The following is a 57,671-nucleotide window of genomic DNA, read 5'->3' as shown; positions in this document are numbered from 1 at the left end:
GCGCAACTGCTACCTGTGTTTGCGGCTGATGTTTTAAATTTCATTTTCCGATAAATCCTTTGCCAAACTTGCCATTTTAAGTTTTCTGTATCTCATTACATAGTTTAAGTCCGATGTGTTATCTATCATTAGTTGTCTGTTGTAATAATTTATGTGCTCAAGAATACCAAAAACGTTTGCAATACCTGCCCAAAACATCAAATTCTCCGTTTTTAATGTCCAATTGGTAATGTAAAGTTGGATCATAAATATTAACGGTATTAAACCTATCATAAAAAGGTTGATTTTTTTTGATTTTCTAAAAAATATTAGATTCTTATTTAGGTCAAATGGCTTGCCAGTAAGTCTATTAAGTTTTAGCTTCCAATAATGTTGCCCTTGAAATAATATAAAAATGCAAAGAACCAAACCATATAGAAGAAATATTATATCTTGAAATGAATTAGTAAAAAGCAGATAGATTGCAATTAATGGAAAAGTCAAAAATGCATGCATCCTTTCCATTGGATAATACCGATTCAATCTTTTAATTAATTCTTTTTTACTCATTTTTAAGTTTTTTTATTCAGTGGGTTTTGGACTAAATTAAGCTCTATTTTTCAATTTGCCAAATATACCAAAAAAGTAAAACCATTTTTTATTAAGCCAATTGTCCAAATCTTGTCAAATACTTGTCAGCAGTTCGTTGTTTTCTGTCTAAATTTATTTTCCTGTCATTTTTTTAAATTTTTCAATGTCAAGAAATATTATTCCCCAATTATGTCCATCTGGATCTTCGATATTTCTAACTTGCATAAAGCCTTCATCGATAGGTTCTGTCGGTTCTGTTCCTCCTCCATTTAGACCTTTCTGCATAATTTCATTTACCTTGTCTAAGCTTTCTACAGGAAGTGTAAATGTTGCTATTCTATTGTTTTTAGAATCTACTATATTTTTCTTTTCTCCATTTTTAGACATTTCTATTGTTTGAAGCATTACATAAATTTGGTCACTCCAAACCATACACTTTTGGTCGTCAAAAGTAAATAATGGATTAACTGTAAAACCTAATGCTGTGTAGAAATTCATCGAATTTTCAACATTTTTCACAGGTAGATTGATAAATATTTGTTTCATTTTATATTACTTACTGTTTATTCTGTTGTTCATTTACTAGTACCTACAAAGTCTAGTACTTCATGGATTAAACTCACTTTTTGGATTTGCAACATCTAGAGCATTCTGGATCCAAATACAAAACCAGCTTTAAATTAAGCCAATTGCACAAGTTCGCTGTAGTAGATATTATCGGCTGTCGTTCTTAACGTTATACTATTTCAGCTTGTCCGATTTGTCTAGCTCCTTCGTTTATCCACCAAATTCGCCCTTTTTCTAAATACTTTTCAATTGGTTGATTAATTAGAAAGCGAACTACAACTTCACGTTCTTCTCCAGGTTCAATTGTCGGTTTGCCTTCAAAAATTATTTCGCCAATATAAGTTTGCATTAATTGTCCTTTACCGTTGTATTCAAAAACGTGATTTGGTCTGTAACCACTAATAAATCCAGTTTTTCGTCCTCCTTCTTCTGTCGATTTGAGTTTCAACTTTGCTTTGATGTTCAACATTTCTCCAAAGTTTTCATATTCTAAATCTCTTATGCTTGTTAAAGTATATTTGTCATAAGCCATTACATCAAAAACTTTAGATTGTCCCGTGTCAAGCCAACGTTTGTATATGATATTTCCATTCATATATAAATACAGTTCATTACCTTCTATTTTCTTTAGTATTGCCATTGTGCTTATAATTGCCACTAACGTCAGTTTGTCTCAAAACCTCCGCTTATTGTTATCCCAAAAGTAGGCAAAATTGCATCACGCGAGAAAGAAAAGGGCTATGTTTTAAAATGAGAGCACTATTATAACTCTTCCAGTAAACACTAGAAAAAGGAGTTCTGAAAATAAATTATTTGACTGAAATTATGAGTATTGGGAGATTATTCTAGTTCTTGCTTATTGAGTAAGTACAGATTGCAAAAGTGCCAATTTTTCTAAAAACTACCATCTATAACTTAAGAAACCTATTTTTAAGGACTACAACAAAAATAAACCTCGCTCAAATATCCTTAAACGAGGTTGTTTTTTATAGCTATTTTGAAAGTTTAGTTTTTATAGAGTTGTTATGTTCTAGGCAGTTATTTCAATATTCCTTAGCAACAGATGCCACCATATTTTTGTTGAATCCCATCGCTTGAATATGTCTTATTGCATTTTCATTCGCTAGAAAAGTCAATTTGGGAATATTTTTTAACGGACAAAAACATTCATACAAAATTGTCCCCATGCCAACAAAATTAGTCATATCAATAACTACTTCATTCGTGTGTATTACTTTATTAATTGTCGCTGTCAATGCTTCTTTTTCATGGATAGAGAGAGAGCCATAGATTCGTAACCTTAGAGGTTGCTCTTCAAAAATTTTAACTGGTAAATTATTTACAAAATACCCTTCAATATGCTCAATATAGTTAACAAAAGATTGGTCGAAAATATATTTCTGAACGGTTTCAAAAAAGTTATTTACTAACATCAATTCATTAGTTCCATATTCTGGACATATAAATTCGTGTTGTTTGGAAATTCCATTTTCAATAATTGTACATTTAAGCCTAACACCGTCAAGAATAATTCTGTTTTCTTGAATAGCCTCAAGGACTATTTTTTTAGTGAGACGTTCAATTTCATTAATAGTCTCCGTGTTGTCAACTTTGATTTCCCATCTTTTTTTGTCTGCTGAGTTTATCTGAAAAATCAAATTACAAAAGACTGATTGTCTGTCTAGTTGAAAGTAACATGAAGAATTAAAAGAAGGATGTATTTCTAATGTAATCGTGGTCATTTCGATGTCAAATTGTTTATAACGTCAGCCTGCGAAAAAACCTCCGCTTATTGTTATCCCAAAAGTAGGCAAAATTGCATCACGCGAGAAAGAAAAGGGCTATGTTTTAAAATGCGAGCACTATTATAACTCTTCCAGTAAACACTAGAAAAAGGAGTTTTGAAAGTAATTATTTGACTGAAATTATGAGTATTGGGAGATTATTCTAGTTCTTGCTTATTGAGTAAGTACAGATTGCAAAAGCGACTACTTCACTAAAAACTACCATCTATAACTTTGGAAACCTATTTTTTAAGGACTACAACCAAAAATAAACCTCGCTTAAATATTCTTAAACGATGTTGCTTTTTATGTTTATCTCCAAATTTTACTTTTTTAAGAGAATTGTGCGACAGCTACGTGTATTAGCCCTTCGGTTTTATCATCCTCTCAATATATATTTTTTTTCAGCTTCAAACTCCTCTTTTGTTAATGTTCCATCATCATGCAATTCCTTTAATTCTTTTAGCTTTTCGGAAACACTTTTTTTATTGTTGTTTACAATAATCGTTTCCTTCTTATCGTTAGAAACTGCCCAAATTATAGCTACAATCCAACCGATAGCAGTCCAACCTAAAAATAAATTTAAAAGAAATATTGAACCAAAATTTCTATGACTATAACCAATTATACTTGGTAAAAAATATAATACTAATATTAAAATAATTCCTATAAATTCCATAATTTATTTTTTGTTTAAAATTTTACTGATTTATTACTAATCTCCTTTTTTATATTCTTGAATATCTTGGGAAGAATCACTAAAAGTTGTAATTATTTTCAGCTTTTCGTTATTTTCTTCAAAACTTATTTTTTCATCATATTCTGAATTTCTCCATCTTCCGCCAATATTAGCCCAAAGGACTACATTACTATCAAATTTAACCTTATATTCAAACTTCTGCCTGTCAGATTTTCTAATATAAAAAACGAAATACAAATCTTTATTTTTAGTTGCTTTGACTATTTTTGTTGGTTGTCCCATTATAGAAGCTATTGTATATCTTGCAACATCTTCATAAGTGAAATTTTTTAAAAAGTTTTCTTCAACTTTAACAGTTTCCACTTCATTTTTTGCTTTTTGAATTTGTTCTTGTACAATTTCATTATTTTGTCCACCTTGTTTACAATTTGTAAACATAATTACAATTAAAAAAGTAATAATAAGTTTCATTTTCATTTGGTCTTAGTTGTTTTTTTACGTTCTGCCGTAAACTAACGGCTAATACTCTGGGTAATTAATGAGTTTTAAATTAAGCTTAATCTTCGAATTTGCCTCATCATTCAAATACAAAAACAACTTCCTACTAAGCCTATTGACTAAACTTTTGGAACCGTTCCTAATTTAAAATTATCATAATAATTTAAAGCTAGCAGTGCAGCTTTTACTTCTGAATTTTTAGCACTAACATCATTCGATATTAATTCGTTTGCTACTGTTGTTCCCATTTTTAAGAATTTAATTTTTGGAAAATTACAATTACTAAATTCTACATTATTACGGTTTTCCGTAAAACAGCTATTTTTTTTAAAATATAAAGATTTTCTAAAAATTCACATTTTGAAGTTTCGTTTAAAACTTATTTATTCAAAAACAAAATCACTAGCAACCACTTTTTTTGGGGTAAGTTATATTTAATATATACCAAACGATGTTTCTTAAATATATACAATTTTCACTACAACCCTTTTTATTTGTTTATGTTTTTGTTTTGGGATGATTTCAAAATCACGTAATTGAATTCGACAAACACACACCCCCAGCCCCTCTCCAGAGGGGAGCGGTCCCTGCAATCATTGGAATTTAGTACTTAAAAATTGGAATTTTCTAGTGCTAACGTTCCTAGCCCTGATGGGAACGGCATCCTGTGGCTCTGGGGTTCAGAGCCACAGATATAGTGGACAGCAGGATTAGCTCCTAAACATTAATCCAAATGCCATCGCAAGCCCACAAAAGCACGAATGCCTTGGTTGGGTCCGTAGGCATAGGTCGGGTCGAAGGTGAGTGCATAGGGATTGTCGGGAGTGGATTGTGCAACGCCGTTGCTATCGAAGGTGACTTGCTTGTCGAAAGGGTCATTGGCTCGTGCAATCAAAAAAGGATTACCGCGATTGGGTGTCCAATTCAGGAGGTTTTTGACGCCGCCAAACAACTCCAAGTTGTGGAATTTCTTGTACGTGATTTGAATGTTTTGAATGCTGTACGGCAAGGAATACTCGCGACGCGGATCGAGGGGCGACAACAAGGGCAAACGCATACTGCCAGTATAACTTCCGGTATAATCCAAACTCAGGAACCAATTGGGGATTTCGTAGCTCAAGGCCCAAGACAAACTGACTTTTTCGGTAAACAGAGGTACAAAACGACGGCCTTCTTGCTCGGTCAACGGATTGAAGTAACTACCGCCCAAAGTCCCTCTCACCCCAAACGGACTGACCCAATCTAAGGAAATACTACTGCCGAAAATTCTAGAAAAACCATCGAGATTGGCATAAATAATTTGGTTGGGATTCGTATCATAATCGGCAATGATGCGGTTTTTGAAATGGGTGTACCAAGTCGAAGCTTCGAGGGTGAGCACGCCCGCTGTATTGGTATCGAATTTTTTGAGGTAATTCAGGTTGGCGGTATACGAAGTTTCGGGGTCTAAATTGCCTTTGAGCACCACTTCCCGAGCTCCCGAAAGCGCTTGATGGTCTTCGGTAAACAAATTCACCACTCGGAATCCTGTTCCCAAATTGAGTCTCAAAATATCGGTGGCGGTGGGTTTCCATTTCAGGGCAAGACGAGGCGTGACGATCGAGCCGTGCGCTGGGTGGTAATCGTAACGCGCCCCAAGCAGCAAACCCGTTTGTTCCGAAAGTTTGATATCGTCTTGGAGAAATCCACTGTAAATAGCGGTTTGGGAGGAAGTGGCCGTAGCGGGCGTGTTGTCGTTATACCAAGTAAAGCGCGCCGCGGCACCGAACAAAAGCGAATGATTTTTGAGCTCTTTGTCCCAAAGGTATTGCCCAAACGCAATTTTTTGGTTCGCCAAAAAAACGGAAGTACCATACACCGAGTTTTGATCGTGGCCCACCATCGAAAATTGCAGGCTCATTTTTTCATCCAAAGGCAATTGGTACTTGCCTAAGATTTCGTAGCGAGAGGTGTAAATGCTTTCGCCATAGACTTGATCGCCGCCGCGAAAGCTGGAATTCCACTGCATTTCGCCACCCCAACGGTCTTCATACAAATAACGGGCGACTAGACTCATTTCCTTTTTGGAACGGCGTTCAAAATGCCAGCGGCTAAAAAAGGAAACTCTTTTCTGCAAAGCAATATCCGTAAAATTATCGCCGTTGTTATCGACTGGATGGTCATTGTAAAACGTACTGAGCCCAAAAAGGGCCTTAACATTTTTGCCAATGTTGGTGCGATAGCCCAAATCGAGGCTGTTTTCTAACCAAGAAGTGGTCATCAAGTCGGCGGTAAATTGTGGGGCGTTTTGTGGTTTTTTAGTAATGATATTGATGAGTCCACCTACCGCCTCGCTCCCATACAAACTCGAAGCAGCGCCTTTGATGATTTCGATTTTGTCGATCATCGCATTCAGAATTCCAGACAAACCATACACCGTTCCCAAAGCACTCACTATGGGCATGCCATCTATCGTGACCATCGTATAAGGGCCGTCCAACCCATTGATCCGAATATCACCCGTGTTACAAACATTGCAATTGTTCTGTGGACGCAAACCGTTGACGTTTTGCAAGCCTTCAAAAACAGAAGCGGTGGGATTTTGTTTCAAAAAAGTAGTCGAAATAATTTCTACTGGCACTAGATTTTCTAAGCGACGCACGGCTTTCATCGTACCCGAAACGACTACTTCGTCGAGCAGTTGTTCGTTCGTCACCACATTTATTTTTAGTAGCTGCTTAAAATCCGCACTGCTGATGGACTGCGTATGGGTTTTGATTCCGATAGCAGCAACGCGAAGCATGTACCGTTGTAGCGGCAATTGAGGAATTTCAAAAAAGCCCAAACTATCGGTTTGAGTTCCAAAAGCAGTGCCTACAATGTCTATCTGCGCTTGTGGTACGGGTTGATTTTCGGAGGTGACCTGTCCGCGCAGCGTGGCTTTTTCTTGTGCTAAAGCAAGAGATAACGAAAAGAAAAACAAACAGCTATATAATAATTTCATTAGAGTAAATAATATTTTAGACAAATCTAAAAAATAATTTTATATTAACTTAAAAAAAACGGCTCAATAAAATTGAGCCGCTTCTTACCCAAAAACTAACCAAATTCGGGATTTACAACAAAAAAAAAATTATGATTTTAATGATCTCCGCTATTCTCAAAGCCTACAATAGATAGACGATAAGGAGTATTAGAGACTTTTATTTTTTTAGTAGTTGCGCTATTTTTTGTACTAAAGATTTGCAATTCGCCTGAAGCAGGAGCTGTGATGTAAACGAATCGTTGTGTAAACTCCATTTGAGGTTTTTGAGTAGAAGCTTTGTCAGTAGCTGCAATTAGATTTCTCTCAGAAGTAGCAACAGCAAGAGTTGCAAGATCATAAGCAATGAAATTACCGGAGTGCAACAAGATGCCTAGCTTCTTAGTATCGTAACTCACTTTACATTGCATAATATCAGTACTTTCAAAAATAGGTTTTACCGTTTTATTCAAAACATTGATGAGATAAGCTCCTTTTGCAGCTGTGTAACCTACAAAATTTCCTTTGGTTGCAGTTTCTAAAATTGTACCAAACCATGCTGTTCCAAAACCATCAGGATGAGGAATAAGAAATTGTTGTCCTTTGTTATCTACTACAAGAATCCCACTTGCGGAACCAAAAACAGCATAGTCACCATCCGATGCATTACCATGAATTCCTTTGGTAGCAATACTTGAAGCAAAAAGTTCTTTTCCTGTTTTATCTATAACTTTAACACGTTCTGGCAACACTCCTGGGATAGAATTGTCTTTCTCGGTGATAGCGTAACTTCCATTAGAGAAAACGGCCATAGCCCCATGATGTGCTTTTAAGCCAGCATTAATAATTTTCATTTTGGCGCCGTTAGTATGAATTTCTGATTCACTTGCAACAGCTAGTGTACCATCACCATCATTGAAAGTCAAAATTTCGCCATAGTTACTTTTGAAATGAGTCGGTTTTGAAGCAACTCCCGTTAAGGCTCCAAACTTTGGAGTTCCTTTGATATCAACATGATCGCCATGAAACTCAAGACCAGTATCAAAGGTTTCTGTCAGATCATTTTCTCTGTGAATGATTCCCGCAAAACGACCCGACTCCGTGGTGTACAATGCCGATTTAGGAAATTTAGCTTCAAAAGAGGTAGTAGTATTCAAAAAAGGATTGACCAAAGTCAAAGCGGTGCTTGTTTCATCAGAAACTAGAATACGCAAATATTTATATTCTGTCAAATTTTCATCTACTGTTTCAGAACTATCATCATCTGAACAGGATTGAACAAAAAAGGACAAAGCGACAACAAATAAAAAGCGAAATACATTAATTTTCATTACAATTGATTATTTAAAATAGGTTAAGGTTGATTATTCGACGGTTATATTAAAATCGACTTGAGCGTCTGTGGCTCCTCCAGCATTGGTTATATCGCCAATGGCTACATTTGGAGCACTCTTATTGGGACCATGTTTCAGTGTAACCCGAAGTACACCAGTTGCTGCCCCTGTTGTTTTAAAAACAGATTGTAAGCCCAACGGCATTCCTTTGGTATCAAAATTTGATTGAGTAGTTGCATAAGTTAATGGATTCAAGTTCCCCGTAGTTTGGTAAAACATTTGGTGCTCAAGCGCCTCTTGTTCAATCTCTCGCGTGATGTCAATGGCAGGATTAACTAACTCATTTTTAAAGGTTATCACTCCATTATACGTTTTTGCTTTTTCAAAAGCGCTGCTCACGGTTATCACTGGTGCATTAGCCCCTTCTCCATCTAAATCTTTGAATTCTAAAACCACATTCTTCCCTCCTTTTTCAGGGGTAAAAACTAAGCGTACTGTTGTAATAAATTCAACTTCATTTACTGGTTCAATGGGATCGTCAGCATTACAAGCTCCCAAAAGAACAATACTTAAAAAAGCAAATGCTTGTCGCAAAAAGCGTTTTGTATTCTTATTCATTTAATTCAGATTTTCGTTAAAAACAGCTGTAGGCGAACTACTTGTCGTGGTTCTTGGAATTGGAAAAGGATCTTTGTTGGAGAAAAAACCATCTTGCAAATCCATAATTTCATCGGGAGTACACAGACAACTGTCTAATTCTTGACGAATTTCAACTTCATTCAGACCTATTCCTATAAAAACCAATTCATTCAGACGGTCTCCATAGGCTCGGGTCCATCGTTCTTCAATAACCTCTTGAAACTCGACAAAATTTGAAAACGTCATGCGCTCGCTCAAAGGCATACTCGCCCACCAAACACCGGCACCTTCGGCTTTCATAGAACCGCCTGCTTGACTCCAGTTGATGGCTTGTTCGGGTCTGGAAGCGATCCAAAACAAGCCTTTGCTACGAATGATTGTTTGCGGAAAATCTTGGGTGATGAAATTCCAAAAACGATACGGATGAAACGGTTTTTCGTTTCTAAAAACAAAAGAACTAATGCCATACTCTTCTGTCTCTGGCGTGTGAATACCTTCTAATTCTTGCATCCAACCCGCTGATGTTTCGGCTTCTTCAAAATTGAATAAACCGGTATTTATGATTTCGTTTGGGTTAACTTTTCCTAATTCTGAAAAAATAATTTTAGCAACGGGATTTAGTTTTTGAATGGAGGCTTTTAGAATTTCCAATTGCTTTTGGGTAACCAAATCGGTTTTGTTCAACACTATCACGTTAGCAAATTCTACCTGATCAACCAATAAATTTACAATGGTTCGATTGTCATTTTCGATATTGGTGGCTTTGATATCTTCTAAGGTTTGGGCAGAGCCAAAGTCTTTGAAAAAGTTAAACGCATCAACCACAGTTACCATCGTATCGATATAACTGAAACGAGATAAATCAATATTTTCATCTTCATTGACAAACGTAAAAGTCTGCGCCACCGGAATGGGTTCACTAATTCCTGTACTTTCGATTAACAAATAATCAAAACGATTTTCTTTGGCTAGTTTTTCTACTTCGAGCATCAAATCTTCCCGAAGGGTGCAACAAATACAGCCGTTGCTCATTTCAACGAGTTTTTCTTCTGTTCGAGAAAGCGTCATTTCGTCTTTGATTAAACGGGCATCTACATTGACCTCACTCATGTCATTGACAATTACTGCGACTTTTAGTCCGTCTTTGTTATGCAAAATATGGTTAAGCAAAGTGGTTTTTCCTGCTCCTAAAAAACCTGATAAAACGGTAACTGGTAATTTTTTCATTGTTTTTTTTGTCTTAAAAAGATTGCTTTTTTGTGTTTTTAAAGTTCATCCAACCTAGCATAATCAATATCAAATTGAAAATTAGTAGCGGAAAAATGGATTTCAAGAAATGGATTTTTGAAGTATCATTAAAAGTTTCTACTTTAAAATTCTCCCATTTTTCTTGATTTACAGGAGCGTTATCAAATATTTTTGGATAAAAATACAAACGCAATTTTTCATGAAATTTCTGGGTTTCTTTTAAGAATAAAAGCTGGTTTCCTAAATCAGATTTGGCAATTTCATTCAGTTGTATTTGGGTGTGCAAACTGGGTATAAATTGTGCTATAAATGCCCCAAGCTCATTTCTTTGTTGCAATTTGGTTTCTAATTTTTTTGACTCAATTGCCGATTCATCATCGCCCATTTGTTGCATCGCAAAATACCAAAGCCAGCTGAATTTAGTGTCAGGCAAAACATAACTTTTAAATTGTGGATAATGCTGGTAGAATTTTTCCATTGTAGCTTTTTTATCCATATCCCATTTTTCATGATAGGCATTTCGTTGTTTTAGCGCAAGCTCAAAAGCCTCTGGAACGGGATATTTATTTACAAGGTATGAATTGATTGTTGCTGGCAAAATGATAATCAAAAACAACCAAATGCTTAGTAAAATTACAGCGTTGAAATTGGAATTTTTTTGAAGTGAAACAATATAAAAAGAAACCACAAACCAAAAAAGTAAGTATAAAATACTCAAAAGGCAAAAGGTAAAAAAGGATGGATCTAATGGGATTTGTAAAAAAAGAACCGCAACAAAAAGTAAAATTATCAATAACAAAACAAAAGTTAAAATCCTGATATAAAATAATTTAAGAACATATACAAACGTATTGTTACTTTGGGTAGCTACGATTTTCCAAGTCCCCGATTCTTTCTCTTCTGAAACAACATTGTACGTAAAAGCAATAATCAAGAGCGGAAAAAGATAAATGAGAACAAAACTAAAATCGAGGTTCCCTAACAGTAAATTGTTTGGATTATTTAATTCCGAATCGTATTTCTGACCTTCTAAAGCGCGAATGTTTACACTTTGAATAGACGGATTCACATCGCGCTGCCCAATTGCTAAAGCGTTTAATGGAAGCGTTTGGTTTACCAATGAAAATTTGATGTAATAGAGCAGCAGCCCCATTTCGTCTTTATGAAAAGTTGCATTTCTGGCAATATGTTCTTTTTGATAGCTTGCTGCTTCTGCACTATTTTGTTTTTGTTTTTGTTGAAACTGGTGCCCAATCAAAAGACTTATAAAGCCGATAAGCAACAAAAAAAGCAATCCAATTTTTGTTCCTTTTGATCGTATGAAGTTTTTAAATAATAAGTCTAACATATTAAATGGCTTTTAGATTTTTTATGGCTATTTTAATAAAGAAAAAAAGCAAGCCCATCCAGAGAATAATGGAAATAATAGAAATGACTTCGCTTTTTAAAACATCCCAAATCCCTTTGGGTTCATAATGAAATTCCTGTATGTCTGCCCAATGACTTTTATCAATTGCATCTGGTTTGCTTTTATCATTACTGATGTGTTTAATCTGTAATCTATTCATTTTTTGTGCCATGGTGTAGCGATACGCTTCGGCTTGTTTTTGAAAATCGATATACGAATCATAATCGGTATTAGACAATCCCATCGATACATTTTTGATAGCGATATATGGATTTATAAATGAAACTATTTTTGAAAAACGGTTCTGTTTTTTATAAATCTCAAGCAAGCTATCAAGATGCTTGTTGTAAATATTTGAACTTATTTTTTCGCCTTCGGTCATAATAAAACCAGAATAATTGAAAGGCAATTTTTGAATAGAATCTACTTTGTATGCTCGGAGCAATGAATCTTTTATTGCTTTATAATGTACATCATTGGGGTTGTGGCTGTCTCCTTGTTTGAGAATGTCTTTTTCAATATCGCTGTTGAATTGTATTTTTGAAGGAGCTTCATAAACATAAGCACCAATGGCTTGGGTTGTTCTTGGCAGAATTATGGTAAAAACCAACCAGATTCCGATTAAGGAAACCAAGGCTTTTTTTGATGTTTTGCTTGAAGCAGAAATTAAAACAGCAATGGCACAAAAGAAAATCAAATAGATAAAATGGAAGCAAACAAACAATAGCATTTGGATTGTTTCATCTATTGAAAGGGTAAAATTTTGGAGTAAAAGCCAAATAAAAACCAAAACAAGTAGCGTTGGAACAAATAGCATCATCATAACAGAGGCTACACCTAGAATTTTACCCAGTAAAAGTTGTTTCCAGCTAATTCCTTGACTCAAAATCAATTTCAATGTTCCGTTTTCTCTTTCGTAAGCAACCGAATTAAAACCCAAAAAGAAAATAAGCAGCGGTAACAAAATTTGTAAAACCATTGCAACACTTATTTCTCCAAAACGAAGCATACTGTTAGAAAAACCTGCTTCCGAGAAATTAGCTGTATTTTGCTTATGAGCTTCCAGAAATAGAACATTTCCAAAATAGGATTCCATTCCAAATTCAAAAACACTTAACAAACTACTTTCACGAAAAGCAAAGTTTCCGTAATGTGCCATTCTATGTGGGTTTTTATCAGGGTTTTTCAACCAATCTTCTCTTGATTGGTGTTGGTATTTTGTACTACTTTCATTTTGATTGGTATAATTTTCCCAACCCGTAAAAGCCGCGTATAACAACAAAATACCCACAAAAAGAAAAATGAAATAAACAGCCTGATTTTTAAAAACAGTTTTTCTAAAATGTTGCGCTATTACATTTTCTACAAATAATGACATAATTGTATATTAAAATTTATAAGTCAAAGTAAGGGTTGCATTTCTAGGCGCACCAGGAAATAATCGCAAGTAATTTTGAGCTCCTAACCAATAGGTTTTGTTGAACAAATTTCCAGCATTGACAGCAACTTGCATGTTACTTTTACTGGGTTTGTAGTACAAAGCAGCATCAAAAATTGTAAAATCAGGAAGCATAAAATCTCTGGTAAACCAAGGGATTTTGTTGCTTTGGTATTGCATTCCAAATCCAACTCCCAAGTCTTTTAAAGCCGAATCTGAACTGAAATTATAACGAGTCCAAAGGTTGGCACTGTTTTTTGGCGTGTTTTGTTTTCTTTCACCAATTAAAGCGGCATTGGCATCATTAGTAATTATAGCATCAATATAACTATAAGACGCATTGATTTGCCAGTTTGGAGTGATGTAGCCCGCCAAATCACATTCAAAACCTCGACTGCGTTCAGAACCTCTTGTTACCAATAAATCGGGTTGTATTGGGTCATTAGCATTCATCAAAATATTACGCTGATTGATTTCGTAAACGGCGGCATTAAAACTCATTGTATTATTTAGAAAAGTAGTTTTTAAACCCACTTCTTTCAAGTTGCTTTCTAGTGGATCAAATTGGCTTCCTGCGGGTAACGAACCTGTTTGTGGCATCAATGTAACCGTATTCGATTGTGGCTGATACCCTTCGAGGTAAGTTGTATAAACATTTAAAGTCTTATTAATGGCGTAAGTAAGGCCTATTCTTGGCAATAAAGCGTCTTTTTTAACCGTCAATTCATTGTTAGATTCGTAATTGGTAATGTCTTCAAACCATTCCTTTCTCAATCCTACTAAAAGAGTAAATTTCTCCCACTGAATTTGATCCTGAATATACATTGCATTTGTAGAGGTTAAGGCTGCTGGTAACGCAGTTCTAACATTCAGTGTATAATCCTCTACATTTCGGATGGTATAGCTTGGATTGTTTAAGTTAAAATAATTCACATTTGGCTTTGGCATAACCACTCCATCCACAGTTATGGTTTGATAATTGGCTGCGTTTGCTACAGAAAAAGAGCTGGATACTGTGCCATCTTTTAATAAATACCCTCTAGCCGCATTTTGACCACCGCCTTTGGTTTTGTTCCAACTGCTCAAATCATATCCAGCAAGTAATTTATGGTTGAGTTTACCAGTTTTTACATCAAAATTGAAATAAGTATTCAGATTGTCCACATTCCAATACTGCTGGCGCTGTACAAATTGCATCATTGCCAAGCTAGTTACAGGCTTATTGTTCATATCTACCGCAAAGGCATTTGTAGTTCTATGTTCTTGAAGGTTTTCTGTCCAGGATTGTTTCATATACGAAGCATTAAAACCTATTTTTGAAGTAAATTTGTGTGCTAAACTGGTCATAAATACCATATCTTTTGACTTAAAAAAATCATTTGGCGCACCTAAATTTAGACTTATAGGACTGCTGTTTAAACTGGTAACACCAGCAACTGCTCCAAATATGGGTTGCCCACGGTCTAGGTTTCCTGTCATATTACTTAAAATCAATTCGGTATTGATGGCCGTTTTTTCGTTGGGTATGTAACTGAAAGAGGGCGAAAACAGAAATGATTTATTACCCACTAAATCCCGATACGATTTTGCTTCTTGATAAGCAGCATTTACTCTGTAAAGCAATGTTTTGGCTTCATTCAACGGCCCAGTAAAATCAAGTGCTCCTCGAAAAGTACTAAAACTACCGGCACTCAAACTCACCTCTTTTCTGTCAACAGCCAATGGTTTTTTGGTAACCAAATTGACACTTCCTCCAGGATCTACGGATGAAAAAGTAGCACTCGAAGGACCTTTAATTACCTCCACACGTTCTATATTATTGGTCAATGGCTGCAAAAAGTAGTATTGACGCGTTCGCATTCCGTTTATAATTTGTCCCTCTTCATTTTGACTGATTCCACGAATCGTGTATTGATTGTAGTAGCTCGCTGGAATCACACCACTTGCCATTTTTACGGCATCGGCTAAATAAAAGGCGCCTTTGTCGGCTATCAATTCTTTGGTTATAGTCGATATCGCTTGTGGAATGTCTTTGTTAAGTGACGCTGTTTTTGTGGCTGAAAAAGAATAATCACTGTTGTATTTTTTGGAGGCACGACCTATAATTTCAACCGTTTGTAATTCGTTTTGACCCCTTTTCATTTCGATAGAATCTTTAGCAATGCTATCAAGTGATTTTTTATTAATTATTTGAGATTGTGCAAACTGCGATCCGAAAAACAAAAGCAATAATAGTAGTAAATATTTCATTTTATATTGGTGTGATTTTTTTATTTTAAACGGTTTTTAAGTAAAGATTTTCTAATTCGTTGGCAGATATTTTTTGAGCTTCTATAATCATAACCAGATTTCCTTCTTTCATAATTCCGATATGTGTGGCAACTTCTCTAGCCCTAAAAATATCGTGAGTAGCCATTAAGATTGCTGTTCCGTCTGCCGAAAGTTCTTTCAGGATTTGAGAAAATTCATTGGAAGCCTTTGGGTCTAAACCACTTGTTGGTTCGTCTAAAAGTAATGCGGTTGCTTGTTTTGCAAGCGCAATGGCGATACCTACTTTTTGTCGCATCCCCTTTGAATATCCTGCCAAGTATTGATCGTGTGCAGAAAGTTGCAATCCTACCTTAGATAAAAAATAAGTCAATTCACTTTTAGAATAATTAAATCCTGCCAATGCTGAAAAGAATTTTAGATTTTCTAAAGCCGTAAGATTAGGATATAGCATTAGTGTTTCAGGAATGTAAGCGACCTCTTTTTTGGTTCTTTGAGGGTCTTTTGTTACCGAGATTCCATTGATTGTCAAATGACCTTCGGTAGGTTTTATAAATCCCAAAAACAAATTGATGGTTGTTGTTTTTCCGGCTCCATTTTGACCCAAAAGAGCAAAAATTTCTCCTTTTTTGATGTGGAGGTTCAAGGAATTTAAGGCAACTTGGTCACCATATTTTTTGGTTAAATTTTGTGCTTGTAACATATTTTAGGTATTAAAAGGATTGGGGCTTGGTCTTTTTGTTTTGGATAGCATTTTGAAATAAATGGTTCTGGAATCTATTTTGAAACTATCATAAAACACTCCATCTTTTACTTCAAGCTTTTGAATAATTGGGGTCAATTTCAAAAACCGAAGTAGCTTGTATTCTTCCTCAATTGTATAAACTTCAAAAGCTGTTTCGATAGAGCAACCATTGCCCGATTTCATTATTCTAACAATCTCTTTTGGAACATCTTGTTCTAAGGTTGCAAATAGTTTTAATGATAGTAATAGAATTAAAAGTGTTTTCATAGTATGTCTTTTAAAACTCAATTAGAAATTCCCTGCCTATTATTTCTTTTTCTCCATCTGTGACTAAAAATCTATATATCATTGACTTTTCTCAAAAGTTTTTTTGAAATCATTCAGATTACCGTTCAATAGTATCGCTAAAACGAGAGTGTTAATATCTTTAAGTTTTAAAATTTTCAACAAACGACTGTTATTGCAATATTGTTGCAAATATATACAAATATTAATCTAATGCAATATTGTTGCAGTATAATTTTGACCAAAAAAAATCCCTTTACCAAAAAATGGAAAAGGGAACTTAAATGTTAGTAAGATGAAATACTAAATCTCCTCGAAAACCGCCACCGTTAAACCAGATTCTTGATTATAATCAATCTCCAAAGCTCCAGCTTCGAAAGTAATACTGACATAATCGCCTGACATGGGCGCATCCTCTCGCTCTGGTTTTATAGATAGCAAAGGTGTTTTGATGTTTTCTATCCATAAAGGCGAGGCAGAAACATCAATTCGTTTTAAAGATAAGGTACCGTTAAATTGTTCTGCTAGTTGTTGTTGTTCTTTTTCAAAATCATAATCAGTCACGATAGAAAATCCGGTATCCTCCTCATTGATTTTAAAAAACAATTTTTGATGATTCTCAAAATGCAACTCAACGGTATCAATAAAAATAAATTGATTGTCGGGTTGTACCAAATTAACCCACAAATGATAAAAGACAGCCGTTACTGTTTTTTGTTTACTAGTTTCTTGAAGTAAAGAAAGTTCTTCTGGAGAAAAAAAATAGGTAGCACTCATAACAATAATAGCATTTTAAACAGCTTGAATAATCCATTGAAAGTGCAAAAGTAGGCTTTCAATTGCTTTAATTAACGCAAAAGTTATTTTTTTTGATGATATAAAAAATGCAAAACATGACCAACAATAATCCCAAGTCCTCCGATGGGAACCAAATAGGTTTCTTGATGCAAAGCAAAATCCAAAAGCATCCCATTAAATACCAAGAACAAAGAAAACAGTAGTGTCAATTTGATATAAAATGGCCCTGAACCTTTCAAAATAGAAAAGATCAAAACAGCGGCTATTCCAAAAAAGAAAACATCAATCCAAGGGTTGTGAGCAATTCCCATAGGCAATACCGAAAGCAATGGAAATACAATACAATGTACCAAACAGATACTAGCACTCGAAATTCCCAAAACGTCCTGAACAATCAAAGCTTGCTTCTTCATTTTTTTGTATTTTTGTGAAAGACAAAGATAGCCTCTTTTTTATTTATTGCAACATTGTTGCGTTATTTATTTTTTTTATGAAAACTACCCGTAACACAGCGGCCAAAACAGCCATTGCTTCCCTTTTATCCGAATCAAAAGTGGCGCTATCGCATGTTGAAATTCAACATCAGCTGAACGGTCTTTGCGATCGCGTCACTATTTATCGCGTTTTGGATCGATTAGTAAACGAAGACAGTATTCATAAAATCGCTACTCCTGAAGGTACCGTAAAATATGCTAGTTGCCATCATACCCATACTCACGACCACCATCCGCATCAGCACAACCACGTGCATTTTCATTGTGAAAAATGCCAATCGGTAAGCTGTTTGGATGCTGTAGTCCCTCAGTTTGAAATTCCTTCTTCCTATGTGGTGAAAGAAACTAATTTCACCGTAACTGGAATTTGTCCCAATTGCCAATAAACTTCTTAATTATTTAGACTAGTCTAAAAAAATATTTAAAGTAAACTTTTTTGTATATATTTGGGTTTTAAAACACTATACAATTGAGTCATTCCTTAGAAGAAGTCAACCAATCGGTGACTACACAAAATAAAAAATCAACGTTTAGAAAAATCCTTGCTTTTCTAGGCCCTGCCTATCTCGTAAGTGTAGGCTACATGGATCCGGGAAACTGGGCCACTGATATTGCGGGTGGAAGTCAATTTGGCTATTCACTATTGTGGGTATTGCTGATGAGTAATCTTATGGCATTGCTATTGCAAAGTTTGAGTGCTCGTTTAGGGATTGTCACCCAACGTGATTTGGCACAAGCCTCACGCGAAACCTATTCGCCTTTTGTGAATTACATTTTATATTTTTTGGCCGAAATTGCCATTGCTGCTTGTGATTTGGCCGAAGTACTCGGAATGGCGATTGGGATTAACTTACTGTTTGATATTCCGTTAATAGAAGGCGTTTTGATTACGGTTTTGGATACTTTTTTATTGCTTTTTTTAATCAATAAAGGCATTCGAAAAATGGAGGCTTTTATCATTGTTTTAGTCGCCATTATAGGATTTTCATTCGTCTTTGAAATGTTTTTTGCCCAACCTGAAATGGACAAAGTTGTTTTAGGATTGATTCCCTCCATTCCAAATGAAGCTGCACTTTATATTGCCATTGGAATAATTGGAGCCACGGTAATGCCCCACAATTTGTACTTGCATTCGTCTTTGGTGCAAACCCGAAAATTTGATCGCAGTCCGAAAGGCATCCGTCAAGCCCTAAAATACAATCTAATTGATTCGACGATTGCACTGAATTTGGCTTTTTTTGTGAATGCCGCTATTTTGATTTTGGCTGCAGCCACCTTCTACAAAAACGGACTATTTGAAGTAGCAGAAATTCAAGATGCCCATAAATTTTTAGCCCCAATTTTAGGCACGAAATGGGCTTCTATCCTATTTGCCGTGGCATTGATTGCTGCTGGACAAAGTTCAACAATTACGGGAACTTTAGCAGGCCAAATTGTAATGGAGGGCTATTTGAATTTACGCATTCAGCCTTGGGTACGACGCATTATTACCAGAATAATAGCCATAGTTCCAGCAGTAATTGTAATCTTGATTTATGGCGAAAGTGTCACGGGAAAACTACTTATTTTCAGTCAAGTGATTTTGAGTTTACAATTGGGATTTGCCATTATTCCATTGATACATTTTGTAAGCGATAAAAACAAAATGAATGGTTTCCATATCAATACCATAACAAAAATAGCCGCTTGGATGATTGCTTTGATTATTGTTTCGCTCAACGCTAAATTGGTTTTTGACGAAATTCAAGGTTGGTTAACGGAGTCTCAAAACCCAATGGTGTTGTGGGTAACAGTAGTTCCTCTTGCTATCGGTTTCTTAATTTTACTACTTTATATAGTTATAAAACCGTTCTTAGCTAAGACAAAATATACCATACAAAATCATTCACCACATAATATGGCCTTGCAATTCAATGCTACCGAGGCACATCTCCCTCAAAAAATTGCTATTGCAGTCGATTTTTCTTTTGCCGATGAAACTGCCATTAACTACGCCTTTAATATGGGTGGAAAAGAGGCTAAATATACGCTGATCCATGTGGTAGAAACTGTTGGCGCTATGATGTACGGCAAACAAACCGACGATCACGAAACTACAATCGACGAAAAATTATTACTAGAATACAAGGAAATGTTTCAAGAAAAAGGTTTCCATGTCAAAACCCTACTTGGTTTTGGGAAGCCCAACAAAGTACTTCCAAAATTGGTCAATAAAGGCAAATTCGATTTGCTCATTATGGGTACGCATGGCCATACTGGATTTAAAGATTTACTATTAGGAACCACAATCGATCATTTGCGCCACAAGATTTCCATTCCATTAGTATTGATTAATAATGCTAAAAAATAAAATAGCCTCATTCTGGCTTTAAAAGCTGAAAGAGGTTAAAAATTCCATTTCATATGATGACCCACTCCGAAGAAAATTACCTAAAAGCCATTTATCATTTGACGGTGCAGCTAGAGACTGAAGTGCCTACCAATGCCATTGCAGAAATGATGGAAACCAAAGCCTCTTCGGTAACCGATATGTTGAAGAAATTATCAGACAAAAGCCTGATTCATTACATCAAATACCAAGGAGTTTCCTTGACCGATAAAGGAAGGCACGCTGCCAAAATGATTGTTCGTAAACACCGTTTGTGGGAAGTATTTTTGGTTGAAAAATTGGCTTTTACTTGGGACGAAGTACACGACATCGCTGAGCAATTAGAACATATCAAATCCGAACAACTCATCAATAAACTCGATGATTTTTTGGGCAACCCCACCGAAGATCCTCACGGCGATCCCATTCCTGATGCACAAGGAAAAATCACTAAAACAGAAAAGCTACTGCTCTCAGAATTGGCCGAAAAGGATTCCGCTATTTGTGTGGGAGTAAAAGATTCCTCTGCTGATTTTTTACAATACTTGAACAAACAAAAGATTGCTCTAGGAGCGGTAATCAAAGTATTGGGGAGAGAAAATTTTGATGCCTCTTTACATTTAATCATCAACGATACGCCACTTACCGTATCGTCAAAAATTGCAGGAAACTTGTACGTGAAGCGGATTTAACTTAGCGTAAGTGAACTAGCTTCTTCCATATGATTATTAGTGATATACTGAACCAAATAACGATGGTCTCTTTGGTCAAAAAAGACATACCAAGATGTTTTGTTATTTAACGAAATTACAATAAAGTAGCTTCCAAATTGACTTAAAAATTTAGGCGTTTTGTAGTGTTGCCTTACATCAATATACTTTTCGATTTCATCTCGAAGCGCAATTACATATTTTTCTGCATTTTCTATATAACTGAAATACTTTTCAAAAAATAGAATAGTAATTAAATCAATCAAATAGTTTTCAAATGATGGAGTATAGACTATTCTTTTTTCCAAGGCAAGGTGCGTAAATGGGTGTGAACACGTTTGACCAATTCCTCTCCTGAAATACCCTCAGACCATTTTTTTTCAAAATTTTCTTCTTCGGATAAAGCTCCTACTTGCTCTAAAAAAAACTGCAAGGCTTCTCCGTGTTTTTGTAAATCTATCGTTACCGATTTTGCTTTACCCGAAACATCTCTTTTAAATTCAACACCTGAAATATTTTTCATTTGTAGATTGTTTTAACTGTGATAGATGACATCATTTAGAGAAACATTGATCAGAATATTACCTATAAGACTGTGCTTCAAATCATTTGAATACAACACCGAGAATTGTATTGAACAAATTACATACAAATATAGGGATTTAACCACACCCACAATTCCCGTCTCCACAGTTTTTTTTGGACTTCTTTTTCCAGAAAAACTTCCGAATGAGGAAAACAATGGCAATAGCCAATAAGGAAAAAGCGATGATTTCTTGTACCAACATAGTAGGTTCATTTTAAAGAATTAAACCCAGATTCCGCATTAGAAATCTGGGTTAAAGGTAGGCTTTATTTAAAATTTGGCACCAATACTGATGTAAAAAGTACGTCCGTCATTAGGCAATACTCCAGGTCCAGGATAACCTCCAGCACGACGTGTAGCATAACTAACATTCGTAAGGTTATTGACTCCCGACTTGATATTGTAATTCCCTAAAAAGTCATATTTCATAGAGAAATCATAGACACTAAATCCTGCTAATGCTCCCGTTACACCGTTTGCTGTTGGCGTTTCGGTGTTGTTGGCATCGGTATAAATCTTACTGGTTCTACGATTTTGAAACGTGGTAGAAATATTTTTGAAATCCCAGCTAATACCAAAATTGTGGATGTAGCGTGGCGCGTTTTCCACTTGTTTTCCAGCCAAATTGCTTTGCGTGATCTTAATATCTGGAATCGTTCCCGATACTTGAGTCAGTCTAAAATCAGAGTAAGTAGCATCTATAAAAGATAGCGTAGCAAAGAAATTAATATCTCCAATGGCTTCATTTACCTGAAACGCTTTGGTCACATTCACATTCACGAATCCTTCAAAACCTTTATGGATAGTCTCTCCTAAGTTGGTTCTAAACAAATAAGTGCTTTGCGTTGGGTCGTTATTGGTAAATTGACGAATACTTCCCACTCTGTTTTGATACAGTAAATAAAAATAAGAAACATCGAAATTTACAAATCCAAAAAGAGCACCACGATACCCTAAATCCAAATTGTAGCCACTTCCATCTTTCAAATTAGGATCAATCACATCGGTGGTTGCAGATGGCGTCAAATCCGAAAATAACACTGGGCGAAAGGCTTGCGAAAAATTACCGTAAAAATTGGTTCTTTCCCATTTGTATTCCACTCCTAAACCAAACAATGCCACATTTCGGGTAATGTCTTGTGGATTGGCCATCACATCATTACCATTATCAATATTAATTCTTCCTTCACTGGTAGAACGAATCGATTCAAAGCGTACACCAGGAGTCAGACTTAATCTTGGGGTAATTTTGAACTGATTTTCGGCAAAAGCCGCAAAATTATCAGTAGTAAAATCTAAATCGCGATTGTAACGACCTTCAATCGTCAAATCAAAATCGGAACCCGTTGTTCCTCTTCCTTGTTGCACACGGTTCATATTGGCTTGGTACAGACGAATACCAAAGGCTAATTTTTGTTCTTCTATTCCTAGTGTGTACTTAAAAATACTTCTGGTTTCTAAACCAATATTTTTATAAAAATCACGATCTACCTGACGATTGTCATAAGCATTCGTAGCGGGATTAATAGCATCTGCCACACTTGGAGCTGCCAAAAAACCTACCGAATTACGTTCGCCTATTAATCCAAAAAGTTTCGCATTAAAAGTCAAGCGATCACTGAATTGGGTATCCAAAATCAAAGCTCCAACATTCCAAGGCGTACCAAACCAGTTACGACTGCGAAGGGATTGCTGTGGATTGGCTTCAAATTGCGCATCTGTCAAACCTCCCGATTGTTGCATGTCATAATCCATATTGGTATATTCTGCCGAAAGTTTGGTTTTCTCGTTGAACTTGTACGCGAAATAGGCGTGGGTATTGCGCACCGAATAACGCCCATTTTCTCTCCAACCCTCCCCATTTCTGGAATGATTATATACGTAATAATCTATTTTTTTTGTGGTTCCACCAATGGCGTTATAGGAACTAAACAAGCCGTAACTCCCTACCGTGTTTTGCGTTTCGAAAGAGAAAGCCTTTTCGGTTTCGCTTTTTAATTCGTAGTTGAGCATTCCGCCAAACTGTGATCCAAATTGTAGTGAAGCGCCACCGCGAACCAACTGAATATTGGCTACTGCTTCCAATGGCGGATTGTAATAGGCTTCTGGATATCCAAATACATCCGATGAAATATCATAGCCATTCTGACGTGTATTCAACTCCCAACTTCTGTTTGGACTCAACCCTCGAACTCCCACATTGATTTGTATTCCAGACCCCTCATTTTCCCAAATCGAAACACCAGGTACTTTCGCAAAAATTTCTCTTGCGTTGTTAGTCACCACATTTCCATTGGTATTTAATAATGAAATCACTTCGTTTTTCTTTCCAGAAAACAAACTATGCCCTTGCACTTCTTTCAAGCGCTCTACAGGCTGTTTTTTATAATAAACGGTTACAGGATATAACTTTTTTACAGTATCATTTAGGGCAACATCATTAGCATCTTGTTGTCCGAAAGCCAAACTACTTGTCACTAGTACAAGCGCAGAAAAGAATAATTTCATTTTTATTTAGATTAATTCTACACTGCAAATGTAAGTTCGGATTCTTATTTAGACAAATTAAAAATTGTTTTTAACGTTTGTTTTAGCACCTAACTAAGTAATTGATACGCTACTAAAGCCACCGTATAAGCAAAAGCGCTCATAAAAAGAAGTTGTCCCAAAGGCCATCTCCAACTGTTGGTCTCTTTGCGAGTAACAGCGAGCGTGCTGACGCATTGCATAGCAAAAGCATAAAAAAGTAGTAAAGAAATCCCAGAGGCAAAATTGAAGACTTTTTCACCTGTTAAAGGATTGATTTCGGATTGCATTTTATTCTTGATGGTGTCTTCATTATCGGTGTCGCCAACGCTATAAATCGTAGCCAAGGTACCTACAAAAACTTCTCGGGCTGCAAATGAACTGATAATGGCAATTCCTATTTTCCAATCATAACCCAAAGGCGTCAAAACAGGTTCAATAGATTTGCCCATCAATCCGATATAAGAATTCTCCAATTTTTGCGAAGCGACTTCGTTCTCAAGCTCGGTTGCTGAAAGCGGTTTATCAGCGTGTTTGTTTACTACAATTTGCTCCGCATTACTAAAGTTTTCACCTGGACCATACGAAGCTAAAAACCATAAAATAATCGAAATTGCCAAAATGATTTTTCCAGCACCAAACACAAACGCTTTGGTCTTTTCGATCACGTTGATGCCTACGTTTTTAAACAAAGGCAATTTATAGTTAGGCATTTCTACAATGAAATAGGACTTCCCTTTGATTTTCAACATCTTATTCAAAACATAAGCTGAAAAAATTGCCATTCCAAATCCCAACAAGTACAACATCATTAGCGTCAGACCTTGTAGATTTAAGATTCCCAACACCCTTTGATCCGGAATCACCAACCCAATAATGATCGCGTAAACTGGCAAACGCGCAGAACAAGTGGTAAACGGAGTAACCAAAATGGTAATCAAGCGTTCTTTCCAATTTTCGATATTACGAGTCGCCATAATCGCCGGAATAGCACAAGCCGTACCAGAAACCAAAGGCACGACACTTTTACCCGACAACCCAAACTTACTCATAATTTTATCCATCAAAAACACCACACGACTCATATAGCCGCTTTCCTCGAGTATCGAAATGAACAAAAACAAAAAAGCAATCTGAGGAATAAAAATTAAGATACCGCCAATTCCTGGGATAATCCCCTGCGAAATCAAATTGGTCAACATACCTGCAGGCAAAACCTCAGCAGACCAAGCACTCAAACTAGCAAATGAGCTATCGATAAAGTCCATTGGGGCTTCGGACCACACAAAAATGGATTGAAAAATACCAAACAAAATACAAAAGAAAATCACATAGCCCCAGAATTTATGCGTCAACACACGATCCAATTGGGCTCTAAAATCTTTAGCAATAGATTGGTCGATGGTCAATCCCACTTTCAACACATCGTTGATGAATTGGTAGCGCTTAATGGTTTCTTTTTGCTGCAATCGTTTCAAATCCGAATGCGATTTGGTGAACGTACTCTGAATTTCTTTGCGCTCTAAATTCAAAAAGTTCACATCTTGGGTAATCACCAACCACAACTTATACAACAATTGATTCGGAAACGCTTTGCGAAGATTTTCAAAATATTCCGAATCAATAACAGAGGCATTCAAGCAAGGTTCATTAGAAATGGATTTATACGAAACAATTAAATTTTTCAATTCCTCAATTCCAAATCCTTTTCTAGAACTTACCAAAGCGACTTTGGTTTTCAGCTTTTCTTCTAAATAAGGAATATCCAAGCTAATGCCTTTGTATTCCATTCGATCCGCCATATTGATAACCAAAATCGTGGGAATTTCAAGGTCTTTGATTTGGGTAAAAAGCAGTAGATTTCGCTTTAAATTCTCCACATCTGTTACCACAATGGCTACATCGGGATATAATTTATCGTTTTTATTGAGTAATAATTCAATCACTACATTTTCATCAATCGAGCTGGCATTCAAACTATAGGTACCTGGTAAATCCAGAATATTGGCTTTGAAATTATAAGGCAACTTACAAAAACCTACCTTTTTTTCTACCGTAATTCCAGGATAATTCCCTACTTGCTGGTTCAAACCCGTTAGTTGATTAAAGACAGAGGTTTTCCCCACATTCGGGTTCCCTATCAAAGCGACATTGATGTTGTGATTGCTGGTCATTAGCTTTATTGGATTCGTTCCACTTCTATTTCCTGAGCCGTTGCTACTCGAATGGCTACGTGCGATCCGTTAATGTTTAGGTACAACGGATCTCCGAAGGGAGCGATTTGCAGCAACTCTACTTCATTACCCGGCAAACAGCCCATTTCGAGCAATTTTAATGGAATGGCATCAATATCAAAGTCTTTGATAATAGCTTTTTCTCCTTTTTTGAGTGAATGTATCGTTGTTGACAAACCTTATTTAGATTGAATTAAGATTGCAAAAATACATATTATAATAGAAATTCAAATGATAATTGTCACAATTATAAAAGAAGTAGCCACGAATTCACGAAGTGTATCAAAAAAACTATCAAAGTAGAAATCAAGTTTCACAAATAATACAACTCATAAGTATTTTTGACTTGAAAAGGCGGAGCTAATAAAAAACACATTGAAATTTGTGTATAATTAGTGCAATACGTGGCAAAACTTTTAAAAGCGAGTGAGTAAAAGAAGAACTAATTAGCGCACAAAAAATTAATATCTTCTATCAATCGCGTCATATCTTCTTTTTTGGTTCCATCATAAAAACCACGAACGCGTCTTTTTTGGTCCACCAACACAAAATTCTCGGTGTGTACCATATCGTACAATTCTTCGGGTTTTCCCAATTTAACGGCCAAATATGATTTTCGAGCCATCGTATAAATGGCCTTTTTATCGCCTGTAACCAAGTTCCATTTGCTGTCTATCACGCCGTGTTTTAGCGCATATTCTTTTAAAACTGGCACACTGTCGGTCTCTGGAAAAACGGTGTGCGACAACAGCATTACTTTGGGGTTATTTTTGATAGCCGCTTGCACTTCGGCCAAGTTCTTGGTCATTTTAGGGCAAATAGAACCACAGGTGGTAAAGAAAAAGTCGGCCACATACACTTTCCCTTCATAATCCTTTTGGGTAATGGTTTTCCCGTTTTGATTCACAAACGAAAAATCGGCAATCGTGTGTGCCTTACTCACATATTGCACCGTACTGTCCACCAATTCAGGATTCACGTCGGCAGGATTGTAAATAGGCAAACTCTTTTGAGGCTTCAACGCATTGTAAAACAAGCCAATAGTAATCGCCGAAAACACCAATAAAACACCAAAAAATATACGATACTTATAGAAGAAAGCTTTCATCTGTAGGTTTTTAAAATAAAATAGAAAGTCAACATTTGAATTTCGCGCAAAATTACAAAACAACGGTCTGCCTTACACTACTCTTTTTAAAATAATACCAAACAAAAACACATTTTACCCCAAATGAGTTAAGGTATAATGCCGATATAGTATGAAAATAGTTCAATTTTTATTGAACTATATTGACCCGAGCGTTAGCGAACAGGCGAAGCAATACATAATCGGTATAATTTGGGCGTGCCCCTTTGCCTCGTAGAAAAAACGAGGCAAAGGGTCGGGTCTCCGTTCCCGCTTTTTTAATTCCATTGCCTAGGGTTTAAACCCTAGGCAATGGAATTAAAAAAGAGCTCCACTCCACCCCTCACGCAAAAAAATTTCACAAGACGTTAAACTTTTAGTGAACTGAATTGTGTCTTTTAGTACATTAAGATGTATATGATTCTGCAAAATAGTATCGCAATTGCCATTTTTGATTTAAAACAAAAGCAGTTTTGTACTTGTTACAAAACTGCTTTTTCTATTACTCTCCCATTATATACGAACTCGATTTAGTTACTTCATAAATTGGAATTTCATCTTTTTTTACTTCAGAGTAATCAAGAATATAGATTACTTTACATTTTTCAAAAGCCTCATAGGTACTCCTATATATTCCATATTTTCTGAAAAAATCAATCCCGATAATTTTACTCTTGATTTTTCTTAGGTCTGATTTTTTTATTAATTGATAATCTGATTTCACACCCAACTCCCTTCTTTTATAATTCGGATATTCACTAACCCAAAATTGCAAGTATTCAATTTTGGATTTTTCCTTAAATTTTAGAATGTACCATCTTTTAAAACCTTTACTTCCTTCTGGAAGTATAGTTTTGGTTTGCCATTTATTTTCTTTAAATCTTACAAATATGGTATCAAGTGTTCTTATATTAGAAATATCTTGAGAATAGATAATTCCAGCTATAAACAGCATAAATAAATATAAATTTTTCATAATCTATCGGTCTAATTCAATTTTTCCAGCTGTTACGTATTGATTAAACAAAGAAAGTAGATTTGAATCTTTTAAAACATATTCTTTAAAACAACTCGCTTCATCCAATCCGCTATAACTTATAAACTTATAAAAATCAGCCCAATTAAAGGGTGCATTGGTTAGTGGATTTATAGTCGGATGCATAGTATATCCCTCTAATATAGTTCTCCTAGGTGTCTTTGTTACCAAATCCCTAATCTCACCTAGTACTTTTTGCATGGTAGGTATCATATTATTGTACATAAAATCATGTTGTGCCAAAGGAGTAGGATACATTTCGTTTAACGTAGATACAAAATCAACACCAACATTAGAATTCCCCGCTTTTACAAAAAGATAAGCATGAATGCATTCGTGAAATATCGTTTTGGCATTTTCAATTTTGGTTTGCCTCATTGTTCCATCAGGGCTCAAGATTTGCTTGCTAATTTTTATGACTATGTTTCTGCTTACAGGATCTTCGCTTGTGGTCGCGTGTACTTCATTTTTGGTGGGATCGTTTTTTTCATATACATGATCCATAATTTAAATTTAACATTAAAGCACAAATTTTTCTAGAAAATCAACCATCTCCGCGGCATATTGTTGACATTGAGACTTCATATAAAACAATTTTACCTTCTTTTTTTTCAGTGCAATCTATAATGTAAATTGTCCTATTATGATTTAAAATTTCAGCAACAACTTTACAAAGATCATTTCTTTTTAAAAATCGCCGTGTAATAATTTTTGAATCGTTTTTCTTTATAAAACTTTCATCCACTATTTTTACATCCGATACAATGTTGGCTATTTTTCGCTCATAACTTTGATATTTATAATGACTAAAAAAAAACTCTTTTTCAAAACCATAAAAATGATATGAGCGTTCAACATTATCAGGAGAAACTCCCTTTCTTTCAAACTTTTTACCTTTGAAAAGTACATAAATGGTATCAGCTTTCTTTAAAGCTTTATAGTCCTGACTATAAATAGAGGTATATGTAAATATCAGAATTAAAACAACTATTATCTTCATAAATGAATTATTTAAAATTAGTTCTTATTAAGATAGGCCTCACCTTGACCATTATAATTATTAAAAGTCCTTAAGATATCGGAATTGGCAGGAAAATCTTTAATAAATATTTTTGTCTCGCTTAATCCTGATAAACTTAGGTATTTAAAGTAATTTTCCCAATTCCATATCTCGAATGCTGATCTATCAACTTTGGTATAAATTTTTAGATCTACAAGAGCATTTCTTCTATCCTCAGTTGTTAGCTTATCCTTTAATTGACTGAGTATACCTTGCATTGTTTTTACCATGTTTTCATACATAAAGGTATGTTGGTCACTGTCCTTGCCGTAAATTGCATTTATAACTTTTTACAAATCCATTTCTTCAATACCTGGAATACTTGCCCCAGCATTAGGGTACATTCCTTTGATATGTAAATAAGCATGAATGCATTCGTGAATAATTGTTTTTGCATTAGCAATTTTTTAGGCACTATTCAATTGGATTAAGATTTACATTACTAATTTTTACCTCCCTTAATTTTATTGTAAACCAACCTATATCATTATAATCTATCAAATAAATCTTCTTTTTATTTAATAAAAGTTCTTTAGCATTTTGATAATTATACATATTAACTAAATAATTATAATTAACTAAAACATCTTTATGCTTTTTTAAAAATGATTTATTTAATTTTTTTTCTTCTGCAGCTTTTGGGTTATGATAAAAAATAATCTGTTTAAATTCATAAAACTTATCAAAGTTAAAATAATAATCCCCAAACCCTTTTTTTTGAGCCAAATATATTTGTTTGTAGGGTTCTTTTTTAAATATGATATAAATGGTATCTGCTTCTTTTATTTTATTAAAATCTTGTGAATAGGTTTTTATATAAAAAAGGAGTATAATTTTAAAAAAGAAAAATTTATTTAATGTAGCCATGTTTGACATCGAATTTTGTATTGATTATAATAATTCATTTTAATAATGCTTACTATCGTTTTTATTGTTCCATCTTGATTAAAAGTTCCAATTTCGCTTTTAAAAAAAGCACAATCTTGTGATTTCGACAAAGTCAAATTATGATAATAATGAACTTCAAATAAAAAGGAGTTTAGAAATACAAATAACTTTTTTGATTTTCAACATATTCCACTTTAAAAATTATAATCTTTCAACCAAATCCTATCTATCGAACACCATAAAACTCACTGAATTTAAGAGTAATTGAGTTCACTCTATACTTTGCTTCCAAGTACCTATTACTTTAACCTCAAGAAGTTTAATTGAAAACCAACTAATATCTTCTTTGTCAATCAAATACACCTTTTTCTTATGACCAATCAATTCCGTAGCTTCTCCCAAATTATATTTTGTCAAGAAATCATAGGTTATAATTATATCTTTGTTCTTTTTCAAAAAAGACTTTCTTTCTCTCCTTTCTTCTGGAGTTAAACGATAGTGATGTACAAAAGTCATAAAACTTTGAGAAGTTTCATTAATTCTAAAAATATAGTTATAATTTAAGTTGCCTAATTCGATTCTATTGTTTTTTTCAAAAAATTGATTTTTATCCCTTTTAAAAAATACATATATAGTATCAGCCTTCTTTATCTTTTCTGCATTTTGAGATAAAATAGTAATTGGAATAAATAAACAAATAAATAAGTAAATTTTCATCTTTTTCGTTTTAAGGGTGTAAATACAGTTTTCCAAAATTATTATATTGATTATAAGCATCCATTAATGCTTGATTAATAATAACTAGAGGTTGACCATTAATATCTAATGTACCTATTTCATTTTGAAAAAAAGAACATCCTTGTAAACCTGATAAAGCCAAATTGTGATAAAATTCAGACCAAATAAAGGGTGTTCCTACTGATCCTTTTGGAATATGCATTATTAGCCCTAACATTTCAGTATTATTTGCTGGTGTTACCAACTTATCTTTTACATCTGCAAGAATAGTTTTCAAGGTTGGTAACATAAAATTGTAAATAAAATTATGTTGGTCTTGACTACCATTAAAACCGTTGTATTTTTGGTTTACAACATTGTAATAATCTAAATTATTTAGTGTTGGAATGCTCATTCCTTTTCCTGCATCACAGAGTTTTACATTTAAATACGCATGAATGCATTCGTGAATAATTGTTTTAGCAATTTCCATTTTGTTTGAATTTTTCAAGAATACAGGACTTATTGTAATTGTATTGAGCAATGGATTGTTTAGATCTGTGTTTGTATTTCCATTGGCTCCACTTGAAACATTTCCAATTTCGAATTTAACATTAAATCTTTCGCTATCTTTAAATAATTCCACAAATAGTTTTTGAAACTCTGGCGATTCAGTCAAAGATTTATATACCTCATTAAATTTTTGATGCTCTGGTTTCGTTATATCATAAGGAATAGATGATAAATCAATATTCATTGGCGACTTAAAAGAAGCGTTTATGTCAAAAAACAAATTGGGATTAGCGATTTGCTCTTTAAGTAATGATAAAGCAAAAAGATACTCTACTTTGGTTTTATTTACAGAAAAATCTAGTGCCGCTAGTGAAGCCTGTTTTGCTTTATTTTTATCATTGCTTGTTCTTATATAATCTAAAATAAGTTTAGAAAATTCATCTTTCCCATGTAGCCATTGCCAATGTTGCAAAGAAATGGCCAATTCAGCTCTCAATATTTGAAGCTGTTCGGGTTCTGCTTTTATACCAATAAAACCAACTGGTATAATATCCGGGCAAGGGTCATTGCTCGTCTTTTCAGTTACATGCTCGCTCTTTCTAGTGGGAGGATACCAATGTAAACCACAATCACCACAACTACAGCAACCATCTCCCGCTGTACTTGGAGTACTAATAGAAACATGTAGACCTTGTCCATAAGTCGCAGGTGGGCTGTTTCCAAAAGGAGTTCCAGTGTACATTTGGGTACCTCCACTACTTACACTTGAGCCAGAAGTAATAAAGGAACTTACGGTGGGTACAGGATCTCCATTAGGATAATACTTGGGTACGCAATCTATCGCGCTTTTTCCTTTTTCCTTAATGGATTGTTTGTCAAAAAATGAGGTATAATAAAAAAGATCAACTTTCCCTGTAAAATAATTCATGTTATATCGACTATTTCTATAAACCAAATAACTTTCAGGATTACAAGTATACCTCTCCACAAAAGCATGCTTTTCACCATTTGGCAAAAAATTGACAATCAAATTATAAAAAATATGCTCGGGAGTATCTTTAAAAGTAAATCTTATGTTGTAATTTTTGTTTTTTATGGTATCAATAGTTTCCTGTATTTTTTCCACTTCAAAGGTGGCATCAAGTGAAATTGCATTTGATTTGCTGGTTTTTCCTTTTTGGGAAATATCACCAATTATTGATGTAATGTAGTTTTCTACCTCTGGTACATCTTCCAGCGCGATAGACTTGGTCTCAAAAGGCAACGGATTTGCAGTGTTAGCTTGACTTTCATGTAAATCATTAATTTCATATTCACAACTGCTTAATGACAGTAACAGGGCAAGAACAAAGAATGTGGCTGACAACAGATATTGATAGCGAAACTTTTTACTACTTCTTTTCATAAATTATTTAAAGTTATATTGAATAGTTTGCAAATGTAAGAATTTAGAACTGTAAAAAAATACCCACTTTTAGTGATATTTTGAAAACTGTTAATCAAGCTAATAAACCCTCACGGAAAAAAATTTCACGACACGTTAAACCTTTAGTACACTATGAAGTCCAATAGGGTATTCTTGCCCTTGGCATAAAAATTTCAAGAGTCAAAATTCGAGAGAAATCTTTATTTTGCTGCTAATTTTATGCAAGCAGGAAAAGGAATTCCATTGTGACGAATTCTCTTAATAATGTATTTTTTGTCGAAAAAAAAGCAAGGTTGTTGTAACTATTTTTTGCTTTTTGACACGAATGTATCGTAACTAATTCAAATTTTAATATGACCCCTAAAAAGTCCACCACCTTACTGTTTGTCCTGCCAGCAGTTTTTAGTTTTGGATGGAGCCAAGCGCAAACCGCTTCGGCCACCAAAGAACCAGGAATCAATATCCAATATATGGATAAAACCATCAAACCAAGCGATGATTTTTTCCGATATGTAAACGGAACCTGGTTGAACACTACCGAAATCCCAGGCGACAAAACCCGCTGGGGAAGCTTTGACGAATTGCGTCAACGCACCGATACTGACGCTTTGGCGATTCTAAAAGAAGCCGCCAACAACCCAGCGTACAAATCCAACACCGACCAAGGTAAAGCCATCAATTTGTACAAAACAATGTTGGATACCGTAAGCCGTAACAAATTAGGTATTGCTCCCCTAAAACCTTATTTGAAAAAAATCAACGCGGTGAAAAACGTAAAAGATTTACAAGCTTTATTAATCGAAATGGAACCCACAGGAGGCATTGGTTTCTTTGGCGCTGGTGTAGGAACCGATGCTAAAAACAGTAATGTCAATGTAATTAATTTAGGACCTGGAGGCGTAGGCTTACCAGACCGTGATTATTATGTAAGTGACGAAAAGGATTCTAAAGAAAAAAGAGAAAAATACGTACTTCACGTGGCTAAAATGTTGCAATATTTAGGCGACAAACCTGAACAAGCGAAAGCCAATGCGGAGAAAATTTTGGCTTTAGAAATCGAAATGTCTAAACCTCGTTTTGACCGTGTAGAAAGAAGAGACCGTCGTAAATCGTACAACCCAATGACTGTTGCGGAAATACAAAAACTAACGCCATCCATTGATTGGACTACGTATTTCACTAAAATTGGTTTGCCTACGAATCAAACGATTATCGTGTCGCAACCTAAATATATGACGGCATTAGAAACGCTTTTTAAAGAAAATAAAGTAGACGACTGGAAAGCCTATATGCGTTGGTCTTTATTGAACAGAGCTTCTAGCCAATTATCGACAGAAATTGAAAAAGCTAACTTTGAATTTTATGGCAAAACCTTAACGGGTGCTGTAAAACAAAGACCTTTTGAAGAAAGAGCTTTACAAACCGTAACAGGATCTGTGGGTGAAGCTTTAGGAAAATTATACGTAGAGAAAAAATTCCCTGCCGAAGCTAAAGAAAAGGCAGCAAAAATGATTAAAAACATTTTCCGTGCTTACGAAAACCGCATCAACAACTTACCTTGGATGTCGGCTGAAACGAAAGTAAGTGCGATTGCCAAATTAAACAAACTAAGAGTTAAAATTGGTTATCCAGACAAATGGAAAGACTACTCAGCTTTGACTATCAAAAGTCCAGCAGAAGGAGGAACATTTTTTGAGAACGTAAGAAACATTGCTATTTGGCGTAATAAAGAAAACTTTGCTGAATTAACAAAACCCGTAGACAAAGACCGTTGGGGTATGGCACCACAAACGGTGAATGCTTACTACAATCCATCGAACAACGAAATTGTATTCCCTGCCGCTATTTTGCAACCACCTTTTTACAATTACCAAGCTGACGAAGCCGTAAATTATGGTGGAATTGGAGGCGTTATTGGTCACGAAATCTCTCACGGATTTGATGATTCAGGAGCGCGTTACAATGCCGACGGTAATTTAGTGGACTGGTGGACACCAGAAGATTTGAAAAAATTTGGTGCTTTAACCGGTGCTTTAGCAGCTCAATACAGCGCTTTGCAACCGCTTCCAGGTACTTTTGTGGATGGTAAATTTACCTTAGGTGAAAACATTGGAGATTTAGGCGGAGTAAATGCTGCTTACGATGGTTTGCAATTGTACTTAAAAGAAAACGGCAACCCAGGATTGATTGATGGGTATACCCCAGAACAACGTTTCTTCATTTCTTGGTCTACCATTTGGCGTTCTAAAATGAGAGACGAAGCCTTGAAATCTCAAGTAAAAACCGACCCGCATTCGCCAGGTATGTACAGAGCCTATGTGCCTTTACAAAACGTAGATGCATTCTATGATGCTTTCAACATTCAACCCAATGACGGGATGTATATCGCTCCAGAAAAAAGAGTAAAAATCTGGTAAGACTTACTGTTCTAAAAATACCAAAACCCATTCGCTACAGCGAATGGTTTTTTTGTTGGGGTAAAAATAATAGATTGCCAAATTCAAAATAAGAAATAAAAAGCAATCTATCGAAGGCACAATGAAAACGAGCGTAATAGTAAATAAAACACCATAAAATTACTCAATAGATTAATGAAACATGCGTGGTGTTAATATCCTAATGATTATTCAATAAATTATGATTTAAATTTTCATATAATACATAAAAAATTCAATGTATTAGCCATTAATTTTTGTAAGATACTTATTTGAAAAAAATAAAGATATTTGCTAGATTTACTTTTTTAATGAAATATTTAAATGATAACACAAAGTTGGAAAAATTTGATGTTTATCTTACCATTAACTATTGCCATAATTTAATAGAGCAAACAATGTCAAAACCTATTTTATTTCTTTTCTTTCTTTTTATTATCAATTTTTCTTTTGCACAAACAATCGATGCTTCACTACTAGAAATTAATTTTCATGAAGATAGCGATCCACAAATGCTGACTTCTTATGGAACTGGATTTTTTTTCACAGCGACCGATGGCTACAATAAATCATTTGGAAGAGAATTATGGTATTCAGAAGGCAAACCTGCCTCTACTTACCAAGTAAAAGACATTTTCTCTGGTCAAAATTCATCTAACCCATCAAATTTAATAGAGGTGGATGGTATCCTTTTTTTTACGGCTAATAACGGTATTAATGGTGTAGAGTTATGGAAAAGTGATAAAACCGAAACTGGAACCAAAATGATAAAAGATATCAATCCAACAAGTACCAGTGAATATAATGGGCCATTCAATTTTATTAACTATAATGGCATTTTGTTTTTTACAGCTAATGATGGCATCAATGGATTTGAGTTGTGGCGAAGTGATGGCTCCGAAAACGGCACGTATATGGTTAAAGACATTAATCCTAGTGGAGATAGTAGACCTCTTGGCCTATTTGTTTTTAATGGTATTCTTTATTTTACTGCAAATGATGGCATTAATGGCGTGGAGTTATGGAAGAGTGATGGTTCCTTAGGTGGAACAACCATGGTAAAAAATATAAATCGCTTCAATTCAAGCTTCGATTATACAAATCAATTTTTGACCTTGAATAACCATTTTTATTTCATGGCTGATGACGGGTCAAATGGTTTTGAGTTATGGAAAAGCGATGGTACCGAAGCTGGGACAGTAATAGTAAAAAACATTGCTACTGGTAATAAATCAAGTTCTTATGGATTACGTGGAGGGGTACTTAACAACATAATCGTTTTTGCAGCTAATGATGGGATTAACGGAACTGAAATTTGGAAAAGTGATGGAACCGAAAGTGGAACTTCAATCATTAAGAATATAAACAATACTGCTGGAAACAGTCTTCAAATCGATACCAAATTTACTGTTTTTAATAATCAAATTTTATTTATTGCTAATGATGGCTCCAACGGATTTGAATTATGGAAAACAGATGGGACAAGTTCAGGAACAATGATGGTAAAGAATACAAATACTGAAAATGACTACTCTAGTATTAAAACTATCCACATTGACAGAATAAATAATAAAATTTTATTTTTTGTTAATTACAAATTATGGAGTAGCGATGGAACTGAAATGGGAACTATTGAATTACCAAATGTCACTAAAAAGAATTTATCTGGTTTAGAAGAAAGTTTTGTTACTACTCCTTTCGGCACTTTTTTCACAGGGCAAAATGAAAGAAATGGAAATGAACTTTGGATTACTGATGGCACACCCAATGGCACTTCTTTATTTGCGGATTTAAACTATTCGAACAGTAGTAACCCTGCAAGATTTACGGATATAAATGGAACATTGATAATTAGAGCTGGAGATAAAGGCTATGGAAATCAACTATATAAAAGTGATGGAACAATTAAAGGAACTACCTTATTAAAAGACATTAGTCCATACAACAATTGCATAGATGATATTTCTGAAATTAAAGTGATGAATGGAACTATGTATTTTAGTGCGGTTAATAGTGCAAACGGCTATGAACTTTGGAAGAGTGATGGTACAATATCCGGAACTAAAATGGTCAAAGACATTTTCCCTGGTTCAGGAAGTAGCATGTATAATGAAGGTATAAAACAAAATTTTACCATAATAAATAACATACTATATTTTTCCGCTAGGGATTCACATGGAACTGAGTTATGGAGAAGCGATGGAACTGAAGAAGGTACGTATTTAATAAAAGACATTTTTAGCGCAGGAAGCAGTCACCCTCATCACTTTGTTTTAATGAATAATGTGATCTATTTTATTGCTCAAGATGCAGCAGGTAATAATTTATGGAAAACAGATGGTACAAATGTAGGCACTACAAAAGTTATGTATTTACATGACACAAGCATTTTAAAAAAGGTGAAAAACAAATTATTTATAGTAGCGGAAACTTCTGGAACAACATACGGACCACACGATGTATGGATATCCGATGGAACCAGTGAAGGAACAAAACATTTAAAAAGTTTTGGTGATAATCTTAATAGCGATATTAGGATAACTACCATTTTAAATGATGAAGTTTATTTTGTAGCCAAAAACCCTGATAGCTATCGTAGTGCTGTTTATAAAACAGATGGAACCCAAAATGGAACAGTTCTATTATTTGATGCGGCTAACCATCCAACCAATCCTGAATATAATATATATGAATTGATTACTTGTGGGAATTATGTATATTTCACTATTGCACAAGATTATTACTCATATGGTAAAGAAATTTGGAGAACTAATGGAATTGTTACAGAAAAAATAGCAAGTTCCGGTCCAATGGATTATAATTATTATAAAAATCTTACAGTATATAAAAACAATTTATTGTATTTAGAGGGAAAATCACTTAAAAAGATATGGGTTATTAACGATACAATGGCAACTCCTGCCAGTGTAGAAGTAAATGTAGTAAACGGTAATCAATTTGGAGAATATGAAGGTCTAGAAGAATTAGGGGCAACGTCCAATAAATTATATTTTAGAGCTAGAACAGCAAAAAGCGGCAATGAATTATATGTTACTAATTTTGATTTTTCAACACTAAGTATAGCCGATAAAGGGAGTTATGAAAATATCAATACCAAAGAAATAGTATTATATCCTAATCCAGCAGATAAAACAGTGAACTTACAATCAATAACGGCAGACACTATAGTTAGTTATCAAATCATCGATAATACCGGAAGAGTAGTAAAAACTAGTAATAAAGAACCTATAAAATCAGAAATCAATATCGATACTAGTAGTTTAAATTCAGGTATTTATTTTGTTAAAGTAAAAACTACCAAGGCTAATGTTACTACATTGAAACTTTTGGTGAATCATTAAAAATTTAGTGAAGTAACAAGCAAGATATTAATCTAAATTTTCCTCAGTTAATTTGCTCTAGCTATTAAATAAGATAAGAAGAGTTATTTTATGAATTTAGCGAGTATCAAATGTACCAATACTTTTACAAAAAATTGTGTTTTTGACAATTATGGAATCATTATCCATGGTAGAAAAAAACACATATATTTCATTTTTAAGACATATCCTTTCTAGTAAATTAGATCTAAACTTGTGATCTTTTCAAAAAAAACACTTTAATATATATAATTACAATATTACACAGTTTATGAAAAAAATTTTGTTTATACTCTCATCTTACTTTATAGCTAATTTATCTTTCGGTCAAACACTTTTTGACTACAAATATTTCATTCCAGATCATAGAAGTCATAATCTCAATATTATATATGATGATTTTGACAATGATGGTGATTTGGATATAGTTAAAAGAGATCTTAAGACATCGTTAGATGCATTACTTCAAAAAAATGAAAATGGTGATTTTAACTTAATAAGTTCGAAGTATATTACTGTTAGTACAACTCCAATAATTTCTATGGATTTAAATAATGATAGTTATCCTGATTTAATCACCTATCGTACGTTCGATACCATTGGCGTTCTATATAACTTAAAAAATGATTCATTCAGTAATGAGGAAAAGATTATGAATTTTACTGGATCGTATTCAATAAATCCCGTTAAATTTGATTACAACAGTGACGGATTCGTTGATTTATTTGTTCAAGATAATAATCATAAATACTATGTATTGATAAATAACAAAAAAGGTGGATTCGAACCAGCAAAATACATCGCTACACTAGAAGGTTTTGATTCTATATATAAGATTGAAGACTTTGATAATGACAAAGACTTTGATCTTTATGTAAAAAACGGAAATTCTATAAGTATCTATTTAAATTCCAATGATGTATTTGAAGAACTCAATTTTATAGATATTTACACCTCTTTTGATTCTTATGGAATACTAGACATCGATGGCAACGGTTACAAAGATATACTCTATTGGTATGATGGGGCACTATGGGCAAAATACATAGATTATAATGGTTCTACAAAAAAACATTTCATTAAAAACAGTTTAATAGTTGTTAAAGACATTCCATATTACACATTTTCAAACAATGCAGAATCAATTTATATTGAAAAGGATGGGACTAACAATTACACCGTTTACATAGCACTAGAAACAAGACAAAACCAAAATAATATATTTAAATTTAGTATAAACAACCAAATTTTTGGAAGTCCACAAATAGTCCTACCTAGATTTGAAGTAAATATTTTCAATTTGCAAGAATATCAATTCTTAGATATCAATAAAGATGGAAAATTAGACTTTTCTTTTACTTCAAATTTTAATGAACAAAAAATGATTTTCATAAATTATGATATCAATAAACAAGAAGATAAAACCATTTGTATTCAACAATCATTTTTCCCAATAAAATTCGCTATCGCAGATATGAACGGTGATGGGCAAGAAGATTTATGCACAGGAAGTCAAAATGGACTTGTATATTTAGAGAAAAAGGCAGATGAAATTCCAAGTCAATTACAAAATTTAATCGGAGTAATGCAAAATCCAGAAGTGTCGCATTTTACACTTAATAATATCATAGACTTTAATAATGATGGGATAGGCGATGTAATCGATTTTGATCCTACTAGAGATTATGTCAAAGTGTATAAAAATTATGGAAAAGATAAATTTGAACTGATTCAGAATTATACTCTACCGAACAGTATGCCTAGATACATTGATTTTGCCGATATTGACCAAGACGGGTTCATAGATATCATTCTAAGAAACAATAATCCTACTGATTATACTACTGTTCAATTCTCTTGGATGAAAAACAACAATGGTATTAATTTCCAAAATATTGAGTCTTTACCAATAAATTATTCTAAGCCTATATCTTATAGTTCTTTGGCCTACGCTGATTTTAACAATGATAAGAAAACTGACTTTTTACTATTATGCGGATACTTTGATAACGGAAAGATAAACTTAGAGGTAGTTTTATTAGAGAATATAAACGGACAACTTATAGGAAAAACCATTACATCTTTTGATGATTTTATTGGTTATAGCCATATAAAAGCTATAGATTTTGACAAAGACGGTGATATAGATTTTGTAGTTTACAGTAAAGAATACGATAAGCCATTACTATTTTTCAAAAATAAAGGACAATATCAATTTGATAAAATACTTATTGAAAACATTAATATTGAGGATCTTGAATTTGAAGACATTGACAACAATGGAGTTTATGAAATATATGCTTGGAATAATGATGATCAAAAAAATTTGAATACAATCTTTTATTACACTACCACTGATTTTATTAATTTCACTAAATCCATCATAGATACGTATAACATGTACAATGATAATTCAGACAAAAGTAAAAGGGGTGATTTGATTTTTTTTGATTATAATAAAGATAATAAAAAAGACCTATTTTTTAGTAATTATGCTACACGTTATAAAACAATATCAGTTTACAGAAATATCACCCAAACCCTAGATATTGAAGAAATAAACAAAAGTAACGACTTACAACAATTAACATTGTATCCCAATCCTTTTATAGAAACTATTTCATGGGATAATCCCGAAAATAAGGATTATAACATAAAGATTTTTACCATAACTGGTAAATTAATCCAAAATAAAAACACCAACAACAACACATTAAACCTTAGCAACTTAGAAAAAGGAGTCTATTTATTGAATATTGAAAATCAAAACAACAACTTTAAAAGAACATTCAAGATTATAAAAAAATAATGCTTAAGGAACGTTTCTTCATTTCTTGGTCTACCATCTGGCGTTCTAAAATGAGAGACGAAGCCTTGAAATCACAAGTAAAAACCGACCCGCATTCGCCAGGTATGTACAGAGCCTATGTGCCTTTACAAAACGTAGATGCATTCTATGATGCTTTCAACATTCAACCCAATGACGGGATGTATATCGCTCCAGAAAAAAGAGTAAAAATCTGGTAAGACTTACTGTTCTAAAAATACCAAAACCCATTCGCTGTAGCGAATGGGTTTTTTGTTATTGTAAAAAAGATGAAGTCTAAAAAACTTACAACCTGAATCTGATCATTATCTAAAATTTCAATTTGTCAGTTTTTATTTTAGTTACTATCTTCCTGCAAGGTTTTGAAAACCTTGCAGGAAATCAATTAAAAAAAAACCCTTAATTAAAAAGTAATTCTTACTCCAATTTGATTAGCACTCGCTAGAAGTGTTGTGGTCGGTTGTGATTCATAAGTACTCGCCGTACCATTGTTGTGTAAGCCCAATGCTTTTTTGATTCTTTTTGGATAACCCATCTTTATTGGTATAGAAGCTACAATCATCGCCCCGCCAACAATAGCCGCGGTTAAATTAGAACGTTCGGATTCTATGTTTGGTGAATAATACCCAGAATTATAAGTAGAAGTCGTGTTATCTGTAGTCATAGCGGTTGCAAGATTAACTGTTACCAAGCCTAAACCACCATAAAACAAAACATTTCCCCACGTTTTTTTATTGCGACCAGCGTTGTATTCTGATAAAGCTTCGCTGTTTTTGGCTAGTAATTGTCTAACCTCATCAGATGTTAATTTTTTGTTTTCAGAAGTATATACGGTACCTCCACTACCATAGTTAAGTTGTTGTGCCATTCCAGAAATCGAAATCATCAAGAAGGCTAAAAGCATTGTTCTTTTCATAAATTATTGAATTATAACATAGTACACTATTGTTATTTTTAAGTTATATGCTCTTGGATTAGAGCTTTTATTGGCTTAAAAATATTTTAAAAAGTAGGAATTATAAGTGATTTTGTATAACAAATAAAAGAAGAAAAACTGTACAATTTGATACCTATTCATCAAAATTAATATGATAGCTGACTAAACTGAGTTCAAACTAAAGCTTTAAATCCAAATTCGGTTTGTTTGTCAATTTTTCTATAAGTTTTTTCAACCTTAACTAGAAGTGTTTACAAAGAGAACTTCTTTTCGCTTTTGAAACAAGTGTCAGCGTTTTTTTATTCAACTTGACAACAATAAAGTAAATGCAGAACCGTTGAATAGATTCTAATTTAATCCATAAAACAAAATGAGACACACAATTTTAAAAGCCTTCGTATTATCAAGCATACTTTTAACTGGCGTAACATCGTGTAGCAATGACGATTCCTCTTCAGAAAGCACAATTCAAGGAGATAATAACAACGGAACAAAAAGTCTTTCTGCAAAAAGTAACCAAACTAGTTTTACAAGTCAGGCTTCTACTTCAGAAATAATAATAGAAACCAATGAAGATTCTTGGGCAATCAGTAGTTCAGATAAAACATGGCTGCAATTAAGTCAAGAATCTGGGTCCTCTGGAAAAACAACAATAAAAATAACCGTTTTAGAAAACAAAAATACAACTTCTCGATCTGCAACTGTAACTGCAATTTCTAAAAATGCTAAAGCAGAAGTTACCTTTACTCAACAAGGAAAATAGCAAGTAAACCCAAATTCAAGATTAGAAATCTGTAAAATTAAATTTTCGTTAAAACCAAAAACTTTTCACGAGTTATACTATCAATTAGAGTTCAACATACAGCTAGTACAATTCTCTTATTCTTAAAATAAAAGTATTTGCTCCTTTGTTGGTGCTTTCAATAAATGTTTCGCTAAAAGTTTCCTTTTTTCAAAATAGAATGTGAGCCTTGCTATGTCATAATTTCGTTTAGCCAAAAAGGCTAATCCTGGCTATCGGTTAAAAGCTTTTGTAAAAAAACAAAAGGCTGTCCACAAACATTAGACAGCCTTTACATTTTGGAAGAAAATAGTATACACAACCCAGTCGAATGAAACGATAATAATAACTATACAAAACCTTGTTTTGTAAATACTATCAACTTAATCAGCTTTACAACATTTTCCTTTCATAGTAAGGTTTACAACCGAACTATACCGAACTGAAACAAAAATCCCCTCTATCAAACATATGAGGTTTTTACATCTACAAACACTAGACTAGCCTAAATCATTTATCGCTTAACAATAGTAACAGCAGTGCCAGTTACGGTAGCAGCAATTAAGTACTCACTGCTTTTTACTTCAATATCCACAAGTATCCCTACAACAGCGTTCGCGTTTATTTTTTCAGCATTTTGCCTAAGTTGTTCCAACGCCTGCTCTTTCACATCTGCAATACTTTGACTTACACCATCATAATATTTTTGCATATTAAAAGTCATAGTCATTTTTTGGACATTTACAGCAGTTCCTGAGACAATACCCTTGTACTCCATAATTTTATAATCTTCTACAGAATTGGTTGTCGTTAAAAGCATCTTTTTTATGTTTAAAATTTAGTTACTCTGTTTGAGTACAGAATTACTATTTCGTTACACGATGAGATGTAATAAATTGGTTTTGATTATTGCGATAGATATGAATTAGACAATAGAATGAGTTTGAGGAAAAAATTGGGAGACTTTTAGTATGTTTACTATTCTTAAGAAGCATTGAAAAAAACTCAAAGTGAGAACACTTTTAACAGCAGAGAATACGGTCATTGCACCGTTTATTTTTTTTTTATTATGAAAAACACAATACTACTTATCCTTGTTTTTGTTATGAACAGTTGCTATAAACAAGAAACATTAGTTGATAAAAGTAAATTAAACGGATATGATTACAGATTATATCAAAGTACCCCAGCTTGGACACTTGCTAAGGCAATTAAAGCAGAAGATATTGAAAAGATAAAAGAGGAAGTTTTGCAAAAAAAAGTCCCTATAGATTTAGCGGATCCTAAATATGGAAGTACATTGTTGCGTATAGCTATATATAATAAGCATTATAATTCTGTTAAAACCTTATTAGAATTAGGTGCGGACCCCAATAAGCATGACAGCTTTAATGGTGCAACCCCAGTACTTGCTGCTGCCAAGAGTAGCGACCCAAGATATTTACAACTTCTATTGGTTTATAAGGGAGATCCTAACTCCAGAGAATATTTTTCAGACGCCAACAGTACTCAGGATGAAGCTAGAGAAACAGCTTTGACTAGTTGTATCACTAGTATGGATGGTTATCATGATCTTGAAAAAGTAAAAATGCTTGTTGAAGCAGGAGCCGATATCAATTATAGTAAAAGAGGCATAATACAGTCAGTATTTGGTCAAGCTATACTTTCAGGAAAAATGGATGTTGCCTTATATCTCATAGAAAAAGAAGTTGATTATACCAAGCCAATAGCCTACCCAATGTTAGAAGGGGTTATAGAAGAAGTCTCAGTTCTAAGTATATTAAGAAGTACTGTAATTGAATTAGATACAGAACAATATAAGAATAAGATGAAATTGGTTGCGTTTTTAAAAACAAAAGGATTGGATTATGACAAAGAACCCATTGACCGAACAACTATAGAAAGAATAAGGGCAATGTATCCTAATAATTGGAAAGAATATATAAATAGGTTTTAATAGCTGGGATATTAATCATTACTCCCAAAAAAACCTAAATGGACTCGAAAAAGACCTTGCAGGAAAACAACTGAAAAATCATTTAAAAAACACGATTTTAATTAGCATTGCTTGGCTTATGAAAAACCAAACGTCCTCCCCTAGCCCCGATGGGAGCGGCATCCTTGCTTGGCGGGGTTCGGCAAGCAAGATATAGCGGACAGGGGGACGACTCGTGTGGGGCGCAGGTCACGGGTGCTCCCAATGACGAAACTACTTTTTAGTGTTACCTTCTTCAAACAAAAACCCAATCGCTAGGAATGGGTTTTGTGGGATTATTTTAAAAGATACTCTTGCATAAATCGGATAACGGCCAGTCGTTGGTAATCGACGTTGGCTTTTTTCTTGAAGCCGTGGCCTTCGTCTTTGGCCTCGAGGTACCAAACCGTATTGCCTTGTGCTTTGAGTTTGTCGCGCATTTGAAGGGCTTCGGTCACGGGAACGCGAGGGTCGTTGGTGCCCTGAATGATGAATAACGGTTTTTTGATTTTATCGGTATTGTTTAAAGGCGCCATTTTATCAAAAAAAGCGGCCATTTCGGGGATGCGTTCATCGCCATATTCTACTCTTCGCAAGTCCCGACGGTATTCCTCGGTGTTCTTAAGGAAGGTATTGAAGTTGGAAATCCCCACAATATCTACCGAGCATCGAATTTTGTCGGCATAGTGAAAGGCCGTGGCCAAAGTCATATAACCGCCATAACTTCCGCCCATAATCATAATGCGGTCTTTGTCGAGTTCGGGTTGTTGGGCAATCCAATCCAATAGCGCGCCGATGTCTTTTACGGAATCCTCACGTAACATCCCGTTGTCTTTGGCCAAATACGTTTTACCAAAACCCGCAGAGCCTCTCACGTTCGGGAAAATCATCGCCACGCCCATTTCGTTGGTGTAAAAATTGCTTGCGCCCAAGAAAGACGCTTGCGATTGTGCCTCTGGTCCTCCGTGAATCTGAATCAACACGGGTCTTTTTCCTGTGAATTTTGAAGCTGCTGGATAATAAAATCCTGAAATGCCCAAGCCATCAAAACTTTTCCATTCGATAAATTTTGGCAATGCCATATCAGAAGCTTGCATTTCGCCCAATTCGCTTGCGGTCCACTGCTCGATTTTGCCGTTTTTTAGCGAAAAGCGGTATACATCCGAAGCGGTTTGTGCTGTCGATTGCGTAAAAAACAAACTTTGGTTGTCCTTGGTAAACTCCGCTCCGCCAATCAATCCGGTGGGAATATTTTTGACTTCGCTATAGGATTGGTCTTTGGTATTCATCAAATACATTTTGTTGCGACCCGCTTCGTTGGTGATGAACACCAGTTGTTTTTTGTCTTCCGAAAAAGAAAAACTTTCTACATTCCAATTGATTTTGGACGTTAGATAGTTCACTTTTTTGGTCTTCACATCCAAAATAGCCAAACGCTCAAACTCGTTGTCTTTATCGGTCAAAAACCAAATTTCGTTGGTCGAATTTCCAAATTTGGCACTGGTTTGAATCACGCCTTTGCTGGCTCTGTCGGTTACTTCGGATAATTTGCCCGAAGCAACATCCAAAGACCAAATATGAGATTCATTGGCCGAAATGTATTCGCCAATCAATAGTTGTGCATTGTCTTTGGAAAGGTCCAAAATACCCCAACCGCCTCCTTTTACTTGCAGCACCATTTTGGCTGCTGAAGGATTTTTGGGGTCCATATAATAAATATCACGGTCTCCACCGTTGCGTTTGGTCGAGGAGAAATAAAACCCTTTTCCATCAGCCCTCCAAGTAATGCCTCCGTTTTGTGAACGGCCGCCATCAGTCAGTAAAGTCGATTGCAGCGTTTTAAGGTCTAATTGGTACAATTGCCCAAACTCATTACCTCCCACGTCTTTGGAATAAATCAAATACTCGCCTTTGGTAGGCTCGTAACTCACGCCACTAACCGGTTCGTCGAAAAAAGTGATTTGCGTTCTCGCGCCCAAAGGTTGCACCACACGATGCAATTGAGCTGTAGAGCCAAAACGAGTCGTGATGATAATATCGTTTTTTACAGGATGAATTTCTGCCAAAGAAGCACCACGAGCCTCGGAGTATTTTTTTACTTGAACGGCTAACTCTTTGGGAATGGAAGCAATGTTCTCGGTAATCAAATTTTCGTTAGGCAAAATACCCGTGTTTTTTTGCTGTGCTTGTACTAAAGTCAAGCCGAGCAACGTCGGGATTAAAATAAATGCATTGAACTTCATATTATTTTAGTTTTGGATTAGTATTCGTTTTCGATGGCGTTGCATAGCAAAATTAATGATGTACAAGCCTGTTAAAGTAACCGTTCCGCCAATAATGATGGCCGCAGTGAGAATCTCGTCAAACAAAAAAGCCCCCAAAAGTACCGCCACAATCGGATTGATATAGGCATAGACACTACTCAATTCGGTAGGTAAATGCTGCAAGGCATAAATGAAAGCAATGAATGTCAACACCGAACCAATACCTACCAAATAGGCAATCGCCCACCAAGAAGCGGCAGGAATTTGTGTTAGCGGAATATTAGTGCCTGTAGCTCCTGTGAAAGCAAAAAGGCATACGCTAGAAATCAACATTTGTAATCCTAGACTAAAATAAGGATTAAAACTCGCGGCTTTTTTCTTGGTGTACAAGGTACCAAAAGCCCAAGTAATGGTAGCAGCCACAGACAAGACAATCCCAAACTGAAAATCGGGTCGAATAAAATCGGCCAAATGCTCATAAAAAATTACGCAGACTCCTGCAAAAGCAATGGTGATACCAAAAACAGCCAATCGGGTAATGCGTTCACCATTAAAAAAGCTAATCATCGCAATCCAAATAGGTACCATTGCGCCAATAATCGCTCCTAATCCACTGGGAATGAATTTCACGCCCCACGTACTTAGTCCGTTGCTCAGCGCAAAATTAAGCATACTCAAAATCAAGATGGATTTCCATTGTTTGCCTTTGGGCCAAGGTGTTTTTTTAACTAAAAAGAAGCCCACATACAAAGCACCACCCAAAAACTGACGAATAGCGGCCAACTGAAGTGCTGGCATATGTTTTACGCCTTCTTTAGACGCCAACCAAGTCGTACCCCAAGCAATACTTACCCAAGCTAAGGCCAACATAGGCAATCCCAAGGTAGCAAGCGGAGCCGTTACTGCATTTTTAATTTTTGTTCTCAAAAGATTACGGAGTTTCTACAAAAGTATACTTTAAAATCGTTTGTAGTTTATCACTACTAATCCTTTTTCCGGTTCCCGAAGAAGTTGTGTCAAAAGTTGGCGCTACCAATTGCCATTCGAGTGCTTTCTTAGTATAATACTCTTCTCTGGTAGGATGATAAGGCGAGACAGCGTTGAAGGTTTCGTTCCAACACTTCAACTCTATAATTTTTTGAATAATTCCGATGCAATCCGTTTGGTGAATGAAATTAATAGGCGCCTTGGCATTGGGTAGATTTTCTTTGCCTGCCAAAAATCGAACAGGATTACGGTCAGTTCCTACGAGTCCGCCAAAACGAAGGATAGTGGTTTGAAAATGAGGATTGCTTTGCAAAAGTTGCTCTACGATTACCAATTGGCGACCACCTTCACTATCGGGATTCAAAGGCGTAGTTTCGGTAACCAAATCATTCTCTTCACCGTATACCGAAGTAGAACTTACAAACAGTACGTTTTGAACATCGGATTGTTCGATAAACGGAATCAAGGTTTGCATTTTACCCACAAAATCCTCGCTGTTGTTGCTTCTTAATTTAGGTGGAATATCAATAATCAATATTTCGCTTCCTTTTAGAAAGGTAGTGATATCGCCATCAATGGCATTGGGTTGTAATTCCATCAAAAACGGAAGAACCCCTAGATTTTCTAAATCTCCTAGTTTTGAAGAAGAAGTTGTGGAGCCTTTCACCGAAAAACCATTGTTTACAAAGGCTTTCGCCAAAGGCAAACCGAGCCAACCGCAACCAAGAATACTAATTTGTGTCATAGAATGTAATGTAGAGCAAATCTAGTTTATCAAAGATTTAAAAAAAAGTTAACTTCAAAATCTTATCACATCTTCGTTTTCAAACTATCTTTTGCAATAGCCAAAGAATCAGTAACAGGCACCACTAACTCTTTAGGAATTGTTTGTTGCCCTTTTCTTATTTTCTTTCGAATGACAACAGCATCGTTGAGTACAAAAGGTGTTGGCATCATCCAATTCTCTCTCGGCTTAATAGTAAACAACGAATTTTGCAATAAATCAAAGGAAGATTCGAGCAATTCCATATCGATTACTGCGGAGGCATTAATACTAAAATCTAGCACTAAAGGGGTATTGTTGACTACATAATATCTTACTATTTTCTTTCCGTTACGCTCTAATGTAGAACTCGTATCCTCAAGATTTCTTACACCATTGGCTCTAAAATTATAAAAAGTCATGGCTTCATTGGCAAAAATATCATAGCGATTGACTTTTCGATTTGGGATAATTTTCAATTGAATGTGTCGCAAATTGCCAGCGAGACTGTCTTTAGTAAATAAGATTAAAGGTTTTTTTACCCCCACAACATCCGTTGTCGCAGCATAAGTAAAACCGGAATTGTATTTGCTAAACAAAGGCATATCGTTAAGTAGTCTAGCACTTTTTGGATTGGCACCCAAATACGTTTTGGTCCAATCGTCTAAATTGACATCATAGGTAGCCCAAAAAGCTTGGTTGGTATCCGCATCGTAAAAGTACAACAAACTGTTGGATTTTGCTTCTCCTGCTTTATAACCCGAATTAAAATGACCTTTGGCAAAAAACAACAACGATAACACAAACAATCCAAAAGCCCAACTTCCTTTTCGATTAAAAGCACCAAAAACAGGCAACAACAATCCAAAAGTAAGTACCGTTAGGATAGCGCTACCAAATAAGATTTTTAATCCCAATCCAACTGGGAACATTTGAATGAATGGCGCCAAAAGCAATAGTGCTGGAATTCCACAGATTAAATTCAACACCCAATTCGAGCGTTGCGTTAAGACAAACGCACCAAAAGCAATCAAACCAAAATAAACTGGGATAATCAAAAATCCAGCACCCCCGAGTGAATTAGCAATAAATCCATTAATGACCATCCAAACTAGCAATACCATTACATAATGGTTCATCGTCACTTTTTTGGCGGAGAACCAATGGTACATCAAGAAACAAATCGACAAACTCAACACTACAAAAGCCGCTATATAATCGTGGCCGTTGTAAGTAAATCCGTTGAGTAAATCGTTGTATTGCGGATACGCCCAAAGCAATCCTTTCCAACCAAAATACGTCAATCCACCCGCAATTCCCAAGGCGCCCAAAAGCGGAATCAATCCCTTGAACAATTCTCTAAAAGTAAAAATGCGTTTGGCTTTGCCAATGAAAAGGAAAAACACAAAAAATACCCCAGCAATAATCGTCATCGGTAATACCCAAGAAAAAGGATAACTGATAAACGTAAACGGAATCGTAAAATACACCTCATCTTCGGTGGCTTGTACGGCATCCAAATTAGCATTCGAAAAATACGTTAGCAAAGGCATTAAGTAACGGCCTTGATGCGCCAAAGTGTTTTTAGCCAAATGTTGAGCGTCATCCTGCTGAGTGTGGTAATTATAATGGTCGTCGATAAACGCAAAATTCAATCCCTGAATGTTTCCTTTCTCTCTAAAAACGGTTAAGTCCGTGTCGTTAGGCAACATTTTGTAAATACTATACATCAACGAATTCGAAACGGGATAGGTCACGCCTGCATTTGAAAATTCGTTCACCAATCCTGCATTCCCCTTGTTGGTTTCCATCAACATATAACTCGGTCCCGAAGAGCCACGCGCTTCAAAATTGAGCGCCAAGCCTACTTCTTTTGCCCAAGGATGTTGCGTCACGAACAAAGCAGCTCCGTTTAAACCCAATTCTTCGGCATCCGAAAAAACAATAATGATGTCGTTTTTATGTTGTTTTTTGGATTGCAAAAAAGCACGAATGCCTTCAATAATTGTCGCTACTCCAGAAGCATCATCACTTGCCCCGTGTGAAAAAGAATGCGGCGCACTATCGTAATGCGAGAGCAACAACAACGCTTTTTTAGAATTCGTTCCCTTAATGCGCCCAATAATATTTTTAGACTGTACCAGATTTCCCCAATCGCTCATCGTGTAGCCTTCTTGCACTTGAGTAGCAATACCCATCGTTTTCAATTCTTGCACCAGCATTTGTGCGACCACATCGTGATTGGCAGAACCTACATAATGCGGTTCCTTCGTCATCTTTTCCACCATTTTGAAAGCCCGCTTGGTCGAAAAATTGGCTAGATTTTGTTCTTCATATTCTATGGTTTGCGGCATTTGCAGAAAGTAACCTGCTGCCAAAACGAGCAACAGCACAAAAACCGAAAGTAAAGAGGCGTATTTTTTCATAGCAATGGGGATGTGGTATTTAAATATCTTTTTTGACTAGCATATAATAGTCATTCTCTAAAATCATATAACCTTGGTCGTACAAGAAATAGTAGGTATTTCCTGTTTTGGTATTCAAAATCGAAGTGAAAAATTCAAAGTCAAAACCCTTGCTCATCAACTTGGCTCGAGTCGTTTTCGTTTTACCTTCTACATTCAATTCTGACAAAATTCGGTAATTTTTGCGCAACTTATTGTTAATATTCCGCATATAATTCGTACTATCCTTATTTATTTTATTGTTGTAGGCATTTCGGCAGCTATCGCTACAAAATTTCTTGTCCTCGCGACCTACAATTTTTTCACCACATTCTAGGCAAGCTTTCATTAGTTTACGATTTAAGTTATCACTCTATCTATTTTGAGCCCAGCAAAAGGCTTTATTGGTTATCATTGGTTCCTGCTGTCCTTCCTATCTTTTTTGCCCCGAAAAAAATCGGGTCAAAAAAGGATATTCCCTCCCATCAGGGCTAGGTAGGGAACAGGGTTTTGTGTTTGTTTTGGTTTCTCTATTTATACCTACTATTTTGTTACAAAATTTGAATAGGAATGGGCTAAAGCCCATTCTTCACATTGTGTTTCGCATTGGGCTTTAGCCAAAATTTACTATAATTTTGGCTAAAGCCTTTCTATAATTTACAATCATATCATCTCGCTAAAGCGAGACGCAATTGATTATTCATAATCACTCATCAATCGTTTCTTGCTACTAATCATATCTACAAGGTTTGAAAAAAACCTTGCAGGAAATCCAGTGACAAAAACTTGTTCTAGCACTACTCGACCTGCGAGGTTTTCAAAACCTTGTAGGTCTACTTCACAGAAAATCAAACTTCTCATTCCAAAAATCCCCTTGTTACTCTCTAACCCCGATAGGAGCGGCATCCTTTTTTTCACCTTTCGGGGGAAAAAAGATATAGCGGATAGCGGGACGATGCTTCCTGAAAAGCCTTTTGTGACTGTTCCTAAATATTCCCCCTTCACTATTTCTCTCCGTTTTTTATCTTTTTTATTTCGTATAAATCGGTTCTTCGGTCTTTGAGGATGCGAACGCTGCCGTGTTCGTGTAGCTCTTTGAGCAAATCCAAATCGACGTCGACAATCAGCGTCATCTCGGTGTTGGGCGTGGCTTCGGCTTTGATGCCGTTGCTCGGAAACGCAAAATCCGAGGGCGTAAACACCGCCGATTGCGCATACTGAATATCCATATTATTGACCTTGGGCAAATTGCCCACACAACCGGCTATGGCGACAAAACACTCGTTTTCGATGGCTCGGGCTTGGGAACAATGTTTGACTCTGGTGTAGGCGTTTTGCGTATCAGTTAGGAAGGGTACGAACAAGATATTCATCCCTTCATCGGCCATTAATCGAGAGAGTTCTGGGAATTCGACATCGTAGCAAATCATTACGCCTATTTTTCCACAATCGGTATCAAAGGTTTTGATTTCGGAGCCGCCTTTCATTCCCCAATGTTGCACCTCGTTTGGCGTAACGTGAATTTTGGCATACATCTCTGAAGTCCCGTCGCGCTTGCACAAAAAACCAACATTATACAAATTTCCACCCTCTAAATACGGCATACTTCCGGTGATGATGTTGATGTTGTACGAAATGGCAAACTCCTGAAACCGCTTGCGAATTGGGTCCGAATATTTGGCCAATTCGCGTATGGCTTCGGCCTCGGTGAGGTGATTGTAATCGGCCATCAAAGGCGCGGTGAACAGTTCTGGGAACAACGCAAAATCGCAACCATAACCCGAAACCACATCGATAAAAAACTCGGATTGTTCAAACAAGGCGTCGAGATTGGAGAGCGAGCGCATTTGCCACTGAATAAGCCCTAGCCGAATCACCGATTTTTCGGTGTTGATGAGCTTGGGACTTTCATCATAATAAATGTTATTCCATTCGAGCAAAACGGCAAATTCCTTCGAATCTTCGTCGCCTACTAAATAATTTTTGATGACGCGCAACACGTGAAAATCGTTGCTCAACTGAAACGACAATACGGGGTCGTGTAGTTGTTTGCTTTTGATTTTGTCGATGTATTTTTTAGGCGACATTTTATCGGCATACTGCCCATAATTCGGAATTCGTCCTGCAAAAACAATAGATTTGAGGTTGAGTTGTTCGCATAGTTCTTTGCGCGCGTCATACAAACGGCGTCCCAAACGCAAGCCGCGATAATTGGGATGAATAAACACATCGATACCATACAAAATCTCCCCAAACGGATTGTGGGTCGAAAACGAATAATTGCCCACGACCTCCAAATAATTATGGCGTTTGTCGACCAATTTTTCGTCTACAATCAACGACAAGGCCGAACCCACCACTTTCCCATCGGCCAAAATCACCAACTGTCCTTCGGGAAAAATGGCCAATAAGCGCTCAATATCTTCGGAACGCCAATAGGAATCGGCCATTTCGGGATAGGATTCCACCATCGAGTTCTTGAGTTGCTTATAATCCTCAAACGCCAAATTGCGCAATTCTACTTTTTTGATTTTGGTTTGCATCTGTAGTGGGGTTTTAGGGGGTTGGGAAATTGGTTTTTTTTATGACACGTGATTTAATTTTGATTCACTTCCACGACGATTGTCTTAGCCCAAATATCTCCTAAACGTTGATTTCTATCTGTATTTTTTATTGCCATTATTGCAAGCAATCCAAAAGGAAACATATCTATTGGATCTAATACGTGCCTTTTTATAGATTGACCCAATGAAAGTTCACCATTGTTTTTTGTCAACGATTTTGGTTGTAGCCCTACAATTGAATTTCCTAAAGTAGCGCCAAAAAAGGTTTCAAGTACCACTAAAAAAACAAACCAAAATAGTATTGGAACTAGGGCCAGAAAACCTGTTACAGAATAACCACCTTCCTCGTTTGGTTCGCCAAATGCTGAGATAAATGCATAGAAAAAAGCATAAATAATTGCGTAATCAATGAGCCCTGCAAAAAAACGCTTAGTAAGATTTGGTTTTAAATTTGTGTTCTCCATTTATTGTTTTGAATTTAATTTTTTTATCTGATTTTATAAACTTCTATTTAACACGCTTATTATCTGGCTTTCGATTTCCCTCCATTTGAACTGTCGCAAATTTTGCGACAGTTGAATGGGATTCTAATTCTTTTTCTTAATAAATTGTATTGATATGCTTTACAATTGTTTTAACATCTCTATCAAACAAAAGAGACAATTGTTGATGATTTAACCATACCGTATCGTTTTCTAACTGCACCAATACCTCGGTGCCTTCTGAAGTTTTATAAATTTCTACTTTATGGTCCATTTATTGTTTTGAATTTAAAATTAACTCGATGGATGCTTCATCAACGAGTAAGTGTGTTAGTGTTTTTTTTGCTAAAACTTTATCAGATTGTATTGCTTTGTCAAATACATCTATTAAACCACAAGCATAAAGCCTTTCATTTACAGTCATTGCTTTTAGATTCTCAATTGAGATTATTCTTTTACTTTAACTTTTGAATTTAGAATTGAAAAAATTGCTTTTGTTTCCTTAGAAATTTTTGACCAATTAGCTACGGAAGAATGATGAAACTCTAAAGCTTTATTATTGCAAACTAAACGCAAACTGAAATTCTGTCCTGCAAAGCAAGTTTCCGTATAAATTGTGTATTCTTTTAAAGTGATTAGTTGATACGCATTTGAAAACATTTTTTTCTTTTCGGCTGGAGTCAATTTAAAGGATTTACGTTCAACTTTTGGCTTATAATTAATGATGCTCTCGGTTACTACCTCTAAATAATTACCCTCATAATCAATTATGTATTTATTCTCATCAATACTAATCTCTAATTGTTCTCGGCAAAAGTCTTCATCAATAACAATTTTGCTTGTATCATTTTTACAAGAAATTAATGTTAAGAATAAAAAGAGTTGTAAAAATGTTGTTTTCAATTTATATAGTTTTTTAATAATTACTTCCGATTTGTTAAATCATATCAAATAAAATTCAGCTAAATAAGTCATTTTTCACAAAGCAATACTATCTAATTCCTTTGGCAATCTATGCCTAATCAGTTTCGTCAGCTTGTTTAAAAATAAATTTTGTTAAAAACTTACTATTTGTAAAAAGCAAATAACCTATAAATGATTTCAGAAAATAAGCGACAATCCATTTTGAATTTTCAAACTCTATAAATAAAGCATCTTGCCTGAAAAATTCGAAAAGAGTTGAGCAAAACATAGGTATACTTGCTGCCAACATTAATCCTCCAATTACAGCAATTGAAATATTAAGAATTGTTGATGCTTTTATATTCAAATCAATCTTTTCTTCAAGATTCTTTTCAAGTTTCAGTTTCTCAATTATCCATTCAGGTTTAAAAACAAAAAGTCGTGTAATCAACAAATAGATTAATAAGATAAAAATTAAAAATAAAAACATCTGAAGAAGGTTTTCATTCCTCTCTTCAAGTGTAACTTGCAGAGTTGAAAAAAATTGAGGAATCACCGTTAATACTGAAAAAAATAGTGACAATCCTAAAATCTTTATCAGTATTATCCAGAATGTTTTTACTTTCATATTGTTTTATTTATGATGTAATTCCCCCAAATATACTCAAAAAATTCCATTTACAAACGGTTACAAACAATTACAACCGAAAGTAAATGGGATGCAACCGACTAATTATCAATCGGCACCGCATCTTTGCCCTGTCGAAATGAAACAACGACCTTGTTGCTCATCCGACACGAACTTTTTAATTATATGCCTAACTTTTAAATTTACACGCCATGAATGCAATGAAAAACAGAGTACAATTAATTGGTCACGTAGGAAACGAACCAGAAATCAAAACCTTTGACGGAGGTAAAAAAGTAGCCAACCTTACAATCGCTACCAACGACACTTACCGCAACGACAAAGGCGACAAAGTAGAACAAACCGAATGGCACAAAGTAACTGCCTGGGGAAAAACAGCCGACATCATCGAGAAATACGTGACCAAAGGCAAGGAAGTAGCCATCGAGGGCAAACTCACTCACCGTAGTTACGAAGACAAGAACGGGGAAAAACGCTACATCACCGAAGTGATAGTGAATGAAATCCTTTTGATTGGTAAATAAAATCCGAGGCTATGAATGTACAAGTATTTTCCGTTCGGATAGATGCTCCTCATTTGGCGCACGACCAGCAACAACTTAATGATTTTATCGCCTCGGTAGAATTGGTACAATCTGATACCCATTTCATCGAATCCGATGCTAGTTATTGGTCAGTTTTGTTGCATTATAAAGAGAAAATCAATCTTGCGCCTCGTGAAAAAGAGCCGCTCACCGACTTAACCCAAGACCAAATCGATAGGTTTCAACAATTGAAAAATTGGCGCAACGAAAAAGCCAAAACTAATGGTTTGAAGCCATTTATAATTTTTCACAACAGCCATCTGATTCAAATAGCGGTGCAACATCCCAAAACGAGTTCCGATTTTCAATGGATTAAAGGATTTGGAGCTAAGAGAACACAACAGTTTGCGGATGAAATCATTCAGCTATTAGAAAACATTTATCTTAATCAGGAAGAATTAATTTAAAAACATATAAGCCATTTGAGTTTTCTATAAGCAGCAGAATTCTTCAAAACCATAGAAGGCATTTAAGGACATAAAAGGCTGAGTAAAAAGCTTGAATGTTCTTGATGCCTTTTGGGTTTAATATTATGTGCTTTGTGAAATTTGTGGTTAATTATTGGCCACGGATATCGCGGATGAAACGGATTTTCAATAGAATGTATCGTCCTAAAAAAAGTTTACAGTTTTTAATTAATACCTAGAATAGGTTTACATTTTTTTTTAATACTAGAATTAGTTTACAATGATAGTGTTTTTTCGATAATAGTTCTTCCATAGTTTTTCT

The 57,671-nt window shown here is 35.1% G+C and carries 56 protein-coding genes and 1 pseudogene; 11 read left to right on the top strand and 46 right to left on the bottom strand.

Annotation, left to right across the window (positions count from 1 at the left end; genetic code table 11):
- Positions 1–33: 33 nt before the first annotated feature.
- From WFZ86_RS17920 to WFZ86_RS17835, 18 genes are all read right to left on the bottom strand, one after another.
- Positions 34–549 (bottom strand): hypothetical protein, encoded by a 516-nt coding sequence (locus WFZ86_RS17920; protein ID WP_342693204.1) that lies wholly within the window; start codon positions 547–549, stop codon positions 34–36.
- A gap of 153 nt (positions 550–702) precedes the next feature.
- A complete protein-coding gene (locus WFZ86_RS17915; RefSeq protein WP_342693203.1) occupies positions 703–1,116 on the bottom strand; it encodes a VOC family protein in 414 nt (137 codons plus the stop codon).
- Positions 1,117–1,306: 190 nt separating this feature from the next.
- Positions 1,307–1,777: a hypothetical protein gene (locus WFZ86_RS17910; RefSeq protein ID WP_342693202.1), complete on the bottom strand. Its 471-nt coding sequence runs from the start codon at positions 1,775–1,777 to the stop codon at positions 1,307–1,309.
- Positions 1,778–2,180: 403 nt separating this feature from the next.
- Complete coding sequence (locus WFZ86_RS17905; RefSeq protein WP_342693201.1) at positions 2,181–2,879, bottom strand: hypothetical protein; 699 nt, start codon at positions 2,877–2,879, stop codon at positions 2,181–2,183.
- Between the two features lie 421 nt (positions 2,880–3,300).
- A complete protein-coding gene (locus WFZ86_RS17900) occupies positions 3,301–3,600 on the bottom strand; it encodes a superinfection immunity protein (RefSeq protein ID WP_342693200.1) in 300 nt (99 codons plus the stop codon).
- Positions 3,601–3,636: 36 nt separating this feature from the next.
- The gene (locus tag WFZ86_RS17895) at positions 3,637–4,092 is read right to left on the bottom strand and encodes a hypothetical protein (protein WP_342693199.1); all 456 of its coding nucleotides are present in this window, start codon (positions 4,090–4,092) and stop codon (positions 3,637–3,639) included.
- A gap of 146 nt (positions 4,093–4,238) precedes the next feature.
- The gene (locus WFZ86_RS17890) at positions 4,239–4,367 is read right to left on the bottom strand and encodes a hypothetical protein (protein WP_342693198.1); all 129 of its coding nucleotides are present in this window, start codon (positions 4,365–4,367) and stop codon (positions 4,239–4,241) included.
- Between the two features lie 476 nt (positions 4,368–4,843).
- Complete coding sequence (locus tag WFZ86_RS17885; protein ID WP_342693197.1) at positions 4,844–7,102, bottom strand: TonB-dependent receptor; 2,259 nt, start codon at positions 7,100–7,102, stop codon at positions 4,844–4,846.
- 137 nt (positions 7,103–7,239) lie between these two features.
- Positions 7,240–8,451 (bottom strand): hypothetical protein, encoded by a 1,212-nt coding sequence (locus WFZ86_RS17880; RefSeq protein ID WP_342693196.1) that lies wholly within the window; start codon positions 8,449–8,451, stop codon positions 7,240–7,242.
- Positions 8,452–8,484: 33 nt separating this feature from the next.
- Entirely contained in the window at positions 8,485–9,072 is a 588-nt protein-coding gene (locus WFZ86_RS17875) for a type 1 periplasmic binding fold superfamily protein (protein WP_342693195.1), read from the bottom strand.
- Positions 9,073–10,320: a GTP-binding protein gene (locus WFZ86_RS17870; RefSeq protein WP_342693194.1), complete on the bottom strand. Its 1,248-nt coding sequence runs from the start codon at positions 10,318–10,320 to the stop codon at positions 9,073–9,075. It abuts the gene before it with no gap.
- Between the two features lie 13 nt (positions 10,321–10,333).
- Positions 10,334–11,689 (bottom strand): DUF3526 domain-containing protein, encoded by a 1,356-nt coding sequence (locus tag WFZ86_RS17865; protein WP_342693193.1) that lies wholly within the window; start codon positions 11,687–11,689, stop codon positions 10,334–10,336.
- A gap of 1 nt (position 11,690) precedes the next feature.
- Positions 11,691–13,127, bottom strand: coding sequence for an ABC transporter permease (locus WFZ86_RS17860; RefSeq protein WP_342693192.1), 1,437 nt, complete (start codon positions 13,125–13,127; stop codon positions 11,691–11,693).
- A 9-nt stretch (positions 13,128–13,136) separates the two neighbouring features.
- A complete protein-coding gene (locus WFZ86_RS17855; RefSeq protein ID WP_342693191.1) occupies positions 13,137–15,437 on the bottom strand; it encodes a TonB-dependent siderophore receptor in 2,301 nt (766 codons plus the stop codon).
- 25 nt (positions 15,438–15,462) lie between these two features.
- Positions 15,463–16,158 (bottom strand): ABC transporter ATP-binding protein, encoded by a 696-nt coding sequence (locus tag WFZ86_RS17850; protein ID WP_342693190.1) that lies wholly within the window; start codon positions 16,156–16,158, stop codon positions 15,463–15,465.
- Between the two features lie 3 nt (positions 16,159–16,161).
- A complete protein-coding gene (locus WFZ86_RS17845; RefSeq protein WP_342693189.1) occupies positions 16,162–16,467 on the bottom strand; it encodes a hypothetical protein in 306 nt (101 codons plus the stop codon).
- Between the two features lie 321 nt (positions 16,468–16,788).
- A complete protein-coding gene (locus WFZ86_RS17840; RefSeq protein WP_342693188.1) occupies positions 16,789–17,262 on the bottom strand; it encodes a hypothetical protein in 474 nt (157 codons plus the stop codon).
- Positions 17,263–17,345: 83 nt separating this feature from the next.
- The gene (locus WFZ86_RS17835; RefSeq protein ID WP_315176046.1) at positions 17,346–17,696 is read right to left on the bottom strand and encodes a MerC domain-containing protein; all 351 of its coding nucleotides are present in this window, start codon (positions 17,694–17,696) and stop codon (positions 17,346–17,348) included.
- 77 nt (positions 17,697–17,773) lie between these two features.
- Here WFZ86_RS17835 and WFZ86_RS17830 point away from each other — a divergent pair, with 77 nt between their 5' ends.
- The 3 genes from WFZ86_RS17830 to WFZ86_RS17820 all read left to right on the top strand — a co-directional run bounded on the left by WFZ86_RS17830 (position 17,774) and on the right by WFZ86_RS17820 (position 20,837).
- Complete coding sequence (locus WFZ86_RS17830; RefSeq protein ID WP_342693187.1) at positions 17,774–18,163, top strand: Fur family transcriptional regulator; 390 nt, start codon at positions 17,774–17,776, stop codon at positions 18,161–18,163.
- 83 nt (positions 18,164–18,246) lie between these two features.
- Complete coding sequence (locus WFZ86_RS17825; protein WP_342693186.1) at positions 18,247–20,127, top strand: Nramp family divalent metal transporter; 1,881 nt, start codon at positions 18,247–18,249, stop codon at positions 20,125–20,127.
- A gap of 56 nt (positions 20,128–20,183) precedes the next feature.
- Positions 20,184–20,837: a metal-dependent transcriptional regulator gene (locus WFZ86_RS17820; RefSeq protein ID WP_342693214.1), complete on the top strand. Its 654-nt coding sequence runs from the start codon at positions 20,184–20,186 to the stop codon at positions 20,835–20,837.
- Here WFZ86_RS17820 and WFZ86_RS17815 read toward each other — a convergent pair.
- From WFZ86_RS17815 to WFZ86_RS17750, 14 genes are all read right to left on the bottom strand, one after another.
- The gene (locus WFZ86_RS17815) at positions 20,834–21,163 is read right to left on the bottom strand and encodes a hypothetical protein (protein ID WP_342693185.1); all 330 of its coding nucleotides are present in this window, start codon (positions 21,161–21,163) and stop codon (positions 20,834–20,836) included. The two genes, WFZ86_RS17820 and WFZ86_RS17815, sit on opposite strands and share 4 nt — an antisense overlap.
- Positions 21,148–21,378 (bottom strand): hypothetical protein, encoded by a 231-nt coding sequence (locus WFZ86_RS17810; protein ID WP_064715399.1) that lies wholly within the window; start codon positions 21,376–21,378, stop codon positions 21,148–21,150. Before WFZ86_RS17810 ends, WFZ86_RS17815 begins: the two co-directional genes overlap by 16 nt.
- 139 nt (positions 21,379–21,517) lie before the next feature.
- Complete coding sequence (locus WFZ86_RS17805; protein ID WP_342693184.1) at positions 21,518–21,643, bottom strand: FeoB-associated Cys-rich membrane protein; 126 nt, start codon at positions 21,641–21,643, stop codon at positions 21,518–21,520.
- Positions 21,644–21,711: 68 nt separating this feature from the next.
- Positions 21,712–23,949, bottom strand: coding sequence for a TonB-dependent receptor family protein (locus WFZ86_RS17800; RefSeq protein WP_342693183.1), 2,238 nt, complete (start codon positions 23,947–23,949; stop codon positions 21,712–21,714).
- 89 nt (positions 23,950–24,038) lie between these two features.
- Positions 24,039–26,141, bottom strand: a complete 2,103-nt coding sequence (feoB, locus tag WFZ86_RS17795; protein WP_342693182.1) for a ferrous iron transport protein B — start codon at positions 26,139–26,141, stop codon at positions 24,039–24,041.
- A gap of 5 nt (positions 26,142–26,146) precedes the next feature.
- Positions 26,147–26,377 (bottom strand): FeoA family protein, encoded by a 231-nt coding sequence (locus WFZ86_RS17790; protein WP_064715396.1) that lies wholly within the window; start codon positions 26,375–26,377, stop codon positions 26,147–26,149.
- Between the two features lie 266 nt (positions 26,378–26,643).
- Positions 26,644–27,309, bottom strand: coding sequence for an SCO family protein (locus tag WFZ86_RS17785; RefSeq protein WP_342693181.1), 666 nt, complete (start codon positions 27,307–27,309; stop codon positions 26,644–26,646).
- Positions 27,310–27,829: 520 nt separating this feature from the next.
- A complete protein-coding gene (locus tag WFZ86_RS17780) occupies positions 27,830–28,303 on the bottom strand; it encodes a hypothetical protein (RefSeq protein WP_342693180.1) in 474 nt (157 codons plus the stop codon).
- 3 nt (positions 28,304–28,306) lie between these two features.
- The gene (locus tag WFZ86_RS17775; RefSeq protein ID WP_342693179.1) at positions 28,307–28,867 is read right to left on the bottom strand and encodes a hypothetical protein; all 561 of its coding nucleotides are present in this window, start codon (positions 28,865–28,867) and stop codon (positions 28,307–28,309) included.
- A 40-nt stretch (positions 28,868–28,907) separates the two neighbouring features.
- Complete coding sequence (locus tag WFZ86_RS17770; protein WP_342693178.1) at positions 28,908–29,363, bottom strand: hypothetical protein; 456 nt, start codon at positions 29,361–29,363, stop codon at positions 28,908–28,910.
- A gap of 17 nt (positions 29,364–29,380) precedes the next feature.
- Positions 29,381–29,641, bottom strand: coding sequence for a hypothetical protein (locus tag WFZ86_RS17765; protein ID WP_342693177.1), 261 nt, complete (start codon positions 29,639–29,641; stop codon positions 29,381–29,383).
- A 196-nt stretch (positions 29,642–29,837) separates the two neighbouring features.
- Positions 29,838–30,290, bottom strand: coding sequence for a hypothetical protein (locus tag WFZ86_RS17760; protein WP_342693176.1), 453 nt, complete (start codon positions 30,288–30,290; stop codon positions 29,838–29,840).
- Between the two features lie 291 nt (positions 30,291–30,581).
- Positions 30,582–31,028: a hypothetical protein gene (locus tag WFZ86_RS17755; protein ID WP_342693175.1), complete on the bottom strand. Its 447-nt coding sequence runs from the start codon at positions 31,026–31,028 to the stop codon at positions 30,582–30,584.
- A gap of 10 nt (positions 31,029–31,038) precedes the next feature.
- The gene (locus WFZ86_RS17750) at positions 31,039–32,946 is read right to left on the bottom strand and encodes a SprT-like domain-containing protein (RefSeq protein ID WP_342693174.1); all 1,908 of its coding nucleotides are present in this window, start codon (positions 32,944–32,946) and stop codon (positions 31,039–31,041) included.
- A 374-nt stretch (positions 32,947–33,320) separates the two neighbouring features.
- Here WFZ86_RS17750 and WFZ86_RS17745 point away from each other — a divergent pair, with 374 nt between their 5' ends.
- The 4 genes and pseudogenes from WFZ86_RS17745 to WFZ86_RS17730 all read left to right on the top strand — a co-directional run.
- Positions 33,321–35,384: a M13 family metallopeptidase gene (locus WFZ86_RS17745; RefSeq protein ID WP_342693173.1), complete on the top strand. Its 2,064-nt coding sequence runs from the start codon at positions 33,321–33,323 to the stop codon at positions 35,382–35,384.
- Positions 35,385–35,800: 416 nt separating this feature from the next.
- Complete coding sequence (locus WFZ86_RS17740) at positions 35,801–38,764, top strand: ELWxxDGT repeat protein (protein WP_342693172.1); 2,964 nt, start codon at positions 35,801–35,803, stop codon at positions 38,762–38,764.
- 289 nt (positions 38,765–39,053) lie between these two features.
- Complete coding sequence (locus WFZ86_RS17735; RefSeq protein WP_342693171.1) at positions 39,054–41,591, top strand: T9SS type A sorting domain-containing protein; 2,538 nt, start codon at positions 39,054–39,056, stop codon at positions 41,589–41,591.
- 5 nt (positions 41,592–41,596) lie between these two features.
- Positions 41,597–41,809, top strand: a pseudogene (locus WFZ86_RS17730) (M13-type metalloendopeptidase); the annotation flags it as partial.
- 203 nt (positions 41,810–42,012) lie between these two features.
- Here WFZ86_RS17730 and WFZ86_RS17725 read toward each other — a convergent pair.
- Positions 42,013–42,525, bottom strand: a complete 513-nt coding sequence (locus tag WFZ86_RS17725) for a hypothetical protein (protein WP_342693170.1) — start codon at positions 42,523–42,525, stop codon at positions 42,013–42,015.
- A 391-nt stretch (positions 42,526–42,916) separates the two neighbouring features.
- Between WFZ86_RS17725 and WFZ86_RS17720 the strand changes: the two genes are divergently transcribed.
- Positions 42,917–43,309 carry a BACON domain-containing protein gene (locus tag WFZ86_RS17720; protein ID WP_342693169.1) on the top strand — a complete coding sequence of 131 codons (393 nt, stop codon included), beginning with the start codon at positions 42,917–42,919 and terminating at the stop codon, positions 43,307–43,309.
- A 532-nt stretch (positions 43,310–43,841) separates the two neighbouring features.
- Here WFZ86_RS17720 and WFZ86_RS17715 read toward each other — a convergent pair.
- Positions 43,842–44,147: a heavy metal-binding domain-containing protein gene (locus tag WFZ86_RS17715; RefSeq protein WP_342693168.1), complete on the bottom strand. Its 306-nt coding sequence runs from the start codon at positions 44,145–44,147 to the stop codon at positions 43,842–43,844.
- Between the two features lie 249 nt (positions 44,148–44,396).
- Between WFZ86_RS17715 and WFZ86_RS17710 the strand changes: the two genes are divergently transcribed.
- The gene (locus WFZ86_RS17710; RefSeq protein ID WP_342693167.1) at positions 44,397–45,284 is read left to right on the top strand and encodes an ankyrin repeat domain-containing protein; all 888 of its coding nucleotides are present in this window, start codon (positions 44,397–44,399) and stop codon (positions 45,282–45,284) included.
- A 314-nt stretch (positions 45,285–45,598) separates the two neighbouring features.
- On the opposite strand, the gene WFZ86_RS17705 is transcribed toward WFZ86_RS17710, so the two are convergent.
- From WFZ86_RS17705 to WFZ86_RS17650, 12 genes are all read right to left on the bottom strand, one after another.
- Positions 45,599–47,545 (bottom strand): S9 family peptidase, encoded by a 1,947-nt coding sequence (locus WFZ86_RS17705; protein ID WP_342693166.1) that lies wholly within the window; start codon positions 47,543–47,545, stop codon positions 45,599–45,601.
- Between the two features lie 6 nt (positions 47,546–47,551).
- Positions 47,552–48,493, bottom strand: coding sequence for a DMT family transporter (locus WFZ86_RS17700; protein WP_342693165.1), 942 nt, complete (start codon positions 48,491–48,493; stop codon positions 47,552–47,554).
- Positions 48,494–48,497: 4 nt separating this feature from the next.
- Positions 48,498–49,298, bottom strand: coding sequence for an SDR family oxidoreductase (locus WFZ86_RS17695; protein ID WP_342693164.1), 801 nt, complete (start codon positions 49,296–49,298; stop codon positions 48,498–48,500).
- Between the two features lie 65 nt (positions 49,299–49,363).
- Positions 49,364–51,742 (bottom strand): M28 family peptidase, encoded by a 2,379-nt coding sequence (locus WFZ86_RS17690; protein ID WP_342693163.1) that lies wholly within the window; start codon positions 51,740–51,742, stop codon positions 49,364–49,366.
- 19 nt (positions 51,743–51,761) lie between these two features.
- The gene (locus WFZ86_RS17685) at positions 51,762–52,109 is read right to left on the bottom strand and encodes a hypothetical protein (protein WP_064715389.1); all 348 of its coding nucleotides are present in this window, start codon (positions 52,107–52,109) and stop codon (positions 51,762–51,764) included.
- A 347-nt stretch (positions 52,110–52,456) separates the two neighbouring features.
- Positions 52,457–52,621 carry a hypothetical protein gene (locus WFZ86_RS17680; protein WP_342693162.1) on the bottom strand — a complete coding sequence of 55 codons (165 nt, stop codon included), beginning with the start codon at positions 52,619–52,621 and terminating at the stop codon, positions 52,457–52,459.
- A 143-nt stretch (positions 52,622–52,764) separates the two neighbouring features.
- Positions 52,765–54,303 (bottom strand): carbon-nitrogen hydrolase family protein, encoded by a 1,539-nt coding sequence (locus WFZ86_RS17675; RefSeq protein ID WP_024980694.1) that lies wholly within the window; start codon positions 54,301–54,303, stop codon positions 52,765–52,767.
- A 53-nt stretch (positions 54,304–54,356) separates the two neighbouring features.
- Positions 54,357–54,788 (bottom strand): RDD family protein, encoded by a 432-nt coding sequence (locus tag WFZ86_RS17670; protein WP_342693161.1) that lies wholly within the window; start codon positions 54,786–54,788, stop codon positions 54,357–54,359.
- Positions 54,789–54,924: 136 nt separating this feature from the next.
- Positions 54,925–55,080, bottom strand: coding sequence for a virulence RhuM family protein (locus WFZ86_RS17665; protein ID WP_342693160.1), 156 nt, complete (start codon positions 55,078–55,080; stop codon positions 54,925–54,927).
- A complete protein-coding gene (locus WFZ86_RS17660; protein ID WP_342693159.1) occupies positions 55,081–55,230 on the bottom strand; it encodes a hypothetical protein in 150 nt (49 codons plus the stop codon).
- A 23-nt stretch (positions 55,231–55,253) separates the two neighbouring features.
- Positions 55,254–55,709 carry a hypothetical protein gene (locus tag WFZ86_RS17655; RefSeq protein WP_342693158.1) on the bottom strand — a complete coding sequence of 152 codons (456 nt, stop codon included), beginning with the start codon at positions 55,707–55,709 and terminating at the stop codon, positions 55,254–55,256.
- A gap of 115 nt (positions 55,710–55,824) precedes the next feature.
- Positions 55,825–56,337: a hypothetical protein gene (locus WFZ86_RS17650; RefSeq protein WP_342693157.1), complete on the bottom strand. Its 513-nt coding sequence runs from the start codon at positions 56,335–56,337 to the stop codon at positions 55,825–55,827.
- Positions 56,338–56,549: 212 nt separating this feature from the next.
- Between WFZ86_RS17650 and WFZ86_RS17645 the strand changes: the two genes are divergently transcribed.
- Positions 56,550–56,882: a single-stranded DNA-binding protein gene (locus tag WFZ86_RS17645; protein ID WP_342693156.1), complete on the top strand. Its 333-nt coding sequence runs from the start codon at positions 56,550–56,552 to the stop codon at positions 56,880–56,882.
- 11 nt (positions 56,883–56,893) lie between these two features.
- The gene (locus WFZ86_RS17640) at positions 56,894–57,349 is read left to right on the top strand and encodes an HRDC domain-containing protein (protein WP_342693155.1); all 456 of its coding nucleotides are present in this window, start codon (positions 56,894–56,896) and stop codon (positions 57,347–57,349) included.
- The last annotated feature ends 322 nt before the right edge of the window (positions 57,350–57,671 follow it).

This window comes from Flavobacterium polysaccharolyticum (assembly GCF_038739875.1).
GTDB lineage: Bacteria > Bacteroidota > Bacteroidia > Flavobacteriales > Flavobacteriaceae > Flavobacterium > Flavobacterium polysaccharolyticum.
Note: the sequence above shows the minus strand (reverse complement) of the source record. Positions and strands in the feature narration are given on the sequence as shown.

Coding starts and splice junctions, on each gene's coding strand:
- WFZ86_RS17875 (WP_342693195.1), bottom strand. CDS start 9,072: ATGAATAAGAATACAAAACGCTTTTTGCGACAAGCATTTGCTTTTTTA.
- WFZ86_RS17770 (WP_342693178.1), bottom strand. CDS start 29,363: ATGAAGATAATAGTTGTTTTAATTCTGATATTTACATATACCTCTATT.
- WFZ86_RS17750 (WP_342693174.1), bottom strand. CDS start 32,946: ATGAAAAGAAGTAGTAAAAAGTTTCGCTATCAATATCTGTTGTCAGCC.
- WFZ86_RS17805 (WP_342693184.1), bottom strand. CDS start 21,643: ATGTTGGTACAAGAAATCATCGCTTTTTCCTTATTGGCTATTGCCATT.
- WFZ86_RS17835 (WP_315176046.1), bottom strand. CDS start 17,696: ATGAAGAAGCAAGCTTTGATTGTTCAGGACGTTTTGGGAATTTCGAGT.
- WFZ86_RS17900 (WP_342693200.1), bottom strand. CDS start 3,600: ATGGAATTTATAGGAATTATTTTAATATTAGTATTATATTTTTTACCA.
- WFZ86_RS17710 (WP_342693167.1), top strand. CDS start 44,397: ATGAAAAACACAATACTACTTATCCTTGTTTTTGTTATGAACAGTTGC.
- WFZ86_RS17885 (WP_342693197.1), bottom strand. CDS start 7,102: ATGAAATTATTATATAGCTGTTTGTTTTTCTTTTCGTTATCTCTTGCT.
- WFZ86_RS17915 (WP_342693203.1), bottom strand. CDS start 1,116: ATGAAACAAATATTTATCAATCTACCTGTGAAAAATGTTGAAAATTCG.
- WFZ86_RS17880 (WP_342693196.1), bottom strand. CDS start 8,451: ATGAAAATTAATGTATTTCGCTTTTTATTTGTTGTCGCTTTGTCCTTT.
- WFZ86_RS17665 (WP_342693160.1), bottom strand. CDS start 55,080: ATGGACCATAAAGTAGAAATTTATAAAACTTCAGAAGGCACCGAGGTA.
- WFZ86_RS17800 (WP_342693183.1), bottom strand. CDS start 23,949: ATGAAATTATTCTTTTCTGCGCTTGTACTAGTGACAAGTAGTTTGGCT.
- WFZ86_RS17650 (WP_342693157.1), bottom strand. CDS start 56,337: ATGAAAGTAAAAACATTCTGGATAATACTGATAAAGATTTTAGGATTG.
- WFZ86_RS17870 (WP_342693194.1), bottom strand. CDS start 10,320: ATGAAAAAATTACCAGTTACCGTTTTATCAGGTTTTTTAGGAGCAGGA.
- WFZ86_RS17785 (WP_342693181.1), bottom strand. CDS start 27,309: ATGAAAGCTTTCTTCTATAAGTATCGTATATTTTTTGGTGTTTTATTG.
- WFZ86_RS17850 (WP_342693190.1), bottom strand. CDS start 16,158: ATGTTACAAGCACAAAATTTAACCAAAAAATATGGTGACCAAGTTGCC.
- WFZ86_RS17830 (WP_342693187.1), top strand. CDS start 17,774: ATGAAAACTACCCGTAACACAGCGGCCAAAACAGCCATTGCTTCCCTT.
- WFZ86_RS17780 (WP_342693180.1), bottom strand. CDS start 28,303: ATGAAAAATTTATATTTATTTATGCTGTTTATAGCTGGAATTATCTAT.
- WFZ86_RS17685 (WP_064715389.1), bottom strand. CDS start 52,109: ATGAAAGCTTGCCTAGAATGTGGTGAAAAAATTGTAGGTCGCGAGGAC.
- WFZ86_RS17640 (WP_342693155.1), top strand. CDS start 56,894: ATGAATGTACAAGTATTTTCCGTTCGGATAGATGCTCCTCATTTGGCG.
- WFZ86_RS17775 (WP_342693179.1), bottom strand. CDS start 28,867: ATGGATCATGTATATGAAAAAAACGATCCCACCAAAAATGAAGTACAC.
- WFZ86_RS17740 (WP_342693172.1), top strand. CDS start 35,801: ATGTCAAAACCTATTTTATTTCTTTTCTTTCTTTTTATTATCAATTTT.
- WFZ86_RS17690 (WP_342693163.1), bottom strand. CDS start 51,742: ATGAAAAAATACGCCTCTTTACTTTCGGTTTTTGTGCTGTTGCTCGTT.
- WFZ86_RS17765 (WP_342693177.1), bottom strand. CDS start 29,641: ATGCAAGGTATACTCAGTCAATTAAAGGATAAGCTAACAACTGAGGAT.
- WFZ86_RS17760 (WP_342693176.1), bottom strand. CDS start 30,290: ATGGCTACATTAAATAAATTTTTCTTTTTTAAAATTATACTCCTTTTT.
- feoB (WP_342693182.1), bottom strand. CDS start 26,141: ATGACCAGCAATCACAACATCAATGTCGCTTTGATAGGGAACCCGAAT.
- WFZ86_RS17660 (WP_342693159.1), bottom strand. CDS start 55,230: ATGACTGTAAATGAAAGGCTTTATGCTTGTGGTTTAATAGATGTATTT.
- WFZ86_RS17705 (WP_342693166.1), bottom strand. CDS start 47,545: ATGAAGTTCAATGCATTTATTTTAATCCCGACGTTGCTCGGCTTGACT.
- WFZ86_RS17910 (WP_342693202.1), bottom strand. CDS start 1,777: ATGGCAATACTAAAGAAAATAGAAGGTAATGAACTGTATTTATATATG.
- WFZ86_RS17920 (WP_342693204.1), bottom strand. CDS start 549: ATGAGTAAAAAAGAATTAATTAAAAGATTGAATCGGTATTATCCAATG.
- WFZ86_RS17645 (WP_342693156.1), top strand. CDS start 56,550: ATGAATGCAATGAAAAACAGAGTACAATTAATTGGTCACGTAGGAAAC.
- WFZ86_RS17890 (WP_342693198.1), bottom strand. CDS start 4,367: ATGGGAACAACAGTAGCAAACGAATTAATATCGAATGATGTTAGTGCT.
- WFZ86_RS17820 (WP_342693214.1), top strand. CDS start 20,184: ATGACCCACTCCGAAGAAAATTACCTAAAAGCCATTTATCATTTGACG.
- WFZ86_RS17755 (WP_342693175.1), bottom strand. CDS start 31,028: ATGAAAATTTACTTATTTATTTGTTTATTTATTCCAATTACTATTTTA.
- WFZ86_RS17735 (WP_342693171.1), top strand. CDS start 39,054: ATGAAAAAAATTTTGTTTATACTCTCATCTTACTTTATAGCTAATTTA.
- WFZ86_RS17695 (WP_342693164.1), bottom strand. CDS start 49,298: ATGACACAAATTAGTATTCTTGGTTGCGGTTGGCTCGGTTTGCCTTTG.
- WFZ86_RS17905 (WP_342693201.1), bottom strand. CDS start 2,879: ATGACCACGATTACATTAGAAATACATCCTTCTTTTAATTCTTCATGT.
- WFZ86_RS17715 (WP_342693168.1), bottom strand. CDS start 44,147: ATGCTTTTAACGACAACCAATTCTGTAGAAGATTATAAAATTATGGAG.
- WFZ86_RS17865 (WP_342693193.1), bottom strand. CDS start 11,689: ATGTTAGACTTATTATTTAAAAACTTCATACGATCAAAAGGAACAAAA.
- WFZ86_RS17670 (WP_342693161.1), bottom strand. CDS start 54,788: ATGGAGAACACAAATTTAAAACCAAATCTTACTAAGCGTTTTTTTGCA.
- WFZ86_RS17855 (WP_342693191.1), bottom strand. CDS start 15,437: ATGAAATATTTACTACTATTATTGCTTTTGTTTTTCGGATCGCAGTTT.
- WFZ86_RS17840 (WP_342693188.1), bottom strand. CDS start 17,262: ATGAGTGCTACCTATTTTTTTTCTCCAGAAGAACTTTCTTTACTTCAA.
- WFZ86_RS17860 (WP_342693192.1), bottom strand. CDS start 13,127: ATGTCATTATTTGTAGAAAATGTAATAGCGCAACATTTTAGAAAAACT.
- WFZ86_RS17810 (WP_064715399.1), bottom strand. CDS start 21,378: ATGAAAAATATTTCAGGTGTTGAATTTAAAAGAGATGTTTCGGGTAAA.
- WFZ86_RS17845 (WP_342693189.1), bottom strand. CDS start 16,467: ATGAAAACACTTTTAATTCTATTACTATCATTAAAACTATTTGCAACC.
- WFZ86_RS17675 (WP_024980694.1), bottom strand. CDS start 54,303: ATGCAAACCAAAATCAAAAAAGTAGAATTGCGCAATTTGGCGTTTGAG.
- WFZ86_RS17720 (WP_342693169.1), top strand. CDS start 42,917: ATGAGACACACAATTTTAAAAGCCTTCGTATTATCAAGCATACTTTTA.
- WFZ86_RS17680 (WP_342693162.1), bottom strand. CDS start 52,621: ATGAGAAGTTTGATTTTCTGTGAAGTAGACCTACAAGGTTTTGAAAAC.
- WFZ86_RS17895 (WP_342693199.1), bottom strand. CDS start 4,092: ATGAAACTTATTATTACTTTTTTAATTGTAATTATGTTTACAAATTGT.
- WFZ86_RS17725 (WP_342693170.1), bottom strand. CDS start 42,525: ATGAAAAGAACAATGCTTTTAGCCTTCTTGATGATTTCGATTTCTGGA.
- WFZ86_RS17745 (WP_342693173.1), top strand. CDS start 33,321: ATGACCCCTAAAAAGTCCACCACCTTACTGTTTGTCCTGCCAGCAGTT.